The sequence below is a fragment of the Roseomonas sp. SRI_022 genome (assembly GCF_057586215.1).
The window spans coordinates 1-53,213 of sequence record NZ_JBYCZL010000024.1 but is presented as its reverse complement, the minus strand read 5'-3'; the positions used below and the strand labels follow the sequence as shown (position 1 = coordinate 53,213).

Here is a 53,213-nt window from a genome sequence, read left to right as displayed (position 1 = left end):
GACGTCGCGCAGCGCGGTCTGGATGTCTTGCTCGGTGCGGGTGTCGAGCGCGCTCGTCGCCTCGTCCAGGATCAGGATGCGCGGGTCCTTGAGAATCGTGCGCGCGATGGCGACGCGCTGCTTCTCCCCGCCCGACAGCTTCAGCCCGCGCTCACCGACCCGCGTCGCATAGCCATCGGGCAGGCGGAGGACGAAATCATGCACCTGGGCGGCGCGCGCGGCGGCCTCGACCTCGGCATCCGTCGCACCTGGCCGGCCATAGGCGATGTTGTAGCGGATCGTGTCGTTGAACAGCACGGTGTCCTGCGGCACCACGCCGATCGCCTGGCGCAGGCTGGTCTGCGTCACCTCCCGCACATCCTGCCCATCCACGGCGACGCGTCCGCCGGTCGCGTCATAGAAGCGGAACAGCAGCCGGGAGATGGTGGACTTGCCCGCCCCGGTCGGCCCGACGATCGCGAGCATCCGTCCCGGCGGCACGGTGAAGGACACGCCCTTCAGGATCTCCCGATCCGGGCGGTAGCCGAAGCGGACATCCTCGAAACGGATCTCCCCCGGACCGCGCACGAGCGGCGTGGCGTCGGGGGCATCCTGCACCTCGGCGGGGACCGAGAGCAGGCCGAACATCTGCTCCATGTCGGTCAGCCCTTGCTTGATCTCGCGATAGGCGAAGCCAAGGATGTTGAGCGGCAGGTAGAGCTGGATCAGGTAGGTGTTGACCATCACCAGGTCGCCCACCGTCATCGTCCCCTGCGCGATGCCCGACCCGGCCAGCAGCATCGTCACCGTCAGGCCGATCGCCATGATGAAGGCCTGGCCGGCGTTCAGCATGTTCAGCGTCGTCTCGGACCGCACATAGGCGCGCTCGTAGCGCGTCAGGCTGTCCTCGTAGCGGCGCGCCTCATGCACCTCATTGCCGAAATACTTGACCGTCTCGTAGTTCAGCAGGCTGTCCACCGCCTTGGTGTTCGCTTCCTCGTCGGTCTGGTTCATCGTCCGGCGGAAGCGCAGGCGCCAATTGGTGAAGGTCAGGGTGAAGGCGACGTAGGCGACGATGGTGCCGAGCATCGTCAGCGCGAAGGACGCCGCGAAGATCCACCACAGGATGGCGGCGACGAACAGGATCTCGACGATGGTCGGGATGATGTTGAACAGCAGGAAGTTCAGCGAGGTGGCGATGCCGCGCACACCCCTTTCTATGACGCGGGACAGTCCGCCCGTCGCGCGGTCCATGTGGAAACGCATCGACAGCGCGTGCAGGTGCTCGAAGACCTCCAGCGCCACGCGCCGCCCGGCGCGGGCCTGCACCTTGGCGAAGACCGCGTTGCGCAACTCCCCGAAGACCGAGGCCATGACGCGCAGGATGCCGTAGCCGAGCAGCAGCGCGACCGGCACGGTGACCATGGCCCCCACGCCCGATTTCGGCGCCAGCGCATCCACCGCATGGGCGTACATCATCGGCACCAGCACATTCGCCGCCTTGGCCGCGGCCAGCAGGACCAGCGCGGCGACGACGCGCACGCGCAGCTCCGTCTCCCCCTTCGGCCAGAGATAGGGGGCGAGGCGCATCAAGGCGCGCAGATGATTGTCGTCGGCGCCGGGCTTGGCTGGGGGCACGTGTGTCGGACTCCGGTCAGACTGCGCCACATGGGGCGGGAAGGCGGCCAGGGGAAGCGCCCGCAGCGCATGGGCGCCATCCATGCGCCGGATGCAAGCCCCCCACCGCGCAGCGACGCTGTGAAGCAACGCATTGCCAGCGCGTCTGCGGCGAACCAAAACGACTCCAGCCGGGCGTGTCACCATGCGCCTCGGTCGCCTGACCATTCCCTTCCAGCCGGACCTCGCATGACACCAGCACTCCACGCCAAGCAGCAGCGCATCACCGCGCTGGGCGGGCCGATCCGCCCGGTGGCCGGCAACCATGCCATCGCCGCGACGACCGCGATCGGGATCACCCGTGCGCTGATCCGGTCCGGCGCCTCCAATTCCATCGCGCCCTTCGAGGGCGGCAGCTGGGGCGGCCAGGTGCCCGCCGGCGGCCCGCGCGGTCTGCGCGCCTTCGACAAGCCGGAACGGCGGCCGGACGACCCCTTCGCCATCCGCCGCCTCGGCGCCGAGCTCGATCGCTGGTTCACCTCCACCGTCGGGACGCAGATGGTCGACAGCGCCGTGGGCGAGCTCGACTATGACGAGGAGCATGCGATGCGCCTGTCCAATGCCGATCCCTACCGGCTCGACCATGTAGACGAGGTCGCGCATGAGGCCATCCGGCACGGTGCGGGCAACTGCGGCTACATCGCCTCGACCGCCTTTTCGCTGCTGCGGCATGCCGGGGTGGCGCCGCTCGATCTCATCCTGATCCTGCCGCGCAGCGGTCCGCGCATGTTCCGCAACCACACCGTCACCGTGCTCGGCATTCCCGATGTCTCGGGCAACCAGAAGGAACCGGACTTCGCGCAATGGTCCGGCGTCGCCGTGCTTGCCGATGCCTGGCAGGAGGAAGTGAGCGTTTCGGCCTCGGTGCTCGGTGATCGCTGGCCGCACGAGACCTATCACTACCTGTCCTACGCGCGCGTTCCGCCGCGGCGCGGCTGACCGATCGCGCCGCCGGTCCGGGGGCGGTGTCCCGGCCGGACCGTGCTGCTAGGCTGCTGCCTGACACATCCCGAGGCCGCATGCCCGACCAAGCCCTGCAGCGCCACATCGATGCCTGCAACAATATCGGCTCGCCCGCCGGGCTGCTGCCGTTCCGGATCGGCGCGGCGCAGGTCGGATGGGTCTCGCCCGACCTGGCCCAGGCGCTGACCTTCCGCCCGCGCGACTTCCATTTCGACCGGGACGGGGTTGCGCTGGCCGGACGGTTGCGCAGCCCGGGCCTGCGCAGCCAAGCCCTGTCCGAGGTGCTGCCCGCGCTCGCGACCGGTGGCTTCCTGCGTATCCGGCGGGAAGCCTTCGATGTGCGCGAGACCAGCGGGGGACCCGCGCTCGCTGCGCTCGACCGCGGCGCATTGCCGGCTTTCGGCGTCATGTCCCAGGGCGTGCATGTGAATGGGCTGGTGCGGCGGGCAGACGGGCTGCATGTCTGGGTGGGTGTGCGCGCGCAGGACAAGGCGGTCGCTCCCGGCCAGCTCGACAACATCGTCGCCGGCGGCATTCCGGCCGGCCTCTCGCCCGAGGAGTGCCTGGTCAAGGAAGCCGCCGAGGAAGCCAGCCTGCCGCCAGGCCTCGCCGCCGGCGCGCGGTCGGCGGGCCGCGTTTCTTACGTCATGGCGAATGCGGAGGGGCTGCGCCGGGACGTGCTGCATTGCTTCGACCTCGATATCCCCGAGGGCGTCACCCCGGTTCCCGGCGATGACGAGGTCGAGCGGTTCGAGCTGTGGCCCGCCGCCCGCCTGCTGGAGGCGGTGCGCGAGACCGACGGCATCAAGTTCAACGTCAACCTGGTGCTGATCGACCTGTTCCTGCGTGAAGGCCTGATCGCCGACCCCGGCGGCCGGCTGCGCGCCGGGCTGGACCAGGGGCCGGACTGACGGGTCCGTGCGCGATCCGTCGCACCCGATTGCAGCTGGTGCGGGCTGGGCTCGGACCATGCCTGCATCCCAATGATTCGGGTTGCGTCCCGAGCCGGCAGGAACGCCCCATGAGAGGTGCTGATGACCGCAACCCGCATCCTGCCTCGCCTGGCCCTGCTTGCCTCGGTCGCGCTGCTGCCTGGCTGCGAATGCAGCGCTGAGCGCACCGGACGCGTCCAGGGCCTCGAACGCAATCTCGCCGCGTAGAGGCGCGTCAGCGCGCGAACTGCGCGCGGTGCCAGGCGATCAGTGGCGCGGCGGCTTGCTCCGCCCAGGGGGGCAGCATCATGCAATGCGGCATGTCCGGCAGCAGGAGATGCGCGCCGCCCAGAAAGCGCGCGATCGCGGCATCCTGACCGGACGGATGGCGCTCGGCGTCGTCGCGCCCGGCCTCGACCACCAGGGAGGGGATTGCCGTGAAGGGCGCGGGGTCGATCGACACGCGCAGCGCGTAGCGGTCATTCAGCGCGCGCGGTGATTCCGGGCTCAGTGCCGTGAGATAGGCGGCCAGGTCGTCAAACCGTTCGCCCCCGAGGAAGCGTGCGGTCGCCACCGCCGCTCCGGGCGGAGGGATCAGCGCGCCTTCCGGCACAAGCGGCACCGCGGCAACCCCCGGCATGTTGCCGGGCGGGGAGGGTGCGACGAGCAGCAATCCGGCGACGCGCGGCAGCCGCATCGCCGCGCGCATGGCGATCAGCGCGCCGAGGCTGTGGCCGAGCAGCACGACCGGCGCATCGAGCACGACCGCCGCGGCGACAGCATCGGCGGCGTAGTCCTCGATACCGGTCGCGGGGCTGGCAAGGTCGGCGAGCGTCCCCTTGCCGCGCGGTTCCAAGGCAGCCGCGGCGATGCCTGCCCGCTCGAAGATCTCCATCCATGGCGCGAAGCACCAGGCGCCGTGGTAGCCGCCGGGGATGCAGAGAATGGCCGGGCCCGCGCCATCGGTGATGAAGACCGCGGCATGGTCGCCGGCGGCGTGGCGCGTGCCGGGCGGGACCAGCCCGGGTGGCGGGGCGGCGCTCACTCCGGTTCGATTCCGGCGATGCGGACCCATTCGCGCCAGCGCGCCCGGTCATCGACCAGGAAGCGGTCCATCTCCGCCCCGGTCATGAAGCCGGGCGTCAGGCCCTGCCGGGTCATCGCTTCCACCAGCGCGGCATCGGCCGCCGCGTCGCGAAGCAGCGCCTGCATGCGGTCGAGGATCGGTCGCGGCGTGCCGGCCGGCGCGGTCAGCCCGAACCAGCCCTGCACGACGAAGTCAGGGATGCTCTCGGCGACGGTGGGCAGGTCCGGCGTCAGCGGGGATCGCGCGGGAGATGTCACCGCGATCGGCACGACGCGGCCCGATTGCAGCGCGGGCGCCGCCGAAAGGCTGTCGAGGAATGCGAACTGGATCTGCCCGCCGATCAGGTCGGGCACGATCTGCGTGATGGAACGGTAGGCCGCGCCGGTCACGTCGATATCCGCCCGCGCCTTGAGCAACGCCGCCGGCACGAGTGACGAGGAGGAGTAGTAGCCGAAGAAGACCCGTCCGGGATTGGCCCGTGCCTGGGCGATCAGTGCCGGGATGGTCTTGTAGGGTGCGTCGGCCGGCACCACCGCGACGGTCGCATAGGTGCCGAGCAGCCCGATATGGGCGAAGTCGCGCACGGGATCATAAGGCAAGCGGCGGTAAAGGAATTCATTCGCCGCATGGGTGGAATTGGTCGCGATCAGGAATGTGTAGCCGTCCGGTGCGGCGAGTTTCGCCGCCTCGGTCCCGGTGATGCCGCCCGCGCCCGGCCGATTGTCCACTACGACCGGCCGGCGCAGATGTGGCTCGAGGAAACGGCCAAGCGTGCGTCCGATGAAATCCGCGGCACCACCGGCCGCCGAGGGGATGATGAGGCGCACGGGTCGCGTCGGCCATTCGCCCTGGGCGCGGGCCACGGACACGGTCGCTGGCATGGCGGCGAGGCCGGCGATCAGCGCGCGGCGGTGCAGGGTGTGGATCATGTCTGGGGCGTCCTCCGGCCGTTGCGCGCAGCATCGCCCAGTCCGGCCGGCTTGGCATCCCCCGGCGCGCTACCCCTTGGTGGCCCCGGCGGTCAGCCCGGCCACGAGGTATTTCTGCGTAACCCAGACGAAGGCGAGCACGGGCGCGAGTTGCACCGACGCCGCGGCGAAGAGCACACCCCATTCCACGCCGTCGAAATTGCCGATGATCTCCGCCAGCACCAGCGGCGCCGTGCGCGCGCGCGTCGAGGTGAAGATGAAGGCGAAGAGGAACTCGTTCCAGGCATAGACGATGACGAAGACCGCGACGGCGAGCATCCCTTGCGCGGCGAGCGGCGCGATCACGCGGAACAGTGTGCGGAACCGCCCGGCGCCGTCCACCGCCGCGGCCTCGTCCAACTCGCGCGGGATCTGGTCGATGAAGGCGCGCATGACGAAGGTACCGAGGGAGACGAAGAAGGTCGCGTAGAGCACCGCGAGCCAGACATGCGTGTCCTGCAAGCCGAGCGCATTCGCCGCAGGGAACAGGGGCAGGGTGCAGACGATGGGCGGGATCAGCCGCACCACGATCAGACCGAAGGCCGATGCCGCGAGCCAACGTCCACGAAAGCGCGAATAGGCGTAGCCGGCGGTCAGGCTCGAGGTCACGGCGAGCAGCGTCGCCATGGCCGTGATCAGCAGGCTGTTGCCCAGGGCTGCGAAGAAATCCGGCCAGCGCGCCCAGAGCGCGGCGTAATGGGCCGTGGTCGGCGTGAACAGGAAGCGCGGCGGGAAGGCGAAGATGTCGCGTTCCGGCTTGAAGGAGGAGGAGAGGATCAGCGCGATCGGCGCGAGCGACCAGAGCAGGATCGCCGCGACCGCGGCCCCCTTCAGCAGGCGCGGCAGGATGCGCCTAGGCCGCATCGCGTCCCGCCCTTGCGAGGCGCCACAGATAGGGTGCGGCGAGCAGCAGGCTGCCCACCACCATCAGCCAGCCGGTCGCCGCCGCGGCGCCGAAGGCGTTGTAACGGAAGGCCTCGAGGTAGAGGTAGACGGCCACGACCTCGGTCGTGCGGGCCGGGCCGCCGCCGGTCAGCAGCCAGACCTCGCTGAACAGGCGGAAGGCGAAGATCAGGCGGAACAGTGCGGCAATCAGCATCGCCGGTACCAGCAGCGGCAGGGTGACGCGGCGGAAGGCCTGCCAGGGGCTCGCCCCGTCGATGCGCGCGGCCTCGTAGAGCTCGAGCGGGATGGCGAGCCGCGCCGCGTAGAGGATCATGAAGGTGAAGGGCAGGTGCAGCCACACCGACAGCAGCGAGACCATCACCAACCCATGCGTCGGGTTCACCGCCCAATCGAGCGGTGGCAGGCCGAGCGCGGCCAGCACATGCGAGACCTGCCCGACCTCCGGGTCGAACAGGTAGCGCCACATCACCACGGCGGCGACCTCGCTGACCGCATAGGGCGCGAGCACGGTCGCCAGCAGCAGCCGCCGCATCGGCAGCCCCGAGGCAAAGAGCAGCGCCATCAGCAGCCCGAGCAGCAGTTCCGCATGCACCACCACCAGCACGACGATCGCCGTGTTGCGGATCGACCGCCAGAAATAGCCATCCGCCAGGATGTGCCAATAATTCCCCGCCCCCACCCAGCGCGCCTGCATGCCGAAGGAGGATTCATGCAGCGACAGCCACATGAGGTAGAGCGCCGGCACGACTAGAACCGCCAGCACCAGCCCCTGGGCCGGCGCGATCAGGGCGAGGCGCGCGGCGAGCGTCTCCCGCACGTTCAGGCCTTGAGGTGCAGTGAGACCAGCACGGTGACGCGCGCGCCCGCCGGTATCTCACCGGCGAGGCGTAGCCAGCCGCCGAACTGCGTGACGCGGGCGAAGGTCTGCTCGCCGAGGCTGCCGGGCAGGGCGATGGTGCTCCCCTCCGGCGTCCAGTGCATGCCATCCGGGCTGACCTCGATGCGAAGCCGTGGGATCCCGCCACGCAGCGCGGGCGGTTTCAGCGCGCGGATGAAGACCATCGCCTCGCGCGCCCAGCCGCATTCATGGGGTTCGGTCGCGACCGGACCGGCCTCCCAGGTCTCGTTGCGCGCGATGACGGCGAGATGACTCGCGGGCAGCATCAGCGCGCCTCCGTCGACAGGCAGACGGAATCGAGCGCCAGCCAGGCGCGCTTGGCGACATCCGTCTCCACAAAGAACGCGACGTTCAGCATGCACCAGAGGTTCTTCCAGGCCGGCATCCGCATGGCTTCGAAGGACGAGACATCATGCACGCGATCGTTGATGCGGAAGCCGGTGACGCGGAAATCGTGGAGGTCGAGGTCGACGCACCCGTAGTGCCAGTTCACCTTCGTCGCGATCTCATTGTAGCAGAGCTTCTGCGCGCCGCCGGGCAGGTCCTCCCAGTTGTGGTCGGCCATGTGGTCGTGGCTGGCGGTCTTGGCGCTATAGGTCGTGGCTGGTTCGACCGCGCGCTTGAACTGCCAGCGTTGCAGATGTTCGCCGTCCCGGGCGTTGAGGAAGCGGAGATGCGGCATGATGCGTTCGGGCCCGGTTGCCGTGTCGCCTGATTGCAGGTCGAACAGTAACCCGAAGGCGCGCACGTCGGTTTCCGCCAGCGCGAGTTCTGTCGCCTCCGGCTTGAAGGTGAACCAGAATTCCAGGCGGATCGGCGCAGCGTCGCGGAAGGTCAGGCGCTTCACCGTGACGCTGCGCGCGCCGATGCGCGGCAGCGTCTGCACCTTCAGCACATAGGCGCCATCCACGCCGCCATGGCTGCCGAAATCCCAGCCGGGCAGGGTGGACAGCATCGGCGCCTGCATCTGCGCATAGCCGGGCAGCACGGTGTCCAGGCTGCCTTCGTAGTTGCCCTGGTGCTGCGCCCATCCGCAGAAGCCGCGGTCGAAATCGTCGAAGGCGAGGATGCGCGGCAGCGGGTCGAAGCGCGAGAGGGACGGGTTCATGGCGCGATCCTGAAGCGTTCCAGCGCATCCGGCGCGAGCGTGACGCCAAGCCCCGGCGCGGTGGGGACGATCAGCTTGCCCTCGGGCGTCAGCCCGGCGACGTCACCGGCGACCGGGGTCGTCAGCGCCTGGCGCAGCGGATTGTCGAAGACCATGCATTCGAAGGTCAGGAAGGCTTCCGCCGCCGCGGCGAGGTGCAGGCTGGCCGCCGAGCAGATGCCGCCCGACCAGCCGACATGCGGGGCGTAGGAGACGCCGTGGGTCGCGGCCTGCTCGGCGATGCGCCAGGTCTCCGTGATGCCGCCGCTGCGCGCGACGTCCGGCTGCACCAGCCCCAGCACATGATCGCGGACAAGATCGGTGCTGTCGGCAGCGGTGAAGTCGCTCTCCCCGGCGGCAAGGCGGATCGGCAGATGCTGGGCGAGGCGCCGGTACCCGGCATGGTCGCCCGGTGGGATCGGTTCCTCGTAGAACCAGTAGCCCGCGTCGCACATGGTGCGTCCCAGCGCGAGCGCGTCATCGGCGTCATAGGCCCAGTTGCAATCGACGCCGAGCAGCACCTCGTCGCCGACCAGCCGCCGCACCTGCTTCACCCGTGCGATGGCGCGCGGCAGCGGGCGCCCGACCTTTACCTTGATCTGCCGGAAGCCTTTCGCCAGTGCCGAGGCGACCTCCGCTTCCACTCGCGCATCGTCGCCCCAGTTGATCGAACTGGCATAAGCATCGACCGAACCACGTCCGGCACCCCCGAGCAGCCGCCAGATTGGCTGCCCGGCTGACTGCCCGGCGAGGTCCCACAGCGCGATGTCCACACCGGCAATGCATTCGACCAGCATGCCGCCGAGCCGCCCCGTCAGCACTCCGCGCATCGCCGACCACAGCGCGCGACGATCATGCGCGCTGCGCCCGACCAGCTTCGGCGCCAGCGCATCGGCGATGAAGCGCGCATACCCAGCGGCGCCCCTCCGCCCGAGCACCTCACCGATGCCGGTCAGGCCGGATTCGGTGACAACCTCCACCACCACGATCTCGAGCGCTGGCCATTCGCCCTGGCCGGTCACCTGCACGGTCGGCAGGCGCGCCCGCAGCGGATGGGCGCGCACCTCCCGGATCAGCAGCGGGTCGCCTGCCATCGCCGTTGCGTCCTTGGATTCCCCTCATGGGCTGACTTATCAGATAAGTTGATCAGTTGCAATGTGAATACCTTAACGCCTAGGCTCCGGCCATGAGCGCTGCCGTCCAGGTCCCGATCGAGGAGACCGACCCCTTCGGCCCGCTGACCCCCGTGCGCCTCGGTGACGGCGTGGTCGCGGCGTTGAGTGGCGCCATCCTCGATGGCCGGCTGCAGCCGGGGCAGGCGCTGCCGGCGGAAGGCCGCCTCGCCGAGCGCTTCGGCGTGTCCAAGCAGGTGGTGCGGGAAGCGGTGCGGCAATTGGCCGCCCTCGGCGCGGTCAGCATCGGCCAGGGCCGGCTGACCCGCGTGGCGGAGGTCACCGACGCGCAACCGCTCGCCCGCTTCTGGCGCTTCGCCGTCGGCAGCACGCGGGAAGGCTTGGCCGAGGCCGTCGAACTGCGCCGCATCCTCGAACCCGGCATCGCTCGGCTCGCCGCGCGGCATGCGACGCCGGAGGGCCTTGCGAAGCTGCGCGACGCGCTGTCGCGCATGGAAGCCGCGCTCGGGGATGTCGAGCGCTGGATCCCGGCTGATCTCGACTTCCACGAGCAGCTCGCGCGCATGTCCGGCAACCGGCTGGTGCGCCTGCAGATGCAGGGGTTGCGGCCGGTGCTGGAGGAAGTGCTGCGCCGCTTCAATGTCGGCACGCGGGACGCGGCCAATTGGCGTCTCACCCTCGACCGCCATGTGCGCGTGACGGAAGCCGTGGCCCGCCGCGACGAGAACGATGCCCTTGCCGCGATGCTCGCGCATTTCGAGGCCGCCGATCAGCGCCTCGCCGAGATCTTCACACGCGGCCCGGGCCGCGAGGATGCGCTGCCAGGAGGAAACAAGACGCCATGAAGAAGCCGCCCCCGCTCGGCCGACGCGCGCTGCTCGCGGCCGGCCTCGCCGCACCTGCGGTGATCTCTGCCGCCGCCCGCGCGCAATCGGGCGGGCCGGTGACGATCCTTGCGCATCGCGTGCATCAGACGGTCGCGACCGGCAGCCAGGGCGGCGACGTTTCCGCCGCCTGGGCTCGGGCCAGCGGCAACCAGGTGCAGTGGACGACCTTCGACACCGGCCCGCTGTGGGAACGCCTGCAGCGTGAGGCGAGCCTGCCCGAGACCGGCGTCGATGTCGGCTTCGTGCTGAACACGCAGGTCGCGCCGCGTGCCGCGTCGTTGTTCGAACCGCTCGACGCCTTCATGGCGCGCGACCCGATCGAGGACGTGCCCGATATCTTCCCAGGCCTGCTCGACGGGATGAAGATCGGCGGGGCGCAGATCGGCATTCCCTTCCGGCATGCTTCCTCGGGCCTGCACTACAACGAGGAACTGTTTGCCGAGCGCGGTATCACCAGCGCGCCGCAGACGATCGAGGAGGTGGCGGAGTTCGCCAGGCGCGCCTCCTACCGCCGATCGGACGGCACGCCGGTGACGGGGCTCGTGATGCCGGGCGTGACCTATCCCAACGTGATCGACGTTGCGCGCGCCTGGGATGGCGACTTCATCACCGCGGATTTCCGCTGCACGGCGGACCAACCGCCGATGCTCAACGCCATCCGCATGATCCGCGACCTGTTCCAGGCCGGCGCCTTCCCACGCAACTTCGCCGCCATCAAGTCGGAGGATGTGAACACCCTCATCCAGCAGGGGCGCGGCGCGATGGCGCTGAACTCCATGGGCCGCAACCAGATCTACAACGACCCACAGCGCAGCCGCTTCCCCGGCAAGGTGCATACCATCGCCGTGCCGATTTCCTCGGAACTGCGCAGCCGCTTCGAGGTGGCGCCCGCCAAGGTCGAGTTCTGGGGCATGGCGATCCCGCGCAATGCCCGGCGAAAGGATCTCTCCTGGGCCTTCATCAAGGCGATGGTCACGAAGCAGGCGACGACTGCCATGGCGCTGAATGGCAATGGCCCAGTCCGCAACTCGACCTATGAGAACGCACAGTTCCGCGAACGCGTGCCCTTCGCCGAGCAGGAGCGCCGCGTGCTGCGCGTCGCCCGTGTTCCGCTGCCCGCCTTCGACGAAGCGCCGCGCGCCGGCGACATCTTCCAGGAGGAAGCGGAGGCCGCGGTGCTTGGCATGAAGACGCCGGAGGCGGCGATGCAGTCGGTCGTCGCGCGCGTGACGCCACTGCTGCCGCGGCGGTCGTGAGCGCGTCCGATGACCAAAGCGCCGCAAGGCGCGGAGGTCTGAATCGACCGCGCCAGAACGACGCGCCACCCGCCACAGCGGCGCTGTCCTCCGTCCTGCTGCGCCGATGGGGCATCCGTGCCCTGTCGCCGCAGGGGATCGCGCCGCTCGCGCCCGCGCGCTGCCGCTTCGCCGGCCGCGCGGCGACCATCCGCTACCTGCCGCTGCGCGAGGACCTCGCCGCCGCCTACGTCCCCTACAACCCGACCGCGCCCACCTTCGACGCGATCGAGGGCGTTCAGCCCGGCGAGGTCGTCGTCATCGAGGCCGAGGCGCGCGCCGATGCCGGCATCCTCGGCGAGATGATGGCGACACGGCTGATGTTGCGCGGCGCGGCGGCGGTGGTCTGCGACGCCGGCATGCGCGACGTGGTCGATTTGCGGGGCATGGACATGCCGGTCTGGTGCCGTGGCCCCGCCGCGCCGTCCTCCACCGCCGGGCTGATGCTGGTGGAACATGGAAGGCCGGTCGCGCTCGGCGGCGTCACCATCCTGCCGGGGGATTGGGTGGTCGGCGACGAGGACGGCGTGGTGGTCTGTCCCGCCACGCTGTGGGACGAGGCCCTGGCCGAGGTCGCGACGCGCGAGGCGCTGGAATGCTATGTGCGCCTGCGGATCGAGGCTGGCGAGCCGCTGCGCGGCCTCTATCCGCCGACCGATGCGGTGAAGGCCGCCTTCGCCGCCTGGCAGGCCGCGGGCAGCCCGCCGGATCGCCTTATCTGAGGCTGGTGGCGACCGCCTCGGTCTGCGCGAACAGCGTGGGCAGGCCGCCGGAATGCAGGAAGGCGACCGGCGCGCCCGTTGGCAGCGCGCCGTCGCGCAAACCCGCGGCAAGGCCAGCCATGGCCTTGCCGGTATAGGTCGGGTCAAGCAGCAGTCCCTCCAGCCGCGCCGCCAGTGCCACAGCCTCCAACCCGGCGGGGCTCGGTTGCCCGTAGCCTGGTGCGATCTGGTCGTCGGTGATGGTGACGCGGTCCATTGCCCCGGCCGCATCCCAGCCGAGCAGGTCGGCGCAGCGCGTGACCACCTGATCCACCCAGGGACGCAGTCGCGCCGCTGGCTGCTGCACCGAAACGCCGAGCAGCCGCGACCGCAGGCCCTGCCGCGCAAAGCCAAGGGCAAGGCCGGCGAGCGTGAGTCCGGAGCCGCAGGCCAGGGCCATGGCGGCCGGTTCGACCCCCGCCTTGGCGAAATCGCCGGCGATCTCCTCCGCCGCCAGGGCCCAGGCGGCTGCGGCGAGCGGCGCGGTGACACCCGGCAGTTGCACGAGATAGGGCCTGCGCCCTGCCGCGCGTTCCTCGGCAAGGATGCCCGCCAAGGCGTCAACCACGGCGGGATCCCAGGGATCGGTGATGTCGGTGAAGGTGATCTCGGCACCGAACAGGCGATCGAGAAGCAGGTTGCCTGTCACCGCTGTGCCGCCACCAGCGCGGAGCAGCAATCGGCAGTGTAGCCCGGCCGCGGCGGCCACGCCGGCCAGCGCACGGCAGAAATTCGACTGCGCGGCCGCCGTGGTCACCAGGGTATCGGCGCCCTCCATCGCGGCGGCGCCCAGGATCAGCTCCAGCTTGCGGATCTTGTTGCCGCCGAGGGCGGGGCCGGACAGGTCCTCCCGCTTCACGAAAAGCCGTCCGGCGCCGAGTGCGGCGGCGAGGCGCGGGGCCTCCTCGCAGGGCGTCGGGCCGCGGAGCAGCGTGTGTCGTAGCAATCGGACCGTGACGTTGCCCTCCCTCGTCGAACCCTTGCTTCCGCAGGGCGAAGCCCTGGCCGCTACCGAGGATGGCGCAAAGGATGGCAGTGGGCGAGAGGAGGGTCGAAGGCCCCGCTGCGCCGATGCCACAGCGCGTGAAGGGACAGGCGGCCGGGCTCTCTCGGATGGAGGTTCCTCCCCGGACCTCCATCAGTCCGGGGATGTCATGCGCCTATGCCTGGCCCTCGGTTCTGGCCTTCGCCGCAACCGCGCCCGATGCTCGCGTCACGAGCGCGACACCGAGGCAGGAGGCAATCACCGCGACCAGGGCGGGTGCATCCGGCACCTCGCCCAGCAGCGCGAAGCCGCCCGCGCAGGCCGCCCCGGGACTCAGGCTGCCGAAGGCGGCGGCCTGCGCGGCACCCAACCGCTGCACCGCGGCGGCGAAGGCCACGGGCGCGAGGATGCCCGAGGCAAGTCCCTGGAACGCCGCCTGCAGCGCGACATCATGCAGGGGTACCACCAGCACGCCGGGCTCCATCGCGAGCAGATAGAGCGGGCCGAACCCGACCACCGAACCCGCGCTGACGAAGGACGCTGCCTCCCAGGCGCCGAGGCCGCTCCGCCGCAATGCGATGGTGTATCCGGTGGCCAGCAGCGCGGCGGCCAGAAGCAGCAGGTAGCCCGACCAGAGCACGTCACCGCCACTGGTGGCCGAAGGCAGCACCACCGTCGCGACCGCCGCGCCGATCATCGCCAGCCCTGCGAGGCGCGCGACGTTCATGCGCTCGCCCATCAATGCGGAGACCAGTGCGACGCAGACCGGCACCGTGCCCGGCAGCAGCGCGCCGGCCTGTGCCGCCCCGGCGATGCTGAGCCCGCTGCCCGCGACCAGGACGAAGGGTGCACCGCCGCCCACCAGCAACAGGACGAGCAGCCAGGGTGAGACCTGGCGCAGTCGCGGCCAGGCGCGGCGCAGAACGGGCAGCAGCAACAGGGCTGGGCCGATGAAGCGCAGCATCGCGATATCCATTGGACCGAGCGGCGCGTCGCCCGAAACGCCAAGGCGTGTGACGGCGATGGCGCCGCCCCAGATGGCGGATGCGGCGAGCCCGGCCGCGATGCCGAGCGGTGAAGGGGTGGTCGTCATGTCGGATGGCTCCGGCTGTGCCGGCGGCGGGCGACGCTTTCGCGTCAGGCCCGCCACCAGGGCTTGGCGGCTTCTGCCGCGGCGACGTCCCGTGAGATGCCGGCGTCCTTCAACATCCGGGCATCCATCTCGAGCAGCAGCTTCCGCCCGCGGACGCGTTCCCGGATGCGCGCGAAGCCTTCGATCAGATTTCCGATGGTGGTCATGGCAGGCATTCCTTCTGATGCATGCCGTCGGCTGGATCGCCGCGCGGCCCGCAGACTGTGCGGCGCTGCATGGCGTGGCGCTTGGTGGGCCATTGGAGATCTTCTTGTGGATTCAGCGATCCGCGTGATCTGGCGCACTCGACTGTTGAGCCGGGCGGGGCCACTGACGGATACTTGCTGGGTCGCGGTATGGTCGCGGCCCTCGCATGGGACCGGGACGCCGTCGCCGAACGGCGGCTATCTGCGGGGAGGACCGGAATGCCTCTCACCTTCGCCGGCCATGAAGTCGATTTGCGCCGGCAGGAACTGCGTCGTGATGGCAGTCGCGTGCATGTCGAGCCACAGGTCTTCGACCTGCTGGTTCACCTGCTGCGTCATCGCGATCGCGTGGTCAGCAAGGACGAACTGCTCGACGAGATCTGGAGCGGGCGCATCGTCTCCGAGGCGGCGCTGAGCAGCCGCATCAACGCCGCGCGCAAGGCGGTGGGCGACGACGGTGAGCGCCAGTCGCTGATCAAGACCATCCACAAGCGTGGCTTCCGCTTCGTGGGCGAGGTCCTGGATCTGCCCGAGGAGCCGGTGGCCGATCCCGCGCCAGCGCCGATGCCTGCGGCGGAGCCCGCGGCTGCCGAACCGTCCCCGCGGCCGTCTGTCGTCGTGCTGCCCTTCGCCAATCTCAGCGCCGAGCCCGACACCGACTACTTCAGCTACGGCCTGACCGAGGACATCATCCGCCTGCTCGCGCGGCATCGCTGGATGGACGTGTTGAGCCGCCATACCGCCGCCGCTTTCCGCAACCGGGACGTGGATCCACGCGAGATCGGCGCGGCTTTCGGCGTGCGCTACCTGGTACATGGCAGCGTCGCCAAGCGGGGCGACCATGTCCGCCTCGCGGCAGACCTTGTTTCCTGTGAGAGCGGCCGGCAGCTATGGTCGGAGACCTATGACCTCGCACTGGCCGACGTGCTCGACGTGCAGCGTGCCATGTCGGAGCAGATCGCCGCGGCGATCGAACCCGAGCTCGCGCGGCTCGAGCGCGAGGCGGCGGCGCGGCGGCCGCCGGTCAATCTCGGGGCCTGGGACTGCTACCAGCGTGGGCTGTTCCATCTGTGGGGCTTCACCCAGCCTGGAATGGCGGAGGCCGAGGCGATGTTCCGCCGCGCCATCGCGCTCGACCCAACCTTCGCGCGGGCCCATGGCGGCCTCGCCTATGTGCTGTTGCAGGAAGCGGTGGTGGATGGGCCCGACGCGCGCGAGGCGCGGATCGAGGAGGCGCTGCATCTGAGCCGCAGCGCCGTGGCGCTCGACAATCAGGATTGCATGAATCTTTGTGTGCTCGGCCGTGTGCACGCCTTCCGCCACGACTACGAGGAAGCGATCGCGCTGCTGGCGCAAGCGGTGGCGCTCAACCCGAGCTTCGCGCAGGCGCATTACGCGCTGGGCTGCACCATGATCTGGAGTGGCCGGCCGCGGGACGGGATGGTGCATATCGACCGCGCCACGGATCTCAGTCCGCGCGATCCGCACCTGTCGAGCTTCCACGGGGCGCGCGCGCTCGCGCATATCGATCTCGGCGAGTTTGCCGAAGCGGTGGACTACGCCCGGCGCGCGACGCGTGTGCCGAACGCCAAATCCTGGCCGCATATGATGCTCACAGCGTCGCTGGGGCTGCTGGGGCGGCAGGAGGAGGCGCGGCGTGCGCTGGCGGGACTATTGGAGAAGGCGCCGGGCTACACGCTGAGTGCCGCGCGCGCGGATTTCTTCTTCTGTGCCGAGCAGGGGCTGATCGACCGCTGTCTCGACGGCTTGCGGCGGGCGGGCCTCGATGACGGCCCGCCTGCCTCGGCCGTGGCTTAGCGAGGCGAGAACAGCAGAGCCAACTCGTCCTTCCAGGACAGGGTTTCGGGCGACGTATCGCGCTCGGCGATCGTCTTGCCGACGCTGCGGGGCGTCTCTTCGGGGGCTGGCCGGGTCGGCGCGGCGGTCTTCGGCGTGGAGGTGGTGGCGGCCATCGTCAATCTCCTCGTTCCTGTGCCCGATCCGGTGATCGGCGGGCTCGATTGCAGTGTCTTTGCGTCGCGGCCGCAGTGCTTGAAGAACGGCTTGCGGCGGCGTGGAGATTGCCTGGCGATCATGGAGGGTCGCGCAGCGGCGCCGTCCAGGTCACGGCGGTACCGGTCAGGCAGGCTTCCCCCGCCGCGTTGCGCACGGTGGTGGACAGGGTGCAGATCGGCTTGTCGTCGCGCACGGTCAGGACCTCGACGCGCGCGGTGATCGTCTCGCCTACATGCACCGCCTTCACGAAGCGCCATTCGACGCCGAGGAAGACGCTGCCCGGGCCCGGCAGATCCTCCGCCACCACGGCGTTGAGCAGGCCGGAGGTGACGCCGCCCTGCACGATCAGCCCGCCGAAGGGTGATGCCGCGGCAAGGGCGGCGTCGTAGTGCAGCGGGTTGCGGTCGCCGGTGATGGCCGTGAAGGCCTCGACATCGGCCATGGTGGTGCGACGCGTGCGCTCCGCCGCCTGACTTGGTTGTGGCTTGCCGGCGAGAGTACGGGACCAGACGTCGCTCATGACACAACCTCCGTTGCCAGGGCTGCCACTTCGCGCTTCATCGCCCGGTTCAGCGCGAGGTGGAGTTCCTTCGCCCGATCGAGTGTCCAACCATAGCCCGCGATCTCGTCCGTCACACGGAACAGCGGCAGGGAAAGATCGTCGCGCCGCGCGGCGAAGTGGGCGAAGGCCGCCTCGCTGCCTTCGGCGGCGGCATCTGCGAGCAGGGCGGCATCGCGCAGCGCATCGGTGATGCCATGCGCGGTAATGGGATCCTTGAAGTAGCCTGCATCGCCGATCAACGCCCAGCCGGCTCCGTAGGCCTGACGCAGGAAGCCTCTGCGGCCGGCGAAGGCGATCGGCTCGCCATCCGGCGAGAGCGCGGCGCATTGTTCGGCGAGCGAGGGCGATACCTCCGCCAGGATCTGCCGCAGGGTCGTGACCCGGTTGCCGTGACGTGCCGCCCGCAAGCGCGCCGGCGGCACCGAGACGAAGATGCAGTGCCGCCCGGCATTGGAGGGAATACGTCCCGCGCTGGCGCCAGGTGCATAGTGCCAATGCGTGCCGGTATCGGGCAGCCCGGCGACATAGGTGTAGAGGCAGGTCGCGGCATGCTGCCCTTCCTCCGTCACGCTTGCGCCGGCCAGACGCGCGACGGCCGAGCCGACGCCGTCGGCGCCGATGACGAGACGGGCCGCAATGGCATGTTCGCGACCCGTCTCATCCACCACCACTGCGCCGGTGACGCGCCCGCCATCATCGCGCAGCAGCGACGTCAGGGAGTGGTGGTGCCGCACCTCCGCGCCGGCCTCCCAGGCGGCGTCGACCAGCATGCTGTCGAGCAGCGTCCGCCGCGGCGCGTAGAGCGCATCGACGCCCTCGCTGGGGTGGAGATCGACCGGGATGGCCTCGGCGCCATAGTGGAAGGTGGTGCGGCGGATGGGCGGCGTGCCGGCCTCGACCAGCCGCGGCAGCAAACCCCACCGGGCGAGGAGCATCACGCCCCCGCGCATCAACGCATGGGTCGAAAGCGTGTCGGACCCATAGGTGCCGCGATCCACCGCGAGCACGCGCATGCCGCGCCGTGCCATCAGCATCGCGGCGGCGGCGCCGGCACAGCGCGCGCCGACCACCAGGACATCGAAGCGCTCTATCGGCTTCATGGCATTCTCCTGCATCAGGCCGCGATACGGCCGCGTGTGGCGAGATGGGCGTGGAGTTCAGCGGCCAGCGCTTCGGCATCGGCTCCGACGCCGTCGAGGAAGCTCGAATTGCGCCGACGCAGGAAGCGCAGGCCGAGCACGTACAGGCCGGGCGCCGGCGTCACGCCGCCGGTGTGGCGGATCTCGCCCGTGGCATCGAGGACGGGCACCTGCAGCCAGGCATAGTTGCGCCGGAAGCCAGTGGCCCAGACCACGGTGCGGATGCCTTCGGCCGCGAGGTCGATGGCAGATGGTGTGGCGGGGAACGGTGCGAGCGGTCGCGGCGACGGTTCATCCGGTGCGCCATGTCTGTCCGCGACCGGGCCGAGGCGCGCGATCAGTCGGTCCAACCTGCGTTGCGCTGCGGCGGTCGTCTCCGCGAGGTCGTTGCGCAGCATCACGCGGCCATCCGCCATGGCCACCACGCGCCCGACCAGGCGCACGCCCATGCCGTGCAGCGCGCCGAGATCAAGGCTTGCATGGTCCGGCCGACCGACCAGTTGCAGTGACGGCTGCGTCCGCGCTGCGGCAAGGTCCCGCATCGCCTCCGCGGGTTCCGTCAGCACACCGGCACGCGCCATCCAGTCGAGGATGTCCCGGCCGCGCCAGCGCCGCGGCAACCGCGTGTGGCTTCCAACCGCCAGCGTCACTGGGCGGCCGGAGCGGTGGATCTCCTCGGCGATCTGCACGCCGGAGGCGGAGGCGCCGACCACCAGCACGCCGCCCGGCGCGAGCGCATCGGGGTTACGGTAGGACGATGGTGTGACCTGGCGCATCGCCTTCGGCAGTGATGCGGCCATGGCGGGGATGTAGGGCAGGTCGCATTGCCCGGTGGCGATGACGACGGTCGCCGCGCCGATGTCCCCGGCGCTGGTCGAAACCCGATAGCCGAAAGGCGCCGGTTGCACCGCGCGCACCGCAACACCCGTCTCCACCGGCGCGCTCTGCGCGTAGCCGTCAAGGAGACGGACCACCTCGGGCATCGTCATGAAGCCCTCCGGGTCGTCGCCGCGATAGGACCAGCCGGGCAGGCGGCTCATCCAGTTCGGGGTCAGCAGGCGGAGGCTGTCCCAGCGTTCGCTGCGCCAGCGCTCGGCGATCCGGCCGCGTTCGAGCACCCGATGGTTGATGCCGCGCGCGGCGAGGCAATGGCTCATGGCGAGCCCGGCCTGGCCGGCGCCAACGATGATGACGTCGGTGGTCCGCATGGGGTCCTCGGGGGAAGGGAGGCCGGCGGCGAGGGGCACGCCGCCGGCCGGGCGCTGTCAGGCCTCCACGGCGATGGAGACCGGAACGCCATTCGTCAGGATGTCGAACACCGCGGAGCGTGCCTTGGCCTGGGCGACGATCGCCTTCAGCGTTTCGGCCGGCGCATCGCCTGCGACCTTGAAGGTCACGCGCACGTCGTTGAAGCCGTTACGCACCGTCTCCGACAGGCCGAGGATGCCCTGCAGGTCGATATCGGCTTCGACGAAGGCTTCCACCGACTGCAGCTTTACCCCGCGCACCGCGGCGATGTTGGCGATGCCGGCGGTCAGGCAGCCGGCGAGGCCGTGCAGGATCCATTCGGTGGGCGTCGGGCCTTCATCCTCGCCGCAGAGCACGGCGGGATGATCGCTGTGGGCCATGGTGGCGAACTTGTGCGCATGGTCGCCGCCGGCGCCGGAGAAGCCGAGCATCGTGCCCTGCATATGCGTGCCGGACTTCCACTGGCCATGGGCGCGGAACTGGAACTTGGCCAGCGCCGGCTGGCCGGCGACGACGCCGATGGTGGCGAGCAGCGCGGGCGTGTTCACGCCGTTGAGCGGCGGCTTTTCCTTCTTCGCCATGGGGGGCGGGGCTTCGGCGACGTCGGTGACGGCATTCATGGGTGCTCTCCTGGGGGCTGCCGTGGGCGGCTGAGCCGCCGGCGGTTGGGACAGGTGGCTGCGTCCTTCGGCCTCGGCCCGGCTTGCTGGCCGGATGGCGTCGGCGACGTGGCGGAACCCTAGGAGCGAGCGACGGAAAGGACTTGGAGAAGACCTTGAGAAAGGTTTGAGATGTTGTGGTTTCGGAATGAGACGTTCGCGATGCGGAGCCGGCCGATCGCCGGGCATCAGCGCGTCGGGCCGCGAGACACCTGAATGGGGCGCGTGCGCGAAACGCCTTTGGCCGGTCCGGTGGTCACCTTGCCGGTTCCGATCGGACCATCACGCGACCGCGAGGCTATTGCGTCACGGCGCCTCGGCGAGGATGGCGGTGAGTGTATCCAGGACGTGCCGGATATGCGCCTCCATCAGCGCGGCGGCGGCATCGAGGCTCTTCATCCGGCACAGCCGCAGCAGCTCCCAGTGCTCCAGCTGGGCGCGCTGCTGGTACTCGACGCTCGCGGCGAGCTGCAGCCGCGTGTAGCGGTCCGACTCCCGCAGCAGCGTCGTCACCGTCGCGAGCGCGCGCGGGCGGTTGGCGCGGGCGTATAGGCCGAGATGAAAGGCCGTGTTCAACTCGCCCCAGCGATTGACCTCATTCGCCTCGATGGTCCCGGTGTAGTCTTCGAGCAGGCAAGCGAGGGCGGCGAGATCGGCCTCCGTCAGGTTCGGCGCCGAGTGCCGCAGCAGATAGGGTTCGAGGATCGCCCGCAGCTCCAGCGTCTCCGTCATCCGCTCGGGTGACAGTCGCGAGACCGTCGCGCCGCGCTGCGGCTCGATCGTCACAAGCCCCTCGGCATCGAGCTGGAACAGCGCCTCGCGCACCGGGATGCGGCTGATGCCGAGCTCGGCCGCGATCATGTCCTGCTGCAGCTTCATCCCCGTGGCGTAGCTGCCATCGAGGATGCGCCGGCGGATCGCCTCCGCGGCTGCGGCGGTGATCGTCTTGTGGCTGGTCCCAAGGGCTGCGGTGCGCACGATTGTGCGTGCCATCATGTTGATTCCATTGACTTCAATGAATTTATAAATTCCGATTGACGAAGGCAATTTATAAATTCTAGAAAGCGCCACACCCAAGGAAGGGACAGGCCGATGGCGCACAAGGTGACCTGGCGGGGCGTCTTTCCCGCCGTGACGACACAGTTCCGCACCGACCTCTCGCTGGATGTGGAGGCCACCCGCAGGGTGATCGCAGGTCTGATCCGCGACGGCGTCTCGGGCCTCGTGGTCTGCGGCACGGTCGGCGAGAACTGCTCGCTGACGACGGCCGAGAAGATCCAGGTGATCGAGGCCGCGGTCGATGTCGCCAAGGGCAGGGTGCCGGTCATCGCGGGCGTCGCCGAATTCACCACCGCTTTCGCGATCGACACGGCGCGCGCCGCGCAGAAGGCGGGTGTGGACGGCGTGATGGTGATGCCCGCGCTCGTCTACTCGTCCAAGCCGCATGAGACGGCCGCGCATTTCCGCGGCGTCGCCAGCGCGATCGACGTGCCGGTGATGGTCTACAACAACCCGCCCATCTACAAGAACGCGGTCACGCCCGACATCCTCGCGACACTCGCGGATGTCGAGACGATCCAGGCCTTCAAGGATTCCTCAGGCGACACGCGCGCCTTCACCGACCTGCGCAACATGGTGGGTGATCGCTTCACGCTGTTCGCCGGTCTCGACGACACGGTGGCGGAAAGCGTCATGCTTGGCGCGGTCGGCTGGGTCTCCGGCATGTCCAACGCCTTCCCGCAGGAAGGGGAGGCGCTGTTCCGCCTCGCTGCCGCCGGGCGGTTCGATGAACTGCGTCCGCTCTACGACTGGTTCATGCCGCTGCTGCATCTCGATGCGCGGCCGGATCTCGTACAGTGCATCAAGCTGTGCGAGGCGATCATGGGCCGCGGTTCCGCCCTGACGCGCCCGCCGCGCCTGGCCCTGCCCGAGGCCGACCGGCGCGAGGTCGAGGCGCTGATGGCCAAGGCGCTGGCCCAGCGGCCGAGCCTGCCGCAGGTCGCCGCCTGAGGGCGGTGGCGCAAGGCGGGTTCGCGCACCACCCATTGGCAGGCGATCGCCGCTGCGGTGAACTGACCGCGTGATGAACATGCCCGCTTCCGGCACCGCTGCCGATGTCGTCGTGATCGGCGCCGGGGTCGTCGGTATCGCGGCCGCCTGTCATTTGGTGGAGGAGGGCCGATCGGTCCTCCTGCTCGATCGCGACGAGCCGGCAAGAGGTGCGAGCTTCGGCAATGCCGGCGCCTTCGCCTTTTCGGATGTCATGCCGCTGGCCTCGCCAGGGATCATCCGCAAGGCGCCGAAATGGCTGCTCGATCCGCTGGGGCCGCTGACGATTCCACCAGCCTACCTGCCGCGCATCGCGCCCTGGCTCCTGCGCTTCTGGCGTGCGAGCTGGCCGGACCGCGTGCGCGGCAGCATGGTCGCGCAAGCCGCCATGATGCGCCTGGCGCGGGAGGCGATGGGCACACTCGTCACCCGGGCAGGCCTGTCCGGCGTGGTGCGTTCCGATGGCGCGTTGGAACTCCACGAAAGCGAGGCCGAATGGCGCGCATCGCTGCCCGGCTGGGATACGCGCGCGAAGGAAGGCATCGTCTTCGAGCATCTGCGCGGGGAGGCGATCGCCGCCCTGCAGTCGGGCCTTTCGCCGCAGTTCGGCTTCGCCACCTTCGTCCCGGGCTGGCAGACGGTGGAAGATCCGCACCTCTTCGCGCGCGGTCTGCTCGCCCATGCAGAACGCCGCGGCGCGACCTTTCGTCGCGCGCGCGTGCTGGCAGTGTCACCGACCGACGACGGTGCGCGCATCGCGATCGAAGGCGGGGAGAGCATCGATGCTTCCCACGCCGTCATCGCCTGCGGCGCCTGGTCGCGGCCACTGGCTGTCGCGCTCGGCGACCGCGTGCCGTTGGAGACGGAGCGCGGCTACAACACGACCCTGCCGCCCGGCGCCTTCGATCTGCGGCGGCAGCTGACCTTTCCGGGCCATGGCTTCGTCGCCACGCCGATCCGGGGCGGCGTGCGCGTCGGTGGGGCGGTGGAGCTTGGCGGTCTCAGCCGCCCGCCGAATTTCCGGCGGTCGGCGACCATGCTCGCCAAGGCGGCCCGTTTCCTGCCGGGGCTGCGCACGGAAGGCGGCACGCAATGGATGGGCTTCCGGCCTTCGCTGCCCGACAGCTTGCCGGTGATCGGCCCGTCCAGTGCCAGCGCGCGCATCCTCTACGCCTTCGGCCATGGCCATCTTGGCCTGACGCAATCCGCCGCGACCGGGCGACTGATCGCCGATCTCGTGGCCGGCCGCGCTCCCTCGCTCGACATCGCGCCGTTCAGCGCGCAACGCTTCTGAAGCCACGGAGACGCTGCATGCCGCGCCATACCTTCTCCTGCATCGACGGGCATACCTGCGGCAATCCGGTGCGCCTCGTCGCCGGCGGCGGGCCACTGCTGCAGGGCGCGACGATGATCGAGAAGCGGGCGCATTTCCTGGCGGAATATGATTGGATCCGCACCGGGCTGATGTTCGAGCCGCGCGGCCACGACATGATGTCGGGCTCCATCCTCTATCCCCCGACGCGCGCCGACTGCGACATCGCGATCCTGTTCATCGAGACCTCGGGCTGCCTGCCCATGTGCGGCCACGGCACCATCGGCACCGTCACCATGGCGATCGAGAATGGCCTGGTGACACCGAAGCAGCCCGGCGTGCTGCGGTTGGACACGCCGGCCGGCGTCGTCACCGCCGAATACCGACAGGAGGGCGCGCATGTGGAGGAGGTGCGGATCACCAACATCGCCTCCTTCGTGCACGCCGAGAAGCTGGCGGTGGATTGCCCAGGCCTCGGGCCGCTGACGGTCGATGTCGCCTATGGCGGTAATTTCTACGCCATCGTCGATGCGCAGGAGAACTTCCGCGACATGGCGGAGTTCCCGGCCGGGCGGCTGGTGGAGCTCAGCCCGAGGCTGCGCCGTGCGCTGAACGAGGCCTACGAGTTCGTGCACCCGGAAAAGCCGGAGATCTGTGGCCTCAGCCACATCCTCTGGACCGGCGTGCCGACGAAGCCGGAGGCCAGCGCACGCAACGCCGTCTTCTACGGCGACAAGGCGATTGACCGGTCACCCTGCGGCACCGGCACCTCCGCCCGCATGGCGCAATGGGCCGCGAAGGGCAGGTTGAAGCCGGGCGATGCCTTCGTGCATGAGAGCATCATCGGCTCGCTGTTCCACGGTCGCGTCGAGGCCGCGACAAGCGTCGGCAACCGCCCCGCCATCATTCCCTCCATCGCGGGCTGGGCACGGATGACCGGCTACAACACGATCTTCATCGACGATCGCGATCCCTATGCGCATGGCTTCCAGGTCGTCTGACGTGGGCGTTCGATCGTCCAGGAAAGCCCGCACCGCCATTCGAGGCCGGAATGATGCGCCCCGAAGCTGGTTGGGAAGGGCGCCGCATTGTCGCGCGCCGGGGACAGCGTGCCATGGGCCCGTCAGGTCATCGCCGCGGCGACCGAGACACACCCAGATACTGCCGGCGCCAAACTTCACCTCTACTCCGGCTTGATCCCGACGCTGCGCGCAACCTCCCGCCAGGTCGCTAGTTCCACCCGGATGCGGCTCGTGAAGTCCTGCGGTCCGGAGAAGTCCGGCACCGCGGCCTGCGTGGCGAGTTTCGTCCGCGTGTCGGCGGTGTTGGTGAGTGCTTCCAGGTCGCGGGCCATCCGCGCGACGAGTTCGGCCGGCGTGCCGGCGGGGGCCATGATGCCGAACCACACGCCGGAATCCGGCACGGGATGGCCGAGTTCAGCCATCGTCGGCACCTCGGGCAGTTCCGGCGCGCGCCTTGGCCCAAGCACGGCAAGCGGGCGGATTTGCCCAGCCTGATAGGGACCGACGGCCCCGGCCATGCCGTGCGTCAGCAATGGTACGCGCCCGCCGATCACGTCCTGCATCAAGGGCGCGGTGCCGCGATAGGGCACGTGGCTGAGCGAGATGCCGAGCGTCCCGCACAGCGTCTCGCCGCCGAAATGGCCGGTGCCGCCGACGCCGGTGGTGCCATAGGCGAGCACGCCAGGCTGCGCGCGGGCCGCGGCGGCGACCGCGGCCAGGTCGCGCCACGGCTGGTTTGCCGCGCACCAGAACACGTTCGGCGCGCTGCAGAAGGTGCCGATGGGGGCGAAGCTGCCGGGAAGGGCGTAGGGCAGGCTGGGGTGGATCGCGCCATTGAGGACGACGGAGTTGGACGCGAAGAACAGGGTCAGGCCATCCGGCGCGGCGCGGGACACCACCTCCGCCGCGACGGAGGAGGAGGCGCCGGCGCGGTTCTCGACCACCACGGTCTGGCCCCAGGCGGCCTGAAGGCCGTTTGCGGCGACGCGACCGATGAAATCCGTCGGCCCGCCCGGCGGGAAGCCGATCAGCAGGCGAACCGGCCGGTCGGGCCAGGATGGCTGGGCGCGGCCGCCGGTAGAAACGAGCAAGCCCGGCAGGCCAAGCAGCGCGCGGCGCGTGGGCGCGGCGATGATGTTCATATCCGTCTCCTTCCCAGCGCCCACGCACGACTGGTGCGCGAAGCTCCACGAAGACGCTAGCGCGGGATGCGTGGCGCCGCGAGTGCCGGCGACCGGATGGCGCCTCATTCCAGACGATCAAGCGCCAAGTTGAGACGCAGCACATTCACCCGCGGCTCGCCGAACAGCCCCCATTCGCGGACCTCTCGATGCATCTCCAGGAGCGCCCGGACGCGCTGTTCAGTCAGCCCACGCGCCTGCGCCACGCGTGGCACCTGGCGCAGCGCGTTCTCCAGGCTGACATGCGGATCGAGGCCGGAGCCGGAGGCCGTCGCCGCATCCGCCGGCACCGTCCCGCCGCCAATGGCCTCGGCGCGCTCGCGCACCGCCCCGAGCAGCGTGGCCGAGGTCGGTCCGAGCTGCGATGCCGCGGAGGCCGCGCCGTTGTACGGGGCCGGCCGTGTCGCACCGGGTTCGGCGGGATCGGCCTCCACGGTCGCGGAAGGCCGCGGATGGAAGTACCGCGCCTCGGTGAAGGACTGACCGAGCAGCGCGGATCCCACGACGCGGCCGTCGCGTTCGATCAGGCTACCGCCCGCCTGGCCGGGCATCAGCGCCGCCGCGATGCCCGTCACGGCAAGCGGGGCGGCAAGGCCGAGCAGCAGGGTGAACAGCCCGACCGTGGCGAGTGCGGGGCGAAGAAGGGTTGTCATGGTCACGCGATCCCGATGACGACGAGGACAAGGTCGATCAGCTTGATGCCGAGGAAGGGCGCGACGATGCCGCCGAGCCCGTAGACCAGCAGGTTCCGCCGCAGCAGCGCCGCCGCGCCCACCGGCACGTAGCGCACACCGCGCAGCGCGAGCGGCACAAGTGCCACGATGATCAGCGCATTGAAGATCACCGCCGAGAGGATGGCGCTTTCCGGCGAGGCGAGCCCCATCACGTTCAGCGCCTGCAACTGCGGATAGGAGGCGACGAAGATCGCCGGCAGGATGGCGAAGTACTTCGCCACGTCGTTGGCGATCGAGAAGGTGGTCAGTGCGCCGCGCGTGATCAGCAGCTGCTTGCCGATCTCCACTACCTCGATGAGCTTGGTCGGATCGCTGTCGAGATCGACCATGTTGCCGGCCTCGCGCGCCGCCTGCGTGCCGGTCTGCATCGCGAGGCCCACATCGGCCTGGGCCAGCGCCGGCGCGTCGTTGGTGCCGTCGCCGGCCATCGCTACCAGCCGCCCTTCGGCCTGGGCGCGCCGGATGTAGGTGAGCTTGTCCTCCGGCGTCGCCTCCGCGATGAAATCGTCCACCCCGGCCTCGGCGGCGATGGCGGCGGCGGTCAGCCGGTTGTCGCCGGTGACCATCACCGTGCGGACGCCCATGCGCCGCAGCGCGTCGAAGCGGTCGCGCATGCCGGTCTTGACGATGTCCTTCAGCTCGATGGCGCCGAGCAGCACGCCGTCGCGGGCAACGGCGAGCGGCGTGCCGCCCGCGCGTGCGATGCGGTCCACGCTGTCGCGGAAGCCGGCGGGCGGTGCCGTGCCGATCGCCTTCAGCAGGGCATCGACCGCACCCTTGCGATAGCGCCCGCCAGGCAGGTCGAGTCCCGAGATGCGCGTCTGCGCGGTGAAGGGCACGATCACGGCGTCGTCCGGCGTGGTGGCGGTGGCGATGCCATAGCGCTCACGCGCGAAGGCAAGGATCGAGCGCCCCTCCGGCGTCTCGTCGGCGAGGCTTGCGAGCATGGCGGCCTCGGCGAGGTCGCGCTCGGCCACTCCGGCAACCGGCACGAAGGCGGCGGCCTGGCGGTTGCCGAGCGTGATGGTGCCGGTCTTGTCGAGCAGCAGCATATCGACATCGCCCGCCGCCTCCACGGCGCGGCCGCTGGTCGCCAGCACGTTGAAGCGCACCAGGCGGTCCATGCCCGCGATGCCGATCGCCGAGAGCAGCCCGCCGATCGTCGTCGGGATCAGCGTCACCAGCAGCGCGGCGAGCACCGGCACGGACGGCGGCGCCCCGTTCCAGGAGGCGAAGCCGACCAGCGTCGCCACCGCGATCAGGAAGATGATCGTCATGCCCGCCAGCAGGATGTCGAGGGCGATCTCGTTCGGCGTCTTCTGGCGCGACGCGCCCTCGACCAGCGAGATCATGCGGTCGAGGAAGGTCGAGCCCGGTGCCGCGGTGATGCGCACCACGATGCAGTCGGACACGACCAGCGTGCCGCCGGTCACGGCGCTACGGTCGCCGCCGTTCTCGCGGATCACCGGGGCGGATTCGCCGGTCACCGCCGCCTCGTTGACCGAGGCGATGCCCTCGATCACCTCGCCATCGGACGGGATGATGTCGCCGGCCTCGACCAGCACGAGGTCGCCGACGCGCAGGTCAGGGGCGGCGCAGGGTTCCCACAGGCTGCGGTCATCGGCGCGCAGCAGGCGCTTGGCGCGCGTTTCGCTGCGGGCGCGCCGCAGGCTGTCGGCCTGGGCGCGGCCACGGCCTTCCGCGACGGCTTCTGCGAAGGTTGCGAACAGCACGGTCAGCCACAGCCAGGCCGCGATGCCGGCCTCGAAGGCGAAGGGTTGGCCGAGACCGACGGCGCGGCAGGCAAGGATCGTCACCAGTAGCGCGACGGCCTCGGTCACGAAGATGACCGGGTTGCGCAGCAGGTGGCGCGGATCGAGCTTGCGGAAGGCGTCGATCGCGGCGCGGGAGAGGAGGGCCCGGTCGAGCAGGGCCGCGCCGCGCGTCGCGCGGCGGGCCTCGCCCTGGGCCATGGCGGGAAGGGCGTCCATGGGTATCTGCCTCAGAAGGTCTTGCCGGCGGCGAGCACGAAGTGCTCAGCGATCGGCCCGAGAGCGAGGGCGGGCATGAATTGCAGCCCACCGAGGATGAGGATCACGCCGGCCAGCAGCCCGGCGAAGAGCGGGCCATGCGTCGGGAAGGTGCCGGTCGAACCGGTGAGCTTCGCCTTGGCGCCGATCGAACCGGCGATCGCCATCACCGGCACGACATAGGCGAAGCGGCCGAGCAGCATCGCGATGCCGAGCGTGGAGTTGAGCCAGGGCGTGTCGGCTGTCAGCCCACCGAAGGCCGAGCCATTGTTCCCCGCGGCCGAGGTATAGGCGTAGAGCATCTCGCTCAGCCCATGCGGCCCCTGTTCCTGGATCGAGGCGATGGCGGCGGGCAGCACCAGCGACACGGCGGTGAAGCCGAGGATTGCCGCCGGCAGCACCAGCACGGCGAGCATCGCGAGCTTCACCTCCTTCGCCTGCACCTTCTTGCCGAGATATTCCGGCGTGCGCCCGACCATCAGCCCGGCGACGAAGACCGCGAGCAGCGCGAAGACCAGCATGCCGTAAAGGCCGGAGCCGACACCGCCGGGCAGCACCTCGCCGAGTTGCATGAGGAACATCGGCACCAGCCCGCCCAGCGGGGTGAAGCTGTCGAACATCGCGTTCACCGCGCCGCAGGACGCGCCCGTGGTCGTCGCCGTGAACAGCGCCGTGAGCGCCAGGCCGAAGCGCACCTCCTTGCCTTCCATGTTGCCCTGGACGGCATCGAGGCCGGCGGCGATGTGCAGCGGATTGCCTGCGGCTTCGGCGGCATAGACCACGCCGGTCGCGACGACGATGTAGCCCAGCATCACCGCGAGCAGCGCGCGCCCCTGGCGGATGTCGCCAACCATGTGCCCGAAGGTGAGCGCGAGGGCGAAGGGGATCACCTGCTGCGACCAGATCTGCAGCGCGGTGGCGAGCGCCGAGGGCCCCTCGAAGGGATGCGCCGAATTCACCCCAAAGAAGCCGCCGCCATTGGTGCCGAGATGCTTGATCGCAATCTGGAAGGCGGCCGGGCCAAGCGGAATGGTCTGGGTGCCACCTTCAAGCGTAGTCGCCTGCACGAAGGGTGCGAGGGTCTGCGGCACGCCCATGGCGACGAAGGCCAGCCCGACGATGACGGACAGCGGCAGCAGCACGTAGAGCGTGACGCGCACCAGATCCGCCCAGAAATTGCCGAGGTCCTTCACGCCGCCGGCCGCGAAAGCACGGCAGACCGCGAGCGCCAGTGCGATGCCGGTCGCGGCGGACAGGAAGTTCTGCACCGTCAGCCCCGCCATCTGGCTGAGGTTGCTCATCGCCGCCTCGCCCGAATAGGCCTGCCAATTGGTATTGGTGACGAAGGAGACGGCGGTGTTGAAGGCGAGCCAGGGCGGGATGCCCTCGAAGCCCTGCGGGTTGAAGGGCAGCACGCCCTGCAGCCGCAACAGCGCGTAAAGCAACAGGAAGCCCGCCGCATTGGCCGCGAGCATGGCCAGCGTGTAGCCGCGCCATCCCATGCCGCGCGCAGGGTCGACGCCGCCGGCGGCGAAGATCACGCGCTCGACCGGGGCGAGGAAGGCGACGCGTCCGGCCGCGACTGCGGCGATATAGCGCGCGAGTGGAATGGCCGCCGCGATGACGCAGGCGAGCACGAGCGCGATCTGCGCCCATCCGATGAGTGTCATGGGGTCAGAGATCCTCGGGCCGCAGCAGCGCCCACAGCAGGTAGAGGAGCAGCCCGGTGGCGACGACGCCGCCGAGAATGAGTTCGGCCATCGTGGTCAGACCCTTTCGCAACCGCGCGCGTAGAGCGCCATCAGCGCGAAGACACCGAGTCCGAGGGCCGGGAGGAGAAGATCGAGCATCGAAGGAGCCTCGTGGTGAGAAGACTGCGAGGGTCCGGATAGGCGCGCTGCGCGCAAAGGTTCCATGCGGGATCGCGGCGTGGCGCGTAAGGGCGACGTAAAGAGGCGCCGCGCATGCCGCTCCTTTGCGCCGCCCTTATGCGCTACCCCGATCTTCCCCATCGCGCCCTTGCGCGCCGCGGCGGCATCGTCGCGCCACGGGCCACGACCGGCCCGGATTCAAGGAGCGGAACGGATGCCCGCCCACGCCATCATGCCCATCCACCACACGGCATCGTCCCGCGGCCGCTGGCGCCGATGCACCGGGCGCGTCAGCGCAGCCACGATTGCCGGAGGCGGCTTTGCCGCGGGTCTTGCCTGGGCCTTCGTCGGCTCGCTCGTGCTCGGCCTTGGAACGCGGGCGACGGAGCGCGGCACGGCCTGCGCCTGGCTCGCGGTCGAGGGGGTGATCGGCGCCGGCATGCTCGCCGCACTGCTGCTGGCTTCGCCGACAGCGCCTGCACCTCGATAACGGAAACCATCACGCAGCATCGCCATGACCTCCCTGCCCATCCTGATCGTCAATCTCGGCCCGCTCTGGCATGGCGTGATCGTCGCTGCCGGCATCGTCGTCTGGATCGCCGCCGTAAGAAGCGTCGTGCGCGACCTCCGGCGCCTTTCTCCCGAACCGCGTCGCCAGGGCCGGAGGGGCACGAACCTGCCACGCCTGCTATGGTCGCCCGCATGGTCGATGAACCGATACGTCCCGACCCCGACACCCTGCTCGCACTCGCCCGGCGGGAGGGGCGCGGACGGCTGAAGGTGTTCCTCGGCGCCGCGCCGGGCGTCGGCAAGACGTGGGAGATGCTGGCCGAGGCGCGTCGTCGCCAGGCCGGCGGCACCGACATCCTGATCGGCATCGTCGAGACGCATGGCCGCGCGGAGACCCAGGCCGCGATCGGCGGCCTGCCGGTGCTGCCGCGCGCGCGTCTGGACTACCGCGGGCAGGTGCTCGAGGAATTCGACCTCGACGTCGCCCTGGCGCGCCGCCCCGCCATCCTGCTGCTTGACGAACTGGCCCACAGCAACGCCCCGGGCAGCCGCCATCCAAAGCGCTGGCAGGATGTCGAGGAGTTGCGCGAGGCGGGCATCGAGGTCTGGACGACGATGAACGTCCAGCACCTTGAGAGCCTGTCGGAAGCCGTCGCGCGCATCACCGGCGTGCGCGTCGCCGAGACGGTGCCCGACCGCGTGCTGGCCGAGGCGGATGCCGTCGAGCTGATCGACATTCCGCCCGCCGACCTCATCGAGCGTATGCGGCAGGGCCGGATCTACCGCGCCGACCAGGCGGACCGCGCGCTGCGCGGCTTCTTCCGCGAAGGCAACCTCGCTGCGCTGCGCGAGATGGCGCTGCGTCGCACCGCGGAGCGCGTCGATGCCGATGTCACCGGCTACATGCGCGCCAATGCGATCGATGGGCCCTGGCCGGCTGGGGATCGCGTCATGGCCCTGGTCGGCACCGACCAGGCCGCGGAACGCGTGGTGCGCGAGGGGCGGCGCATCGCCGATGCGCTGAAGGCGCCGCTGCTGGTGCTGCATGTGGAACATGCCGGCGGCGCGGAGGGGCCCGATCCCGGGCCGGCGCTGCAACTCGCCGAACGCCTCGGCGCGACGACCGAGACCGTGCTCGCCGACGACCTGCCATCGGCTATCCTGCAGGAGGCGCGGGCACGCAACGTCACGCATATCGTCATCGGGCGCGGGCGGCCGCCGGCCTGGCGGCGCTGGCTCGGGCGCACCCTGTCGGCGGCGCTGATGCGCGACGCCGCTGCCTTCACGCTGCATCTCGTGCCGCTGGCGGCCGGTGTGCCGCGCCGCGAAGGCACGGAACGCCGCGCATTGCTGCCCTGGCTGCGCTGGGCATTGGCTCCGGCGCTGGTCATCGCCGCGACACTCGTGGCGCTCGCCGTCGACGGGGTCGTGTCGGAAGGCGCGCTCGGCATGATCTACCTCGTGCCGATCGTCGCAGCCGCCGTGGCACTCGGCCCAACGCACGGCGCCGCGGCAGCGCTGCTGTCCTTCCTGGCCTGGAACTTCCTGTTCCTGCCGCCGCGCTACACGCTGGCCATCGCGGGCCCGCAAGATGTGGTGGGCGTGGTCGTCTTCGGGCTGGTCGCCCTGCTGCTGGCCGGCACGACGGGCGGGCTCGGCCGATCGATCCGTTCGGCGCGGGCGCGGATGCTCGGCCTGCGGCGCCTGGTGGAGTTCAGCCGGCGCCTCGGCGCCCCGGGGGATCGCGCCGATCTCGTGCAGGCGATCGCCGAGGAGGCGTCGCGCATCTCCGGTGTCCCCGCGGGCGTGCTGTTGCCGCTGCCCCCGGCGCCGGGAGAATCGGCACCCGAGCCCGTGCTGCGCGCGGCGGTGCCGATCGATGCCGAACCTGACGAGGCCTCGATGGCGGCGGCCCGCTGGGCCATGGCCAATCGCCGCGCGGCGGGGCATGCGACGGACACGCTGCCCGCCGCATCCTGGCAGTTCCGCCCGATGCAGACCGCACGCGGCCTCACCGGCCTCGTCGGGCTGCGGCTGCGCACGGGTGTCGCGCTCGACCCGGATACCGGCAAGGCGCTGGATGCGCTGCTTGACCAGGCGGCGATCGCACTCGAGCGCGCCGCACTGATGGAGGAGACCGCCCGCAGCGCCGCGCGCGCCGAGACCGAGGCGCTGCGCACGGCGCTGCTCAACTCGCTCGGCCATGACCTGAAGACACCGCTGACCTCGATCCGCGGCGCGATCGGCACCCTGCGCCAGCCAGGCGGCGCGCTGACCGAGGCCACGCGCCAGGACCTGCTGGCCACAGCCGAGGAGGAGACCGAGCGGCTGACCCGCTGGATCGGCAATATCCTCGACATGGTGCGCATCGAGAGCGGCCAGGTGATGCCCCGGCGCGAGGAGGTGGACTTGGCGGAAGCGGTCGCGACCGCGGCGACGAGGATGGGGCGCGCCCAGCAACGCGCCGTGCGGGTCGAGGTGCCGACGCACCTTGCCGTGCCGCGGCTGGATCCCGTGCTGCTCGACCAGGTGATGCAGAATCTGATGGACAATGCTCTGAAGTTCTCGGGCCCGGCCGGCGAGGTCGCGGTGCTGCTCCGGCAGGAGGGATCGGATGCGGTGATCGCGGTGCAGGATGACGGGCCGGGCATCCCGCGCGAGGATTTGCACCGCATCTTCGATCCTTTCTTCCGCGCCTCGCGGGCCGACCGGGTCACGGCGGGCAGCGGGCTCGGCCTCGCCATCTGCCGCGGCCTGGTGCAGGCCATGGGCGGGCGCATTTCGGTGGAAAGCCCCGTCCTGCCGCAGGGGCGTGGCACGCGCATGATCCTGCGGTTCCCCACGACATGAACGATCTCAAGGCGGCGCGCGTGCTGGTCGTGGATGACGAGCCGCAGATTCACCGCTTCCTCGGCCCGGCACTTGAAGCGGCGGGCTTCGTGCCGTTGCGCGCGGAAACCGCGGCGGACGGACTGCGGCTTGCCGCGGAGCGATCCCCGGCGATCGTGCTGCTCGACCTCGGCCTGCCGGACATGGATGGGCAGGCTGTGATCCCGAAGCTGCGCGCCTTCAGCAAGGTGCCGGTGATCGTGCTCTCGGCCCGTGACCGGGAGGCGGAGAAGGTCGCCGCATTGGATGCGGGGGCGGACGACTATGTGGAGAAGCCCTTCGCGCTGGGCGAATTGCTGGCGCGGCTGCGCGCGGTGACACGCCGCGCCGATGCCGCGGCGGGCGAGAGCACCGCCGCGGTGCTGCGTTTTGGCCCGCTGGAGGTCGATCTGCTGCGCCGTACGGCCAGGGTTGATGGCGGGGCGGCCCTGAAGCTGACGCCGCGGGAGTGGGACCTGCTGGCCGCCCTGTCCCGCGCCGGCGAGGGCCGCGTGGTCACGCAGCGGCAACTGCTGACGGCGGTCTGGGGGCCGGCCCATGTCGAGGACGCGCAGTATCTGCGCGTCTATATCGGGCAACTGCGCCAGAAGCTCGGGCCTGCGGCCGGGCTGATCACCACCGAGCCGGGCATCGGGTACCGGCTTGGCCTGCCCGCTTAAGGAGCGAGGACCGCCACTTGAAATCGAGGCGCCGGCTCAGCTTACCGGGATTCCGAGGGGGGGTGTGCTGGAGCGGGCGAAGGGAATCGAACCCTCGTCACTTGGTTGGGAACCAAGAGCTCTACCATTGAGCTACGCCCGCAACGCCCCCCGTATAGGCGGGGTCCGCCCCGGCGGGCAAGCCACCGGCTTGACCGCCGCCCCCGCCCGGGCGTAACGACAGGGTCGGCGGAAACGCCCCTCGCGATTTGTCCGGCCAGCTTGCGGCGAGGTCCCCGACCGGGACGCATCCCAACCGGATGCGGAAAACAAACGCGCTAAACGGCCGTGCGGGCGCCTTGCGTCCGCCGCCCCGCAAAGGGCCGGACGCCTCCTTTCCGTGAAGGTGCCTCCGATGGCCAAGTCCCGTTCCGAACGTCCGCTCCGCCCCGCCACGCTGCTGGTGCGCGGCGGGCAGATGCGCTCGGATTTCGACGAGACCTCCGAGACGATGTACCTCACCTCTGGCTTCGTCTACGACAGCGCGGCCCAGGCCGAGGCGACCTTCAACGGCACCGCCCAGCACTACCAGTATTCCCGCTTCGGCAACCCGACGGTCGGCATGCTGGAGGGCCGCATCGCCGACCTCGAAGGGGCGGAGGCTTGTCGTGCCACTGCCACGGGCATGGCCGCGGTGCATGCGGCGATGCTGTCGCACCTGAAGACCGGGGATCGCGTTGTCGCCTCCCGCGCGCTGTTCGGGTCCTGCCACTGGATCGTCTCGACCCTGCTGCCGCGCTACGGCATCGCGACGGAATTCGTCGATGGCGCGGACCTCAACCAGTGGGAAGCCGCGCTGTCGAAGCCGACGGCGCTGGTGCTGCTCGAAACACCGTCCAACCCGATGCTCGAGATCGTGGACATGAAGGCGGTCTGCGATCTGGCCCACATAGCCGGCGCGATCGTCGTGGTGGACAATGTCTTCGCCACGCCGTTGCTGCAGAAGCCGATGCAGTTCGGCGCCGATGTCGTCGTCTATTCCGCGACCAAGCATTTCGACGGGCAGGGCCGCGTGCTCGGCGGCGCGGTGCTGGGGTCGAAGAAGTGGGTCGAGGAGACGCTGCAGCCCTTCATTCGCAACACCGGCCCGTCGATCAGCCCGTTCAACGCCTGGACCATCCTGAAGGGGCTGGAGACGCTGCATCTGCGCGTGCCCGCCATGTGCCGCTCGGCCGTCGCGGTCGCCGACATGCTGGCCGAACGGGCGGAAGTGTCGCGTGTGCTGTATCCGTTCCGCGACGACCACCCGCAGCAGAAGCTCGCCATGGCGCAGATGAGCGCGGGCGGCACGCTCGTCACCTTCGACCTCAAGGGCGGCAAGGATGCCTGCTTCCGCTTCATGGATGCGATGCGGCTGATCGACATCTCGAACAACCTCGGCGATTCCAAGTCGCTCGCGACGCATCCCGCGACGACCACGCATATGCGCGTGGGTGCGGAGGAACGCGCGCGGCTCGGCATCACCGACGGCACGGTGCGCCTGTCGGTCGGGCTCGAGGATGTCGCCGACATCATCGACGACCTGTCCGAGGCGCTCGACGCAGCCGCCGGCCCGGCGGCGCGCGCGGCGGAGTAGGGCGCCATGGAGACCGAGACCTGGCTCGCCTTCGTCGCCGCCACCGTGGTCATGCTGGCGATCCCGGGGCCGACCATCCTGCTGGTGATCGGGCAGTCGCTCGGCGCCGGCAAGCGGGCGGCGCTGCCGCTGGTGGCGGGCGTCGCACTCGGCGACCTCACGGCGATCACCTTGTCGCTGGCCGGGCTCGGGGCGCTGCTCGCGGCCTCGGCCACGCTGTTCACTGTGCTGAAATTCGCCGGCGCGGGGTATCTGGTGTGGCTCGGCGTGAAGCTGTGGCGCGCCCCGGTCGAAGCCGGGGCATCCGCCCCGGTCAGCGCCCGGCGGGCGATGCGCGACGCCTATGTCGTCACCGCGCTGAACCCCAAGGGCATCGCTTTCTTCGTCGCCTTCGTGCCGCTGTTCGTCGATGCCGGCAGTCCCTTCCTGCCGCAGGCCGCGGTGCTGGTCGCGACCTTCGTCGGGCTGGCGGCGGTGAATGCGGCGATCTACGCGCTGCTGGCGGCCAGGCTGTCGGGGGCGGTGCGCCGCCCGGGCGTGCGCCGCGCCTTCAACCGCTGCGGCGGGACGGTGCTGGTCGGCGCGGGGCTTGCCACCGCGGCCATGCAGCGGGGCTGAGGCGCAGATCGGTTCCGCCGGCCGCCACCGCGGCTGTGCGGCCTGCGGGATATCCGCCCGGGTGGATCCCACCCGGGCGGATGCCGTTCAGGCGCGCCGCCGCAGCGTCAGCCCCAGCCCTGCCAGGCCGACGCCGAACAGCGCGAGCGACATGGGTTCCGGCACCACGGTGCTGGTCCGTTCCACGCGACCCACCAGCCCGGCCGAATTGGCCTTGTCCTCGGCAGTCCAGAATTCCGACACCGCATTGCCGTTGACCAGGAAGCCCTCGATATTCAGCGTGTACAGGTCCCCGCCGACGTTGAAGCTCTGGGACAGCGCGTTGTAGTTGACCTTCACGCGGTCGGCGCAGCCATTGACGTTCACGCCGACACCGTTCGCCCCGCCATTCGCGCAGGGACCGGCGCCGTTGTCCGTCTCCCAATGGTCGAAGTCGAACAGGAAGCTGAAGCTGCCGAGCGCATTGCCGTCGACGGCGATGTTCGCCTGCACCTGCAACTGGATCGAGGTGATGGAACTGCCCGCATTGATCGAAAAATTGAGATGCGTGAACGTCCCGAGGGCGAAGGGGTCGGTCGGGTTGGGCGGCAGCGTGACCGAAACGCCCGGCGGTGTCGGCGCGGCGTTGAAGTTGTAGCCGCTCTGCTGAGCCCCGCCGGTACCCCAGCGCGCGATTGGGTTGGCCGAGTTGTTGCTGCCATAGGTGACGTTCGCGGCCGGGTTGCCGTTCAGCCAGGTGCCCGTGATGCTGTCGATCGTGATGACCGTCGCTGAGGCGCCGAATGGCACCAATGCCGCGGCGGCGGCCGCACCCAGAAGCCAATGTCGCATAGAGTTCTCTCCTCGTTGCAGGGCGGCGCAGCAGGAAGGAGCCGGCATTGCGGGATGAGGATCCGCCTGGTGCGTCCGAGGTGGGTTGGTGCACGCCGTATGCCATTGAATAGGCTTTGGTTAACTATCTGAGGAATATCCTCAATATTTCGTGCGGCATGGATTGAGGTTGGTCTCGTAAAGAAATCCGACGTGTCATTCATGAATGTCTTCGTGAGATGCGGCGGGTTCGACGCACCATCTTCGCGTGAATTCGGCGGCGGATCGCGGGGCGGTCGGGTGTGGACACGACGAGGCCCCCGGCATCATATGGTTGGCGCGGAGAGCCAGAGGCCATGGCCAGGAAGGACGAGTTCAGCGCCACGACACGCGACATCCGCGTTTCCGTGCGGGCCTTCTACCTTGCCGACCAGTCGGAACCCGACCGCGGCCAGTTCGTCTGGGCCTATCGCGTGGAGATCGCCAATACGGGTCGGGAAACGGTGAAGCTGCTGCGTCGGACCTGGCACATCACCGACGCGCTCGGCCGCACCCAGACGGTGCATGGCGCAGGCGTGATCGGGGAACAGCCGGTCCTCGAACCCGGTGGGCGTTTCGAATACACCTCCGGCACGCCGCTCGCGACGGCGTCGGGCTTCATGCAGGGCGCCTACCACATGATCGTTACCGCCAGCGGAGAGGCCTTCGACGTCACCATCCCTGCCTTCAGCCTGGACAGCCCGCACCAGCCCTCGGGCCGGGTGCATTAACGAAGGCCATTGAGGAATCCCACGGGTTGCGGACCCGTGACATGGCCCCATCTGCGACGAGAGAGCGGCCACGCGGCGCCGTCGGCCCCGCGCAGCGCCCCTGGAAGGAAAGCCCGCCCGTGAATTTCCACCTGCCCGCAGCCACAACGGCCGAGGATGCCGCGACTACCCTTCCGCGCCCGACCCAGGCGGAAGCGGAGGAGGCGATCCGCACGCTGTTGCGCTGGGCCGGCGACGATCCCAGCCGCGAAGGCCTGCTCGACACGCCCAAGCGCGTCGCCAGCGCCTATCGCGAATGGTTCTGCGGCTATGAGGAGGATCCCGTCGAGCTGCTCGCCCGCTCCTTCGAGGAGGTGGAGGGCTATGACGAGATGGTCGTGCTGCGCGACATCCGGCTTGAGAGCATGTGCGAGCACCACATGTGCCCCATCATCGGCAAGGCGCATGTCGCCTATCTGCCGAATGGGCGCGTCGTCGGCATCAGCAAGCTCGCGAGGGTCGTGGAAGCCTACGGCAAGCGGCTGCAGATCCAGGAGAAGATGACGGCGCAGATCGCCAATACGCTGCTGGACGTGCTGCAGCCCAAGGGTGTCGCCGTGGTGATCGAGGCGGTGCACCAATGCATGACGACGCGCGGGGTGCACAAGACCGGCGTGTCCATGGTGACGTCCCGCATGCTCGGCGCCTTCCGCGACGACCCGTCCACGCGGCGGGAATTCATGTCGATGATCCAGGGCAGCCGGAATACCGGGGAGGGGTAGGGGCTGGCCGGACCACGCGTCTGCCTGGCCGACCTTGACCATCAAAATGTAAAGTGTTTAGTTTACGATTATGATTGCAGGAGGCGCCACCGATACTTTGGGTCAGCGGCTGCGCGCCGCCCGGCTGGTGCGTGCTGCGGAGGAACCACGGATCTTTTCGGTTCGTGCGGTGGCGGGCCGGCTGGGCGTGTCGGCGACCTACCTGTCCCTGGTCGAGCGCGGCGCGCAGCGGCCGACCGAGGCGTTCCTTCGGGCGCTGGCCGCCGATCTCGGGATCGAGGTGGAAGCGCTGCTGCCATTGGCCGGCCGGGTGGCGGAGGACGTCATCGCCGCGTTGCTCGCCCGCCCCGCCCTGGCCGAGGCCGTGCGCGCCCTGCGCGACCTGCCGGAGCCCGAGCTTCACCGCACCATTCGCCGCATCCGCGACGGCGACTGGTAACCCGAAGGAGACTGCCATGGCGCTTGGCCTCGACCGCGACACGCTGATCTTCGAGTTCCCCGAGATCCACCGCCATGCGGTGCTGCATGTGCAGTTTCAGCGCACGCTGCGCGTGCCGGATGATGGCAGGCGTCATCGTCTGCCGCCGGGCCTCGGGCGCTTTCCGGTGCGTGCGGTGGATGACCTTGACCCCGCGCGGCTGCCGGCTGGGTGGAAGGCGCATGGCGGGGTGGCGATGCCGATGTGGCAGGCCGAAGCGTCCTGGCTGAACTTCTCCTCGCCCAACGGCTATCCCTTCCTGCTGAAGGTCGCCGCGGGGAAGATCAACGCGGTGAACGGCAAGTCCTGGGACAATGTGCCGGATTTCGCCGACCAGGATTATGTCGAGGTGCCTGGCCAGCCCTGGCTCGACGGCTTCTGCGTCAGCAAGGGTGTGGTGCGGCAATTCGTCGCGATGCCCCTGGGCGAAGGATACACCGCGGAGCAACAGATCACGGGCAAGGCCGAGCACGGCGGGGTGCAACTGCTCGCGCATCCGCTGAAGGCGGCGGTGTGGGACGCGCGGCTGGAAGAACGGCGGCGCATGGAGGAACGGATGCATCGGGCGCTGCTGGCAGCCCCGATGGTGTGCGCCAACAGTGATATGCCGCGAGCGGCGTCGCTCTCCGCCAACATGGGCCTCGCCCCTGGTGGGTCGATCGTGCAGGAGATCGCCAAGGCGCAGGAAAAGCCGGCCGATTGGGAGGTCGCCGCGCGGTCGCGCTGCTTCGTGCATCTTGCCGACAGCCTGGCCTGGCGCGCCATCACCGGGGAGGCACCACCGACCGTCCCGCCCACCGCAGCCGACTACAAGCGTGCCGGCCTGCCCTGGTTCGAATGGTATGGCGACCGCCCGGCGAAGGAGGGTTCCTCCATCCTCGCCGGCCTCGCCTCGGTCTTCGCGATGGGCCAGAACAGGGGCGAGACGCCCCTGCCCGAGAACGAGGGCTTCGACCCGCCCGAACCAATCCGCCTCGGCCCCAAGGCCCCCGCCACCCTCGACGGCCGCTGGTAGGGCGCGGAAATCCGGCGGTCCAGGTGGCACTGCCACCTGGCGGGGGTCTCGGGGACAGCGCCCCCGAACCTTACATCCTCGCCTGCTCCACCCCCATAGCCGCCACCGCGCGCGCGATCGCCCCGGCGCGCGCGCAATCCACGCTGACGGGCCAGCGATCCTCCGGCGCGTGGAACCAGGGGTTCCTGCCGATCAGCGACAGGTAGCGTCCGCCGCGCGCCTCGATCTCATGCGCTTCGCCGTTCGCCTTGCCGCCGGTCACGATCTCCAGCGGTGGGCGTGGATGCCCGGCGGCCTCGAGCAGGGCAGCCATCCGTTCGGCGAGGCCCGGCACGTTGGAACGCACCGTCAGCCCTTCGTCCTCGGCGGCGCCGAGATTGGCGCCGAGATGGATCACCAGTGGCGCATCCGTCGCGAGGTGCGGTTCCGCCGCGAAGGCCTGGTGCGCGCCGATATGGCCGAGTTCATGCCCGCAGGTGGCGAGTGCCACCACGCCGCGCGACCGCTGCGCGCCGGCCAGCGCCTTCAGCGCCGCCAGCCAGGCGAGGATGCCGCCACCGCGTTCGGCCGTGCTGGTCCACCAGGATGTGCGCGGCGTCAGCAGCAGCAGGGGCGGCCCGCCGCCGGGTAGTTCGGCGCGGATGGAATTCGACACGGCACGTGCGCGCGCGCCGGCCACGATCATCCGCGCTTCCGCGCCTGCTTCGGCCAATGCCAGCAATCGCGGCGCGTCGCGGCCGGCCAGTTGCAGCACCGGCGGTCCGAAAGGCGCTTCGAGGTCATGCGCGTTCAGCGGGGCGAGGCCATCCGGCTTGGTGCGCAGCGCGATGACGATGCCCGCATGGCGGCTGCCTGCGCGTGCCTGGGCGAAGGCGTTGCCGGGCAGGGACGCGGCGGCTGGGTCCATCTCGGCAACGCCGATCGGCGCATCGGAACCGAGCGGGCCGAGCCGGCCGGTGATCCCCTCCGGTCCGGTGAGGCCACCGTCGAACAGGGGTAGGCCCTCGAAGGCGAAACCCGTACCGTCGAGTGTCGCTGTGCCGGGCGTCAGTCGGGTGAAGGGGGCGGGGAGCAAACGGGCATCGGCGCCCGCGGCCTCGGCCTTGTCGCGCAGCCAGGCAGCCGCGGCGGCATCGCCCTCGCCGCCGGTGCGGCGTTCCCCGAAGGCGTCGTAGTCGGCGAAGAAGGCTGACGGGTTCATTCGACGGTCGCGCCCGAGATCCGCACCAGGTCGCGCAGCCGCTGCACCTCGGCCGACCAGGCGGCGGCATAGGCGGCGGGGCTGTCCGAGAGGATGATCTCGCCGCCCTCGGCTTCGAGCGATGCGCGCAACGCGGCATCCCCCTGCACGGCGTCCCGGAAGGCGGCGTGCAACTTGCGTGTCACCGCCTCGGGCAGGCCGGCCGGGCCGACGACGGAGGAGGTGCTGGTCACGGGCGGGATGCCCGGGGCGACCTCGGCGAGGGTCGGCACGTCAGGCAGGGCCGTCATGCGCCGCGACCCCGCGGTGCAGAGGATGCGCACCGCCCCCTGCTGCTGCCTCGGCAGGGCGATGTTGCTGATGGCGAAGGCGAAATCGACCTCGCCCTGCTCGACGGCGAGCGTGGCCTGGTTGGCGCCGCGATAGGGAACATGGGTGCCCTCGGCGCCGATGGTCTTCAGCAGCGCCGCGCCCGCCATATGCGCCGGCGTGCCGACGCCGCCCGAGCCATACCGCAATCCCGGCGCTCGCTTCGCCGCGGCCACCAGCCCGGCCATGTCGCGCAGCGGGGATGCGGTGCGCACGGCGAGCACGGCCGGGTTCTCGGCGATCTCGGTGACTGGGGTGAAGTCGCGGAAGATGTCGTAGCCGGGATTGGACTGCATCACGGCATGGGTCACAGCGGTGCCACCGCCCCACAGCAGCGTGTAGCCATCCGGCGCGGCGCGGGCGACGGCCTGGGCGGCGATCAGCCCGCCGGCCCCGGCGCGGTTGTCGATGACGAAGGACCCGCCAAGCGGCCCGCCGGCCTTGGCGGTGATCAGCCGTGCCAGCGTGTCGGAGGACGCGCCCGGCGCGAAGGGCACGATCATGCGCACGGGGCGGGAGGGCCAGGCCTCCTGGGCGCGGGCAGGCGTCGCCACGAGGGCCGCCATTCCAACCAGTCCCGTGCGTCGCCGCATCCCGCTGCCCTCCCGATCCTTTGGCGGGACGCTAGGCCGGAATGGCCAGGCGGGGAACGGGCGCATTCGAAAACGTTGACGAAATTCCGGAGTCGCAACACGGCCTGCCGGCCGGGTTCTTCGGCCCGATACCCTGTATCGGGCCGCGAGCGCACAGCGCGACCGCGCCCAGCCCGCCAGCCGCTGCCAGCGCACCAGTGCAGGGCGCGCAAGCCAAGCGCGCGGATGCGTGCGCCGGCGCCTGAGGTCAAACAAAGACTCAAAGGGTCGCCAACGGCGACCGTTTGATTCAGGCGATGGCCTCGCCCTCGACCTCCACCAGGAAGGCCCCGCTGGCGAGCCCCGCGACGATCAGCAGCGTGCTGGTCGGCGCATGGCTGCCGAGGAAGGCGTCGCGCCGCCGCCGCCAAGCCGGGATCTGCGCGGGATCGGTCAGGAATACCGTCATCTTCACGAGGTTCCCGACACCCATCCCATGCGCGGCGAGCACCGCGCCGAGATTGTCGAGCGCCTGCATCATCTGGTCCTCGGCCTCCGCCACCGGCGTGCCGTCCGGCCGCAGCCCGACCTGGCCGGAGATGACGAGGCGCCGGCCCTCGCCCTCGATCAGCGCGGCCTGGGAGTAGCGGGACGCCGGCTTCGGCGCGCCATCGGGGTTCGAGAAGGTGACGCGGGCCATGGCCATTCCTCCGGTCAGATATCCGTCGAAGCAGGTTGCGATGGCGCCTCCGCCGGCGCCGGCGCGGAGACGCCGGGCTGTTCGGCTGGGGCCGGCCCGCGCAGCACGGAACGCAGGTTGCGCCGCAACTGGTATTCGAACTCGACATTCAGGTCGTTGCCGGCGAGGCGGACGATCTCCTCCGCGGCGCGGGCGCGTTCGGCCTGGTTGCCGGCGGGGCGCGTGGCGGTGCGGCGCACCTCGGCCTCGGCGAAGCCGGCGGGTGAGCCGTCCTCACCCACCACCTCCAGCCGGCAGCGCATCACGCAGGTCAGGCGCTCGGTCGCGGTGGTGAAGACGCCGCCCGACGCCGCGCTTTCGCGCGTGAGCGTCGCGATCTGGGTGCGGAAGCGGGCCACGCCGCCGCCGCCGGCCGCCGAGAGCCGGTCCTGCGCCATGGTCTGCACCACCACGGAAGGCACCAGCGGGGCAGGGGGCATGGTGCGCGTCGCGGAAGGATCGGTCGCCGGGATGACGTCGATCCGCCCGACGGCGAGGCGCAGCGGCGTCAGGTAGGAATAGGAGGGCGGGCCGGCGGGCGCGACGGCCACCGGTTCCTCCCGCCCGCCGCAGGCGGCGGTGGCGAGCAGCCCGGCCAGCGCGGCGCGGCGGTCGATCGCCATCAGCCCTCCTCCGTGCCGCGGATCTCGGCGCGGTCGAAACGGAAGCCGAGGTTGCAGAACTCGCAGGTCATGGTGATCACGCCGTCTTCGGCCATGTGGTCCAGATCCTCCGTCCCGAAGCCAGCCAACACGCCGGACAGGCGCGCGCGCGAACAACGGCAGCCATAGGAAAGGGCGCGGGCACGGTCGAGGGCAAGCCCCTCCAGGCTGAACAGGCGGTGCAGCAGCCGTTCGCCCGACAGCCCATCGTCGAGCAGTTCGGCATCGGTCAGCGTGGCGGCGAGTGCGACGGCGGTGCGCCAGGCGTCGTCCTGTGCTTCGGCGTCCATGCCCTGGACGAGGCCGCCAGCGCCGGCAACGCGTTCGATGATCAGCGCACCTGCGCGCCAACCGGCCGGCGTCAGGTCGCAGGCGAGGTGAACATGCGTCGCCAGCTGTTCCGAGGTGCGGAAATAGGTGTCCGTCATGTCGGTGAGGCTGTCGCCCTCGATGGCCACGAGGCCCTGGTAGCGGTCCATCTCCGCGCCCTGGTCGCAGGTGAAGGCGAGGTAGCCCTGGCCGAGCATGCCGGAGGCGGTCGGCGTCGCTCCATCGGCGATGAGTGCCTCCAGCCGCTCGGCATCGGCGCGGGCATAGCCGCGCAGCGCCCCGCCATCAGTGCAGTCGGCGAGCAGCATCGGCACCGGGCCATCCCCCTTGGCCTGCAGGGAGAAGGAGCCGCGGAACTTGAGCGCGGCGGCGAGCCCCGCGGTCAGCGCCAGCGCCTGGCCCGCCAGCGAGGTGACGGCCGGGTGGTTGTCATGGCGCGTCAGCAGCGCATCGGTGAGCGGGCCGAGGCGCACGAGGCGCCCGCGCACCGGCTTGTCGCGCAGGTGGAAGGGCTGCACGCCGCGCGGCACCACGATGTCGGGCACCGGGGGGCGGTCATGGTTGAGGAAGTCGGGGGTGGGGGAGGGTTCGGTAGGGCTGGACACCGGGCCTAGATAGGGCGGGAGGGGGGGGCGGGAAAAGGCGGGGAGGATTGAGGAATCCAGCTTTTTGGGCATTTCGGAGGCGAAGCGGCCGAAATGCGGTCCCCAGGGCGGGGGCCTTGGGGCGGCACGGCGGGCGTTCAGGATCATGGTCCTGGGGCGTGCCGCCGCGAAGACATCAAGGATTCAAGGCGGTTGGCGGTATCCGGTGCCGTATCGCCTCGTCGCGGAACGTGTCGAAATGAGCTGGTCCGAAGGCGTGCAGGCACCGCTGGTGCCGATCGACCAAACCAACGTGACCGCGTGGCCCGCACGATAATGAGATCGGCCGGGAGGGGGCCGACGGCGTCCGGGCTTCCGCCGCTGGGAACGGCGCTTCAACCAAGACAGCGCCGAACCCTCGCCGCGCTTCAGCGAGCGTCCATTCCTGCGAATTCCGCGATCAACCCTCCGCCTCCATTGCGAGGAGGGCAAAACTCGCGAGCCAGTGCTCGCCCATGTAGTCGTCGAAGAGATGCGGCAGGCTCGCCGCGAGATGCGCCGCCGCAGCGTCTTCCATTGCCGCGCGGCGTGCATCTGCCATCGGCAGTGTCCGGGCGAGGGCACGGAAGCACCAGGCACGGCTGAGGTTCAACCCATCGAGATGGGCGATCTTTCCGTCGCTGCGGTCGGTCGCCACGGCCGGCGTGAACAGCGTCGCCGGCTGCCGCGCTGCGAGCCGCGGCAGGAAGCGGTTGAACCAGTGTGCGAAGGCAGCGGGCGGCAGCAGCCGGCGCAGGCATTCGGCCTCGATCAGCGCGGAGGAAAGGAAGTCGTCCCCGCCCGGCTCGCCCCAGGCGAGGCAGTCGGCATCGTCGCCATACCAGCGCAACGCCGTCGCGCGCAGCAGGTCGAGCAGGGCCGCATCGCCGCACCCCTCCGCATAGTCAGCTGCCATGCGCAGGCCGAAGGCGGTGTTGAAATGCGTGCCGACGCGCACGGGATAGGGGGCGATCGGCAGGAAGTCGCGGTAGCGCTGCGCGAAGATCTCCGCGAGCGGTGCCATCGCCTCGGCCCATCGCGTCTGAGGCAGCGCGGCGAGTTCATGCGCGAGCTTCAGCAGCCAGCCCCAGCCATAGGGACGCTTGAAGCCCAGCAGGGTCGGCGCGGCCAGGTAGCGGCATTCGCCCGCGATCTTCTCCGGCACCAGTTGCCGGTCGAACAGTGCACGGATGGCGCCGGCTTGCGCGCCGCCGGGAAAACGCCGCAGCACGCGTGCAAGAAGCCAGTAGCCATGCACGCAGGAATGCCAGTCGTAGCTGCCGTAGAAGACAGGATGCAGGACCCTCGGTGTCTGCGCATCGCCGGGGCCTGACAGCACATGGTCGGGCTTGTTGGGATACTCGCGCTCGACATGCCCGAGGGTGACCTCGGCAAAGCGCGCGGCGGTGTCGGCGGTAGGTGTATCCAACATCGGTATCTCAGTTCTGTGGTGAAAGGGCGGCGCCTCGCCGACGCGCCAGGAGGGATTGGAGCAGACGCGGCAGGGTATAGATCGGCAACTGCGTGGCGGCGAAATAGAGCGCCGCGGCGGGCGAGATGGCGCCGCCGAGCACGGACCACACCAGCCCGACATTGCGGTTGCCGAATAGCAGCGCTGCCGTCGCCCGCTGCGCGAGGGTGCCCGGCAGGAGCAGCATGCCAAGGCCCTGCAGACCCAGGTTCACCGCGAAGGCGAGGCCGACCTGCCCGAGCGCCGTGAGCGGTTCCGCCAGCAGCCGCGCCTGCAGCCCCGCCATGGCCGACAGCGCGAACAGCAGCAGCGCGGCGAGCAGCAGCGCGTCCAGCACCGCCCCCTGCCGTTCGAGCGTCGCCGCCGCGTGACGCCGGAGCGGCAAGGCGATGCAGGCGGCGCCGCCGATCAGGACCACCAGGCGCAAGGCGAGATCCAGCGGATCGAGCGCCAGCCCGCCGACGATCATCGCTGCCAGCGGTATCGTCAGCGGGGCAAGCGCCATGGCGGCCAGGGTCGTCACCAGGGCCATTGCCTCGTCCAGGCGCAGCATCCGCGCCACCGCCGCGTTGCCGATGGAAGGCGGCGCGGCCACGGCGAGCACCAGGGCCAGCGCCATCTCGGGGGAAAGGCCGAGGAAACGCGCCAGGACGCCCATGAGCAGCGGGCACGGCAGCATGATGAGCAGGGGCAGGGCCAGCACTGCGGCGGGGCGCGCCAGGGCACGGCGGAACTGCGCCGCATCCACGCGCAGCAGGCTGCACAGGATGAGCAGGAAGATGGCGAGCGGCATGGCCGGCGCCGCTCGTTCGGCGAGCCAGGGCCAGGCGAGGCCCACCAGGGCGCCGAAGGCCAGGAGGCTTGGCCCGTGGCCGGTCAGGGCGGCGAGGAAATGTCTCATGCAGGGGCTGCCTTTGCGATCGGCACGCCTATAGGCAGGCGACCACCCATCACCTAAATCGATAATTGCCATGCCAGACATCGTCCCGAAGAATATTGCTGCCGTGGACCTCAACCTCCTCCTGGCCTTCGAGGCCATGCTCGAGGAAGGCAACGTCACGCGCGCCGGGCGCAGGATCGGCCTCGCCCAACCGTCGATGAGCAGCGCACTGGCCCGGCTGCGGGCGCTCTTCGACGATGAACTGTTCCGGCGCGACGGCAGGGGCATGCGGCCGACCCCCAAGGCGCTGGTCCTGGCCGAGCCGATCCGCGAGGCTCTGCGCCAGGTGCGGCTGGCCCTCGCGCAGGGCTTCGGCTTCGAGCCGGCGAAGGCCCACCACCGCTTCCGGCTCGCCGTGACGGATTATGGCGACCTGATCGTCATACCTCCGCTCATCCGCACGTTGCGGCAGCGGGCGCCGGGCGTGGATATCGAGGTGCGGCCCATCGTCGATCCCGCGCAGGCCGTCGCGCAGCTCGAACGCGGCGACATCGACGCCATGATCGGCGGCCATCTGCCCCTGCCGAAGGACGGCGCCAGGCACCGGTTGTTCGAGGAGCGCTTCGTCTGCCTGCGTGACGTCGCACAGGTGGCGGCGCATGCGGCAATGGATCTCGCCGGCTATGCGGCGTTGCCGCACGCGCTCTTCTCGGCCTCCGGCGGCGATGGCGCGCCGGCGGTACTCGATGCGCTGTTGCTACGGCATGGCCTGCGCCGGCGGATCGCGGTGGTATTGCCGCATATCACCGCATTGCCCTTCGCCATCGCAGGCACGGACCTGGTCGCCGCTGCCGCCGAGCGCGTGGCGCGGCGGCTGGCCGCGCCTGCCGGCATCGCGACGCTGCCCTTGCCGGCTGAAGTGCCGCCCTTCGACATCGACCTGCTCTACACCCGGCGAGGATCGGCCAGCGAGGCGGTGCGCTGGCTACTGGCCCTGATCGCTGAGGTCGGCGAGCACATCGATTGTGGTTGAGGCCTGTCGGCCTGAGGTGCCCAGCGAGAGCGGGCGGGGCGATCAGACAGTGTTCAGGCGGCTTGGCTTTCGATGACGGGCGTGAATCGGTGGGAGCCGGGCCAGCATTCTTGAGACGCTCCGTTCCCGCCGCCCCGCGCTCCGAGCCAGAAGCCAACCTCACCACCCGGCACCAGGTGACGGTTTCCAAAGGCCTCGGGCCTTTGGCGGGGTGGTCTGGAGGGGCGGGGCCCCTCCAGCGCGATCACCCCGCACCCAATGCCCACAGCAACACGCCCTTCTGCGCGTGCAGCCGGTTCTCCGCCTCGTCGAACACCACCGATTGCGGGCCGTCCATCACCTCGTCGGTGATTTCCTCGCCGCGATGCGCCGGCAGGCAATGCATCGCGATCGCATCCGATGCGGCATGCTTCAGCAGCCCGGCGTTGAGCTGATACGGCGCCAGCAGATTGTGCCGCGCCGGGGCCTTGCCGTCGCGCTCGTCGGACATCGACACCCAGGCATCCGTCACCACGCAGCGCGCCCCGGTCACTGCCGTCACCGGGTCGTTGGTGAGCTCGATCTTCGCACCCTGAGCGCGCGCCCATTCGACCAGTCCGGCGGGCGGGGCCAGTTCCGGTGGGGTCGCGATACGCAGGATGAAGCCGAAGCGCGCGGCGGCCTGGATGAAGGATTGCGCGACGTTGTTGCCATCCCCGGTCCAGGCGACGACCTGGCCGGCGATCGGGCCGCGATGCTCCTCGAAGGTCATCACGTCCGCCATGATCTGGCAGGGGTGCGAAACATCCGTCAGGCCGTTGATCACCGGCACCGTCGCGTGTTCCGCCAACTCGCGGATCTTCCGCACGTCATCGGTGCGCAGCATGATCGCATCGACATAGCGCGACAGCACGCGCGCCGTGTCCTTCGGCGTCTCGCCGCGGCCCATCTGCATGTCGCGCGACGTCAGCACGACGACGTCGCCGCCGAGCTGGCGCACGCCGACCTCGAAGGACACGCGGGTGCGGGTGGACGGCTTCTCGAACAGCAGGGCGACGGTTTTGCCGGCAAGCGGCTTGTCCTTCACTTCGCCACGCTTGGTCCGCGACCCGAGTTCCAGCATGTGCCTCAGGGAGGCGCTGTCGAAATCCATGATTTCGAGGAAGTGGCGGGGGGCCGCAGGCCCCCCGTCGATCGGCTTGAGCATTGCGCTCACTTCGCCGCCACCTTGGAGGCGGACGGCGTCATGCGGCGGCAAGCGCGGTCGAGCAGGTCGACCGCCTCATCCGCCTCGGCCTCGGTGATGATCAGCGGCGGGGCGAGACGCAGCACGTTCATCCCCGCAGCCACCGTCAGCAGGCCCTCGGCGACCGCGGCGGACTGCATCTCGCCGTTGCTGACCTCGGGCTTCAGCTTCAGCCCGCAGAGCAGGCCGCGGCCGCGCACGGCCTCGACCACGCTCGGGTGCTTCGCGACGAGGCCTTCGAGGCCGCGCCACAGATGCGCCGAGACACGCTGCACGCCATCGAGGAAGCCCGGCGCCAGCACGACGTCGAGCACCGCGTTACCGGCCGCGCAGGCGAGCGGATTGCCGCCATAGGTCGAGCCATGCGTCCCCGGCTTGAGGAACTGCGCGACCTTTTCCTTGGCAAGCACGGCGCCGAGCGGGAAGCCGCCGGCGATGCCTTTCGCCGCCGACATGACGTCCGGCTCGATCCCGGCCCATTCATGGGCCCAGAGCTTGCCGGTGCGCCCCATGCCGGACTGCACCTCGTCCAGCGCCATGATCAGCCCGTACTCGTCGCAGACCGCGCGGATTTCCTGGAGGAACCGGTCAGAGGTGGGGCGCACGCCGCCCTCGCCCTGCACCGGCTCGATCATGATCCCCGCCGTCTTGCCGCTGATGGCCGATCGCAGCGCGTTCATGTTGTCGAAGGGCACGTGCTGGAAGCCCTCGACCGGCGGGCCGAAGCCGGCGAGGTATTTCTCATTGCCCGTCGCGGCGAGCGTCGCGAGCGTGCGCCCGTGGAAGGCGCCCTCGAAGCAGATGATCTCGTAGCGCTCGGGGTGGCCGGTCTCCGCGTGGTATTTGCGGACGGCCTTGATCATCCCCTCATTCGCCTCGGCTCCGGAATTGCCGAAGAAGACGCTGTCGGCGAAGGACGCCGCGACATGGCGCGCGGCGAGCTTCTCGGCCTCGGGGATGCGATACAGGTTCGACACATGCATCACCCGGCCCGCCTGGTCGGCGATCGCCTTGATCAGGTGCGGGTTGGCATGGCCGATGGAGGAGGTCGCGATGCCCGCGCCGAAATCCAGGAATCGTCGCCCATCCACCGTCCACAGGCGCGCGCCCTCGCCCCGCTCGAAAGCAAGGTCGGCACGGTTGTAGGTCGGCATCAGGGCGGGGATCACTGAAATCCACTCTCCGCTTCTTCCTTCCCGCGGACAGCCGCGACCATCGCGGCGCTGGCGCGAAGGAAAGGCGGGAGACTAACCGCAACTCGGCGGGGGGCGAAAGGTCAGGACGAAGAATTTGCTTCGGGGGCGCCACGCCGAGGGGGCGTCGCCCCCTCGGGCTCCCCCACCAGGGGGCAACGGCCCCCTGGACCACGAGGTTCACAGGCCGGGTGCGCTCGGGTTGCGGCGCAGCGGCGCACTGGCGGGGTCGACGGCACGCTCGACCATCGTGCCCCGCGGGTTGCCTGGCGTGCCGTCGCGCTGGGCGGGGTAGGCGCCGGACATGTTGGTGCCGAGCACGCGGTCGGTCGTGCGGCCGGCCGCCGAACCCGGCGGGTCGCCCTGTTGGCGGTCGGTCACATCGCAGGCAGCGAGGCCGCCGATCAGCAGGATGGCGGCAGCGGCGCGGGGCAGGATCGAGCGGGGCATAGGGTCATTCCTTGTGACACTGATGCCCGTTCAACGGGACTATCCCCGGAAAGGTTGCGCGCCGCCTCAGGCCGGGTCGCCGTGGTCGGCCTGCAGGCCGGCGGCCTCGATGCCCGCGATGCAGCATTCCTCATCCTTGGGCGACGCATCGCCGCTGATCCCGACCGCGCCGAGCAGCACGTTGTTGGCGTCGCGCACCAGCACGCCGCCTGGCACCGGCACGGCGCGGCCGCCGGTCAGGTCGGACAGGGCGTTGGTGAAACCGGGCACCGCCTGGGCGCGGCGGGCCAGTTCGCGCGTGCCGAAGCCCATCGCCAGAGCGCCGAAGGCCTTGCCGGTGGCAATCTCGGGGCGAAGGATCGAAGCGCCGTCCTCTCGCTTCGCCGACTTCAACTGCCCGCCGGCATCGAGCACCACCACGCAAAGCGGCAGCAGGCCGAGCGTACGTCCCTTGGCCAGTGCGGCGGTGGCGATGGTCTCCGCCTGGGCGAGGGTCAGGCCGTTGATGGCAGCGGGATGGGCGGGCTGGGGCATGGGGACGGTCTCCGTGATCGAACCATCTCCGATAGGCGGCCCGGGCGCGGCCGTCCAGGCGAAGCGGCTACCGCGACGGTGCGGTGACCGGCGGCGTCTGCGGAGCGCGCGCCCCGGCGGTTGCGTGGCCCTCCATGCCCTGCGGTGTCGTCCCGGTCGCGTTCGGCTGGTCGAGCCCCGCCGCCGACCCATCCGTGCCGCGATTGACGGCGTGGGGGGAGATGGTGCGTGGCGGGTGATTGCCCGGGCCGGCATCGCGGCCGACGGAATCCTCCTGCCCCGGCTGTGGGCCACCCTGCTGCGGCGGCGTGACGGTCTGCGCCACGACGAGCGTGCCAGTCAGCAACAGAATGGGCAGCAGATGGAACGGGTGCATCACATCCTCCGGCATGTCTGCCGGGTTCAACGGCCGCGATGGGCGGGGGGTTGCGCGTGGGCGGGTCAGCGCCGGCGCGGGCTGCGGGACTGGCCGCAGAGCGTTTCGCAGGGCACGCCATCACGGTCCCGGTCGAGCCGCGCGAGGCCGCATTGCTGAAAATGGAACATCGCCTCGGCGCAACTGTTCATCTGGGTGCAGTAGGTCTTCTCGCCGCAGCGCCAAGTCTGGCCCGGTCCGGAACGCGGCGGCATCTGCCCCGAGCCCTGCTGCGCGGCGGCAGGTCCGGCGATCAGTACGAACAGCGCTGCGGCGGCGCGCGAGGCTCGGCCCATGCGCGGCATCCTCCTCCACCGCGCCAGGCTGCACCGTGCGGGGTCGCTGCCGCAACGACGTATGTCGCGGCCGCTTGGGCGCACCGGCGGCGCATGCGACAAGGCGGCCATGACCGCAGACCGGGACGGACAGGACACGCGCGGGCGCCGGCAGCCGCGCCCGGCCGGCAAAGCGCCAACCGAGCCCCGGCTGCGGGAGGCCGCGCTCGCCCACCTCGCCCGCTTTGCGGCAACCGAGGCCGCCCTCCGCCGGGTACTGGAACGCCGTGTGGACCGCTGGGCCCGCGCCGCGGAGGCCGAGGGCCAGCCGCGCGAG

General features: G+C 70.2%; 56 protein-coding genes, 1 tRNA gene and 1 pseudogene (1 of these 58 running past the window's edge). 21 read left to right on the top strand and 37 right to left on the bottom strand.

Annotation, left to right across the window (positions count from 1 at the left end; translation table 11 throughout):
• Positions 1 to 1,569: the 5' portion of an ABCB family ABC transporter ATP-binding protein/permease gene (locus tag AC2YHJ_RS21095; RefSeq protein ID WP_487398177.1), read on the bottom strand. Its footprint begins 321 nt before the window's first position; only the first 1,569 of its 1,890 coding nucleotides appear in the window; it begins with the start codon at positions 1,567 to 1,569; its stop codon lies beyond the left edge, outside the window.
• Between the two features lie 276 nt (positions 1,570 to 1,845).
• Between AC2YHJ_RS21095 and AC2YHJ_RS21090 the strand changes: the two genes are divergently transcribed.
• The 3 genes from AC2YHJ_RS21090 to AC2YHJ_RS21080 all read left to right on the top strand — a co-directional run bounded on the left by AC2YHJ_RS21090 (position 1,846) and on the right by AC2YHJ_RS21080 (position 3,779).
• Positions 1,846 to 2,595, top strand: coding sequence for a hypothetical protein (locus tag AC2YHJ_RS21090; protein WP_487398142.1), 750 nt, complete (start codon positions 1,846 to 1,848; stop codon positions 2,593 to 2,595).
• Positions 2,596 to 2,675: 80 nt separating this feature from the next.
• On the top strand, positions 2,676 to 3,530 hold the full coding sequence (locus AC2YHJ_RS21085) for an NUDIX hydrolase (protein ID WP_487398141.1): 855 nt from the start codon (positions 2,676 to 2,678) through the stop codon (positions 3,528 to 3,530).
• A 123-nt stretch (positions 3,531 to 3,653) separates the two neighbouring features.
• A complete protein-coding gene (locus AC2YHJ_RS21080) occupies positions 3,654 to 3,779 on the top strand; it encodes a hypothetical protein (RefSeq protein ID WP_487398140.1) in 126 nt (41 codons plus the stop codon).
• 7 nt (positions 3,780 to 3,786) lie between these two features.
• Here the strand turns inward: AC2YHJ_RS21080 and AC2YHJ_RS21075 are convergent, their stop codons facing one another.
• The 7 genes from AC2YHJ_RS21075 to AC2YHJ_RS21045 all read right to left on the bottom strand — a co-directional run bounded on the left by AC2YHJ_RS21075 (position 3,787) and on the right by AC2YHJ_RS21045 (position 9,651).
• Positions 3,787 to 4,596, bottom strand: coding sequence for an alpha/beta hydrolase (locus AC2YHJ_RS21075; RefSeq protein WP_487398139.1), 810 nt, complete (start codon positions 4,594 to 4,596; stop codon positions 3,787 to 3,789).
• A complete protein-coding gene (locus AC2YHJ_RS21070; protein ID WP_487398138.1) occupies positions 4,593 to 5,567 on the bottom strand; it encodes a Bug family tripartite tricarboxylate transporter substrate binding protein in 975 nt (324 codons plus the stop codon). Before AC2YHJ_RS21070 ends, AC2YHJ_RS21075 begins: the two co-directional genes overlap by 4 nt.
• 69 nt (positions 5,568 to 5,636) lie before the next feature.
• Complete coding sequence (locus tag AC2YHJ_RS21065; RefSeq protein WP_487398137.1) at positions 5,637 to 6,470, bottom strand: carbohydrate ABC transporter permease; 834 nt, start codon at positions 6,468 to 6,470, stop codon at positions 5,637 to 5,639.
• Complete coding sequence (locus tag AC2YHJ_RS21060) at positions 6,460 to 7,329, bottom strand: carbohydrate ABC transporter permease (protein WP_487398136.1); 870 nt, start codon at positions 7,327 to 7,329, stop codon at positions 6,460 to 6,462. Before AC2YHJ_RS21060 ends, AC2YHJ_RS21065 begins: the two co-directional genes overlap by 11 nt.
• Before the next feature lie 2 nt (positions 7,330 to 7,331).
• Positions 7,332 to 7,676: a hypothetical protein gene (locus AC2YHJ_RS21055; protein WP_487398135.1), complete on the bottom strand. Its 345-nt coding sequence runs from the start codon at positions 7,674 to 7,676 to the stop codon at positions 7,332 to 7,334.
• Positions 7,676 to 8,518, bottom strand: coding sequence for a DUF6772 family protein (locus AC2YHJ_RS21050; protein ID WP_487398134.1), 843 nt, complete (start codon positions 8,516 to 8,518; stop codon positions 7,676 to 7,678). Before AC2YHJ_RS21050 ends, AC2YHJ_RS21055 begins: the two co-directional genes overlap by 1 nt.
• Complete coding sequence (locus AC2YHJ_RS21045; protein WP_487398133.1) at positions 8,515 to 9,651, bottom strand: mandelate racemase/muconate lactonizing enzyme family protein; 1,137 nt, start codon at positions 9,649 to 9,651, stop codon at positions 8,515 to 8,517. Before AC2YHJ_RS21045 ends, AC2YHJ_RS21050 begins: the two co-directional genes overlap by 4 nt.
• 92 nt (positions 9,652 to 9,743) lie before the next feature.
• On the opposite strand from AC2YHJ_RS21045, the gene AC2YHJ_RS21040 reads away from it, so the two are divergent.
• The 3 genes from AC2YHJ_RS21040 to AC2YHJ_RS21030 are packed head-to-tail and all read left to right on the top strand — an operon-like array spanning position 9,744 to position 12,594.
• Complete coding sequence (locus tag AC2YHJ_RS21040) at positions 9,744 to 10,535, top strand: FadR/GntR family transcriptional regulator (RefSeq protein ID WP_487398132.1); 792 nt, start codon at positions 9,744 to 9,746, stop codon at positions 10,533 to 10,535.
• Complete coding sequence (locus AC2YHJ_RS21035; protein WP_487398131.1) at positions 10,532 to 11,833, top strand: ABC transporter substrate-binding protein; 1,302 nt, start codon at positions 10,532 to 10,534, stop codon at positions 11,831 to 11,833. The genes AC2YHJ_RS21040 and AC2YHJ_RS21035 overlap by 4 nt, the downstream gene beginning before the upstream one ends.
• The gene (locus AC2YHJ_RS21030) at positions 11,830 to 12,594 is read left to right on the top strand and encodes an RraA family protein (RefSeq protein ID WP_487398130.1); all 765 of its coding nucleotides are present in this window, start codon (positions 11,830 to 11,832) and stop codon (positions 12,592 to 12,594) included. Before AC2YHJ_RS21035 ends, AC2YHJ_RS21030 begins: the two co-directional genes overlap by 4 nt.
• Here AC2YHJ_RS21030 and AC2YHJ_RS21025 read toward each other — a convergent pair.
• The 3 genes from AC2YHJ_RS21025 to AC2YHJ_RS21015 all read right to left on the bottom strand — a co-directional run bounded on the left by AC2YHJ_RS21025 (position 12,587) and on the right by AC2YHJ_RS21015 (position 14,917).
• Positions 12,587 to 13,579 (bottom strand): 1-aminocyclopropane-1-carboxylate deaminase/D-cysteine desulfhydrase, encoded by a 993-nt coding sequence (locus tag AC2YHJ_RS21025; RefSeq protein WP_487398129.1) that lies wholly within the window; start codon positions 13,577 to 13,579, stop codon positions 12,587 to 12,589. The two genes, AC2YHJ_RS21030 and AC2YHJ_RS21025, sit on opposite strands and share 8 nt — an antisense overlap.
• A 214-nt stretch (positions 13,580 to 13,793) precedes the next feature.
• On the bottom strand, positions 13,794 to 14,711 hold the full coding sequence (locus AC2YHJ_RS21020) for an EamA family transporter (RefSeq protein ID WP_487398128.1): 918 nt from the start codon (positions 14,709 to 14,711) through the stop codon (positions 13,794 to 13,796).
• A gap of 44 nt (positions 14,712 to 14,755) precedes the next feature.
• Positions 14,756 to 14,917: a DUF1127 domain-containing protein gene (locus AC2YHJ_RS21015; RefSeq protein ID WP_487398127.1), complete on the bottom strand. Its 162-nt coding sequence runs from the start codon at positions 14,915 to 14,917 to the stop codon at positions 14,756 to 14,758.
• Positions 14,918 to 15,175: 258 nt separating this feature from the next.
• Between AC2YHJ_RS21015 and AC2YHJ_RS21010 the strand changes: the two genes are divergently transcribed.
• The gene (locus AC2YHJ_RS21010) at positions 15,176 to 16,774 is read left to right on the top strand and encodes a winged helix-turn-helix domain-containing tetratricopeptide repeat protein (protein ID WP_487398126.1); all 1,599 of its coding nucleotides are present in this window, start codon (positions 15,176 to 15,178) and stop codon (positions 16,772 to 16,774) included.
• Here the strand turns inward: AC2YHJ_RS21010 and AC2YHJ_RS21005 are convergent.
• The 6 genes from AC2YHJ_RS21005 to AC2YHJ_RS20980 all read right to left on the bottom strand — a co-directional run bounded on the left by AC2YHJ_RS21005 (position 16,771) and on the right by AC2YHJ_RS20980 (position 21,576).
• On the bottom strand, positions 16,771 to 16,929 hold the full coding sequence (locus AC2YHJ_RS21005; protein ID WP_487398125.1) for a hypothetical protein: 159 nt from the start codon (positions 16,927 to 16,929) through the stop codon (positions 16,771 to 16,773). The genes AC2YHJ_RS21010 and AC2YHJ_RS21005 overlap by 4 nt on opposite strands.
• Before the next feature lie 119 nt (positions 16,930 to 17,048).
• A complete protein-coding gene (locus AC2YHJ_RS21000) occupies positions 17,049 to 17,492 on the bottom strand; it encodes a MaoC family dehydratase (protein ID WP_487398124.1) in 444 nt (147 codons plus the stop codon).
• Positions 17,489 to 18,634 carry an NAD(P)/FAD-dependent oxidoreductase gene (locus tag AC2YHJ_RS20995; protein WP_487398123.1) on the bottom strand — a complete coding sequence of 382 codons (1,146 nt, stop codon included), beginning with the start codon at positions 18,632 to 18,634 and terminating at the stop codon, positions 17,489 to 17,491. The genes AC2YHJ_RS21000 and AC2YHJ_RS20995 overlap by 4 nt, the downstream gene beginning before the upstream one ends.
• Positions 18,635 to 18,648: 14 nt before the next feature.
• Positions 18,649 to 19,881 carry an NAD(P)-binding domain-containing protein gene (locus AC2YHJ_RS20990; RefSeq protein WP_487398122.1) on the bottom strand — a complete coding sequence of 411 codons (1,233 nt, stop codon included), beginning with the start codon at positions 19,879 to 19,881 and terminating at the stop codon, positions 18,649 to 18,651.
• A gap of 57 nt (positions 19,882 to 19,938) precedes the next feature.
• Positions 19,939 to 20,541: an OsmC family protein gene (locus tag AC2YHJ_RS20985; RefSeq protein ID WP_487398121.1), complete on the bottom strand. Its 603-nt coding sequence runs from the start codon at positions 20,539 to 20,541 to the stop codon at positions 19,939 to 19,941.
• 345 nt (positions 20,542 to 20,886) lie between these two features.
• Positions 20,887 to 21,576 carry a GntR family transcriptional regulator gene (locus AC2YHJ_RS20980; RefSeq protein WP_487398120.1) on the bottom strand — a complete coding sequence of 230 codons (690 nt, stop codon included), beginning with the start codon at positions 21,574 to 21,576 and terminating at the stop codon, positions 20,887 to 20,889.
• Positions 21,577 to 21,672: 96 nt separating this feature from the next.
• On the opposite strand from AC2YHJ_RS20980, the gene AC2YHJ_RS20975 reads away from it, so the two are divergent.
• From AC2YHJ_RS20975 to AC2YHJ_RS20965, 3 genes are all read left to right on the top strand, one after another.
• Positions 21,673 to 22,590, top strand: coding sequence for a dihydrodipicolinate synthase family protein (locus AC2YHJ_RS20975; protein WP_487398119.1), 918 nt, complete (start codon positions 21,673 to 21,675; stop codon positions 22,588 to 22,590).
• A 73-nt stretch (positions 22,591 to 22,663) separates the two neighbouring features.
• A complete protein-coding gene (locus AC2YHJ_RS20970) occupies positions 22,664 to 23,923 on the top strand; it encodes an NAD(P)/FAD-dependent oxidoreductase (RefSeq protein ID WP_487398118.1) in 1,260 nt (419 codons plus the stop codon).
• A gap of 17 nt (positions 23,924 to 23,940) precedes the next feature.
• The gene (locus AC2YHJ_RS20965; protein ID WP_487398117.1) at positions 23,941 to 24,942 is read left to right on the top strand and encodes a 4-hydroxyproline epimerase; all 1,002 of its coding nucleotides are present in this window, start codon (positions 23,941 to 23,943) and stop codon (positions 24,940 to 24,942) included.
• A gap of 182 nt (positions 24,943 to 25,124) precedes the next feature.
• On the opposite strand, the gene AC2YHJ_RS20960 is transcribed toward AC2YHJ_RS20965, so the two are convergent.
• The 5 genes from AC2YHJ_RS20960 to kdpF all read right to left on the bottom strand — a co-directional run bounded on the left by AC2YHJ_RS20960 (position 25,125) and on the right by kdpF (position 30,690).
• Entirely contained in the window at positions 25,125 to 26,105 is a 981-nt protein-coding gene (locus AC2YHJ_RS20960; RefSeq protein ID WP_487398116.1) for a Bug family tripartite tricarboxylate transporter substrate binding protein, read from the bottom strand.
• A gap of 104 nt (positions 26,106 to 26,209) precedes the next feature.
• The gene (gene kdpC, locus AC2YHJ_RS20955) at positions 26,210 to 26,797 is read right to left on the bottom strand and encodes a potassium-transporting ATPase subunit KdpC (protein WP_487398115.1); all 588 of its coding nucleotides are present in this window, start codon (positions 26,795 to 26,797) and stop codon (positions 26,210 to 26,212) included.
• Between the two features lie 2 nt (positions 26,798 to 26,799).
• On the bottom strand, positions 26,800 to 28,869 hold the full coding sequence (gene kdpB, locus AC2YHJ_RS20950; RefSeq protein WP_487398114.1) for a potassium-transporting ATPase subunit KdpB: 2,070 nt from the start codon (positions 28,867 to 28,869) through the stop codon (positions 26,800 to 26,802).
• Between the two features lie 11 nt (positions 28,870 to 28,880).
• Entirely contained in the window at positions 28,881 to 30,578 is a 1,698-nt protein-coding gene (gene kdpA / locus AC2YHJ_RS20945) for a potassium-transporting ATPase subunit KdpA (RefSeq protein WP_487398113.1), read from the bottom strand.
• Positions 30,579 to 30,582: 4 nt separating this feature from the next.
• Positions 30,583 to 30,690, bottom strand: coding sequence for a K(+)-transporting ATPase subunit F (gene kdpF / locus AC2YHJ_RS20940; protein ID WP_487398112.1), 108 nt, complete (start codon positions 30,688 to 30,690; stop codon positions 30,583 to 30,585).
• Between the two features lie 303 nt (positions 30,691 to 30,993).
• Between kdpF and AC2YHJ_RS20935 the strand changes: the two genes are divergently transcribed.
• From AC2YHJ_RS20935 to AC2YHJ_RS20925, 3 genes are all read left to right on the top strand, one after another.
• On the top strand, positions 30,994 to 31,269 hold the full coding sequence (locus AC2YHJ_RS20935; RefSeq protein WP_487398111.1) for a hypothetical protein: 276 nt from the start codon (positions 30,994 to 30,996) through the stop codon (positions 31,267 to 31,269).
• Between the two features lie 212 nt (positions 31,270 to 31,481).
• On the top strand, positions 31,482 to 34,139 hold the full coding sequence (locus tag AC2YHJ_RS20930) for an ATP-binding protein (RefSeq protein WP_487398110.1): 2,658 nt from the start codon (positions 31,482 to 31,484) through the stop codon (positions 34,137 to 34,139).
• The gene (locus AC2YHJ_RS20925; protein WP_487398109.1) at positions 34,136 to 34,837 is read left to right on the top strand and encodes a response regulator; all 702 of its coding nucleotides are present in this window, start codon (positions 34,136 to 34,138) and stop codon (positions 34,835 to 34,837) included. Before AC2YHJ_RS20930 ends, AC2YHJ_RS20925 begins: the two co-directional genes overlap by 4 nt.
• A 68-nt stretch (positions 34,838 to 34,905) precedes the next feature.
• Here the strand turns inward: AC2YHJ_RS20925 and AC2YHJ_RS20920 are convergent.
• Positions 34,906 to 34,979 (bottom strand) — tRNA-Gly (locus AC2YHJ_RS20920).
• A 252-nt stretch (positions 34,980 to 35,231) separates the two neighbouring features.
• Here AC2YHJ_RS20920 and metZ point away from each other — a divergent pair.
• A complete protein-coding gene (metZ, locus tag AC2YHJ_RS20915) occupies positions 35,232 to 36,452 on the top strand; it encodes an O-succinylhomoserine sulfhydrylase (protein ID WP_487398108.1) in 1,221 nt (406 codons plus the stop codon).
• 6 nt (positions 36,453 to 36,458) lie between these two features.
• On the top strand, positions 36,459 to 37,070 hold the full coding sequence (locus AC2YHJ_RS20910; protein ID WP_487398107.1) for a LysE family translocator: 612 nt from the start codon (positions 36,459 to 36,461) through the stop codon (positions 37,068 to 37,070).
• Positions 37,071 to 37,157: 87 nt separating this feature from the next.
• On the opposite strand, the gene AC2YHJ_RS20905 is transcribed toward AC2YHJ_RS20910, so the two are convergent.
• A complete protein-coding gene (locus tag AC2YHJ_RS20905) occupies positions 37,158 to 37,901 on the bottom strand; it encodes a THxN family PEP-CTERM protein (RefSeq protein ID WP_487398106.1) in 744 nt (247 codons plus the stop codon).
• Between the two features lie 335 nt (positions 37,902 to 38,236).
• Between AC2YHJ_RS20905 and apaG the strand changes: the two genes are divergently transcribed.
• From apaG to AC2YHJ_RS20885, 4 genes are all read left to right on the top strand, one after another.
• Positions 38,237 to 38,650, top strand: coding sequence for a Co2+/Mg2+ efflux protein ApaG (gene apaG / locus AC2YHJ_RS20900; RefSeq protein WP_487398105.1), 414 nt, complete (start codon positions 38,237 to 38,239; stop codon positions 38,648 to 38,650).
• A 119-nt stretch (positions 38,651 to 38,769) separates the two neighbouring features.
• Entirely contained in the window at positions 38,770 to 39,411 is a 642-nt protein-coding gene (gene folE, locus AC2YHJ_RS20895; protein WP_487398104.1) for a GTP cyclohydrolase I FolE, read from the top strand.
• A gap of 70 nt (positions 39,412 to 39,481) precedes the next feature.
• Positions 39,482 to 39,850 carry a helix-turn-helix domain-containing protein gene (locus AC2YHJ_RS20890; RefSeq protein ID WP_487398103.1) on the top strand — a complete coding sequence of 123 codons (369 nt, stop codon included), beginning with the start codon at positions 39,482 to 39,484 and terminating at the stop codon, positions 39,848 to 39,850.
• A gap of 16 nt (positions 39,851 to 39,866) precedes the next feature.
• Entirely contained in the window at positions 39,867 to 40,904 is a 1,038-nt protein-coding gene (locus tag AC2YHJ_RS20885) for a hypothetical protein (RefSeq protein WP_487398102.1), read from the top strand.
• Positions 40,905 to 40,974: 70 nt separating this feature from the next.
• On the opposite strand, the gene AC2YHJ_RS20880 is transcribed toward AC2YHJ_RS20885, so the two are convergent.
• From AC2YHJ_RS20880 to AC2YHJ_RS20850, 7 genes are all read right to left on the bottom strand, one after another.
• Positions 40,975 to 42,105 carry a hypothetical protein gene (locus AC2YHJ_RS20880; RefSeq protein WP_487398101.1) on the bottom strand — a complete coding sequence of 377 codons (1,131 nt, stop codon included), beginning with the start codon at positions 42,103 to 42,105 and terminating at the stop codon, positions 40,975 to 40,977.
• Positions 42,102 to 43,040 carry a Bug family tripartite tricarboxylate transporter substrate binding protein gene (locus AC2YHJ_RS20875; protein ID WP_487398100.1) on the bottom strand — a complete coding sequence of 313 codons (939 nt, stop codon included), beginning with the start codon at positions 43,038 to 43,040 and terminating at the stop codon, positions 42,102 to 42,104. Before AC2YHJ_RS20875 ends, AC2YHJ_RS20880 begins: the two co-directional genes overlap by 4 nt.
• Before the next feature lie 316 nt (positions 43,041 to 43,356).
• Positions 43,357 to 43,746, bottom strand: a complete 390-nt coding sequence (locus AC2YHJ_RS20870) for a RidA family protein (RefSeq protein ID WP_487398099.1) — start codon at positions 43,744 to 43,746, stop codon at positions 43,357 to 43,359.
• Between the two features lie 14 nt (positions 43,747 to 43,760).
• Positions 43,761 to 44,408 (bottom strand): hypothetical protein, encoded by a 648-nt coding sequence (locus AC2YHJ_RS20865; protein WP_487398098.1) that lies wholly within the window; start codon positions 44,406 to 44,408, stop codon positions 43,761 to 43,763.
• Complete coding sequence (gene hslO / locus AC2YHJ_RS20860) at positions 44,408 to 45,382, bottom strand: Hsp33 family molecular chaperone HslO (RefSeq protein WP_487398097.1); 975 nt, start codon at positions 45,380 to 45,382, stop codon at positions 44,408 to 44,410. Before hslO ends, AC2YHJ_RS20865 begins: the two co-directional genes overlap by 1 nt.
• A gap of 439 nt (positions 45,383 to 45,821) precedes the next feature.
• Entirely contained in the window at positions 45,822 to 46,832 is a 1,011-nt protein-coding gene (locus AC2YHJ_RS20855; protein ID WP_487398096.1) for a DUF2891 domain-containing protein, read from the bottom strand.
• Positions 46,833 to 46,839: 7 nt separating this feature from the next.
• Positions 46,840 to 47,772 carry a hypothetical protein gene (locus AC2YHJ_RS20850; protein ID WP_487398095.1) on the bottom strand — a complete coding sequence of 311 codons (933 nt, stop codon included), beginning with the start codon at positions 47,770 to 47,772 and terminating at the stop codon, positions 46,840 to 46,842.
• A 70-nt stretch (positions 47,773 to 47,842) separates the two neighbouring features.
• On the opposite strand from AC2YHJ_RS20850, the gene AC2YHJ_RS20845 reads away from it, so the two are divergent.
• Positions 47,843 to 48,784: a LysR family transcriptional regulator gene (locus AC2YHJ_RS20845; protein WP_487398094.1), complete on the top strand. Its 942-nt coding sequence runs from the start codon at positions 47,843 to 47,845 to the stop codon at positions 48,782 to 48,784.
• Positions 48,785 to 49,028: 244 nt separating this feature from the next.
• Here AC2YHJ_RS20845 and argF read toward each other — a convergent pair whose 3' ends face one another.
• From argF to AC2YHJ_RS20815, 6 genes are all read right to left on the bottom strand, one after another.
• Positions 49,029 to 49,970: an ornithine carbamoyltransferase gene (argF, locus tag AC2YHJ_RS20840; protein WP_487398176.1), complete on the bottom strand. Its 942-nt coding sequence runs from the start codon at positions 49,968 to 49,970 to the stop codon at positions 49,029 to 49,031.
• A 5-nt stretch (positions 49,971 to 49,975) separates the two neighbouring features.
• On the bottom strand, positions 49,976 to 51,178 hold the full coding sequence (locus tag AC2YHJ_RS20835) for an acetylornithine transaminase (RefSeq protein ID WP_487398093.1): 1,203 nt from the start codon (positions 51,176 to 51,178) through the stop codon (positions 49,976 to 49,978).
• Positions 51,179 to 51,382: 204 nt separating this feature from the next.
• The gene (locus AC2YHJ_RS20830) at positions 51,383 to 51,652 is read right to left on the bottom strand and encodes a hypothetical protein (RefSeq protein ID WP_487398092.1); all 270 of its coding nucleotides are present in this window, start codon (positions 51,650 to 51,652) and stop codon (positions 51,383 to 51,385) included.
• A gap of 66 nt (positions 51,653 to 51,718) precedes the next feature.
• Positions 51,719 to 52,186, bottom strand: coding sequence for a GlcG/HbpS family heme-binding protein (locus AC2YHJ_RS20825; RefSeq protein ID WP_487398091.1), 468 nt, complete (start codon positions 52,184 to 52,186; stop codon positions 51,719 to 51,721).
• Between the two features lie 67 nt (positions 52,187 to 52,253).
• The gene (locus AC2YHJ_RS20820) at positions 52,254 to 52,562 is read right to left on the bottom strand and encodes a hypothetical protein (RefSeq protein ID WP_487398090.1); all 309 of its coding nucleotides are present in this window, start codon (positions 52,560 to 52,562) and stop codon (positions 52,254 to 52,256) included.
• 65 nt (positions 52,563 to 52,627) lie between these two features.
• A complete protein-coding gene (locus tag AC2YHJ_RS20815; RefSeq protein ID WP_487398089.1) occupies positions 52,628 to 52,897 on the bottom strand; it encodes an excalibur calcium-binding domain-containing protein in 270 nt (89 codons plus the stop codon).
• Between AC2YHJ_RS20815 and AC2YHJ_RS20810 the strand changes: the two are divergent.
• Positions 52,896 to 53,213: pseudogene (locus AC2YHJ_RS20810) on the top strand (hypothetical protein); the annotation flags it as partial. The gene AC2YHJ_RS20815 and the pseudogene AC2YHJ_RS20810 sit on opposite strands and share 2 nt — an antisense overlap.

Excerpts from the sequence above, each read along its gene's own strand:
- AC2YHJ_RS21090 (WP_487398142.1), top strand. The coding sequence starts at position 1,846 with ATGACACCAGCACTCCACGCCAAGCAGCAGCGCATCACCGCGCTGGGC.
- AC2YHJ_RS21085 (WP_487398141.1), top strand. The coding sequence starts at position 2,676 with ATGCCCGACCAAGCCCTGCAGCGCCACATCGATGCCTGCAACAATATC.
- AC2YHJ_RS21080 (WP_487398140.1), top strand. The coding sequence starts at position 3,654 with ATGACCGCAACCCGCATCCTGCCTCGCCTGGCCCTGCTTGCCTCGGTC.
- AC2YHJ_RS21070 (WP_487398138.1), bottom strand. The coding sequence starts at position 5,567 with ATGATCCACACCCTGCACCGCCGCGCGCTGATCGCCGGCCTCGCCGCC.
- AC2YHJ_RS21065 (WP_487398137.1), bottom strand. The coding sequence starts at position 6,470 with ATGCGGCCTAGGCGCATCCTGCCGCGCCTGCTGAAGGGGGCCGCGGTC.
- AC2YHJ_RS21055 (WP_487398135.1), bottom strand. The coding sequence starts at position 7,676 with ATGCTGCCCGCGAGTCATCTCGCCGTCATCGCGCGCAACGAGACCTGG.
- AC2YHJ_RS21050 (WP_487398134.1), bottom strand. The coding sequence starts at position 8,518 with ATGAACCCGTCCCTCTCGCGCTTCGACCCGCTGCCGCGCATCCTCGCC.
- AC2YHJ_RS21045 (WP_487398133.1), bottom strand. The coding sequence starts at position 9,651 with ATGGCAGGCGACCCGCTGCTGATCCGGGAGGTGCGCGCCCATCCGCTG.
- AC2YHJ_RS21040 (WP_487398132.1), top strand. The coding sequence starts at position 9,744 with ATGAGCGCTGCCGTCCAGGTCCCGATCGAGGAGACCGACCCCTTCGGC.
- AC2YHJ_RS21035 (WP_487398131.1), top strand. The coding sequence starts at position 10,532 with ATGAAGAAGCCGCCCCCGCTCGGCCGACGCGCGCTGCTCGCGGCCGGC.
- AC2YHJ_RS21020 (WP_487398128.1), bottom strand. The coding sequence starts at position 14,711 with ATGACGACCACCCCTTCACCGCTCGGCATCGCGGCCGGGCTCGCCGCA.
- AC2YHJ_RS21015 (WP_487398127.1), bottom strand. The coding sequence starts at position 14,917 with ATGACCACCATCGGAAATCTGATCGAAGGCTTCGCGCGCATCCGGGAA.
- AC2YHJ_RS21010 (WP_487398126.1), top strand. The coding sequence starts at position 15,176 with ATGCCTCTCACCTTCGCCGGCCATGAAGTCGATTTGCGCCGGCAGGAA.
- AC2YHJ_RS21005 (WP_487398125.1), bottom strand. The coding sequence starts at position 16,929 with ATGGCCGCCACCACCTCCACGCCGAAGACCGCCGCGCCGACCCGGCCA.
- AC2YHJ_RS21000 (WP_487398124.1), bottom strand. The coding sequence starts at position 17,492 with ATGAGCGACGTCTGGTCCCGTACTCTCGCCGGCAAGCCACAACCAAGT.
- AC2YHJ_RS20995 (WP_487398123.1), bottom strand. The coding sequence starts at position 18,634 with ATGAAGCCGATAGAGCGCTTCGATGTCCTGGTGGTCGGCGCGCGCTGT.
- AC2YHJ_RS20990 (WP_487398122.1), bottom strand. The coding sequence starts at position 19,881 with ATGCGGACCACCGACGTCATCATCGTTGGCGCCGGCCAGGCCGGGCTC.
- AC2YHJ_RS20985 (WP_487398121.1), bottom strand. The coding sequence starts at position 20,541 with ATGAATGCCGTCACCGACGTCGCCGAAGCCCCGCCCCCCATGGCGAAG.
- AC2YHJ_RS20980 (WP_487398120.1), bottom strand. The coding sequence starts at position 21,576 with ATGATGGCACGCACAATCGTGCGCACCGCAGCCCTTGGGACCAGCCAC.
- AC2YHJ_RS20975 (WP_487398119.1), top strand. The coding sequence starts at position 21,673 with ATGGCGCACAAGGTGACCTGGCGGGGCGTCTTTCCCGCCGTGACGACA.
- AC2YHJ_RS20970 (WP_487398118.1), top strand. The coding sequence starts at position 22,664 with ATGAACATGCCCGCTTCCGGCACCGCTGCCGATGTCGTCGTGATCGGC.
- AC2YHJ_RS20965 (WP_487398117.1), top strand. The coding sequence starts at position 23,941 with ATGCCGCGCCATACCTTCTCCTGCATCGACGGGCATACCTGCGGCAAT.
- AC2YHJ_RS20960 (WP_487398116.1), bottom strand. The coding sequence starts at position 26,105 with ATGAACATCATCGCCGCGCCCACGCGCCGCGCGCTGCTTGGCCTGCCG.
- kdpC (WP_487398115.1), bottom strand. The coding sequence starts at position 26,797 with ATGACAACCCTTCTTCGCCCCGCACTCGCCACGGTCGGGCTGTTCACC.
- kdpB (WP_487398114.1), bottom strand. The coding sequence starts at position 28,869 with ATGGACGCCCTTCCCGCCATGGCCCAGGGCGAGGCCCGCCGCGCGACG.
- kdpA (WP_487398113.1), bottom strand. The coding sequence starts at position 30,578 with ATGACACTCATCGGATGGGCGCAGATCGCGCTCGTGCTCGCCTGCGTC.
- AC2YHJ_RS20935 (WP_487398111.1), top strand. The coding sequence starts at position 30,994 with ATGCCCGCCCACGCCATCATGCCCATCCACCACACGGCATCGTCCCGC.
- AC2YHJ_RS20930 (WP_487398110.1), top strand. The coding sequence starts at position 31,482 with ATGGTCGATGAACCGATACGTCCCGACCCCGACACCCTGCTCGCACTC.
- AC2YHJ_RS20925 (WP_487398109.1), top strand. The coding sequence starts at position 34,136 with ATGAACGATCTCAAGGCGGCGCGCGTGCTGGTCGTGGATGACGAGCCG.
- metZ (WP_487398108.1), top strand. The coding sequence starts at position 35,232 with ATGGCCAAGTCCCGTTCCGAACGTCCGCTCCGCCCCGCCACGCTGCTG.
- AC2YHJ_RS20910 (WP_487398107.1), top strand. The coding sequence starts at position 36,459 with ATGGAGACCGAGACCTGGCTCGCCTTCGTCGCCGCCACCGTGGTCATG.
- AC2YHJ_RS20905 (WP_487398106.1), bottom strand. The coding sequence starts at position 37,901 with ATGCGACATTGGCTTCTGGGTGCGGCCGCCGCCGCGGCATTGGTGCCA.
- apaG (WP_487398105.1), top strand. The coding sequence starts at position 38,237 with ATGGCCAGGAAGGACGAGTTCAGCGCCACGACACGCGACATCCGCGTT.
- AC2YHJ_RS20890 (WP_487398103.1), top strand. The coding sequence starts at position 39,482 with ATGATTGCAGGAGGCGCCACCGATACTTTGGGTCAGCGGCTGCGCGCC.
- AC2YHJ_RS20885 (WP_487398102.1), top strand. The coding sequence starts at position 39,867 with ATGGCGCTTGGCCTCGACCGCGACACGCTGATCTTCGAGTTCCCCGAG.
- AC2YHJ_RS20880 (WP_487398101.1), bottom strand. The coding sequence starts at position 42,105 with ATGAACCCGTCAGCCTTCTTCGCCGACTACGACGCCTTCGGGGAACGC.
- AC2YHJ_RS20875 (WP_487398100.1), bottom strand. The coding sequence starts at position 43,040 with ATGGCGGCCCTCGTGGCGACGCCTGCCCGCGCCCAGGAGGCCTGGCCC.
- AC2YHJ_RS20870 (WP_487398099.1), bottom strand. The coding sequence starts at position 43,746 with ATGGCCCGCGTCACCTTCTCGAACCCCGATGGCGCGCCGAAGCCGGCG.
- AC2YHJ_RS20865 (WP_487398098.1), bottom strand. The coding sequence starts at position 44,408 with ATGGCGATCGACCGCCGCGCCGCGCTGGCCGGGCTGCTCGCCACCGCC.
- AC2YHJ_RS20855 (WP_487398096.1), bottom strand. The coding sequence starts at position 46,832 with ATGTTGGATACACCTACCGCCGACACCGCCGCGCGCTTTGCCGAGGTC.
- AC2YHJ_RS20850 (WP_487398095.1), bottom strand. The coding sequence starts at position 47,772 with ATGAGACATTTCCTCGCCGCCCTGACCGGCCACGGGCCAAGCCTCCTG.
- AC2YHJ_RS20845 (WP_487398094.1), top strand. The coding sequence starts at position 47,843 with ATGCCAGACATCGTCCCGAAGAATATTGCTGCCGTGGACCTCAACCTC.
- argF (WP_487398176.1), bottom strand. The coding sequence starts at position 49,970 with ATGCTCAAGCCGATCGACGGGGGGCCTGCGGCCCCCCGCCACTTCCTC.
- AC2YHJ_RS20830 (WP_487398092.1), bottom strand. The coding sequence starts at position 51,652 with ATGCCCCGCTCGATCCTGCCCCGCGCCGCTGCCGCCATCCTGCTGATC.
- AC2YHJ_RS20825 (WP_487398091.1), bottom strand. The coding sequence starts at position 52,186 with ATGCCCCAGCCCGCCCATCCCGCTGCCATCAACGGCCTGACCCTCGCC.
- AC2YHJ_RS20820 (WP_487398090.1), bottom strand. The coding sequence starts at position 52,562 with ATGCACCCGTTCCATCTGCTGCCCATTCTGTTGCTGACTGGCACGCTC.
- AC2YHJ_RS20815 (WP_487398089.1), bottom strand. The coding sequence starts at position 52,897 with ATGGGCCGAGCCTCGCGCGCCGCCGCAGCGCTGTTCGTACTGATCGCC.